The sequence below is a fragment of the Heminiphilus faecis genome, assembly GCF_008728965.1.
Lineage (GTDB): Bacteria > Bacteroidota > Bacteroidia > Bacteroidales > Muribaculaceae > Muribaculum > Muribaculum faecis.
Map to the genome: position 1 here is coordinate 57,672 of NZ_VSMC01000005.1, position 57,671 is coordinate 115,342.

The following is a 57,671-nucleotide window of genomic DNA, read 5'->3' on the forward strand; positions in this document are numbered from 1 at the left end:
AGAAGCGCATCGATAGTAGGCTCCTGACCGCGGAAACGTTTGTATAAGGTCATCGGATGCTCGGTGCCTCCGCGAGTAAGTATATTCTTACGGAATGAATCGGCCGTCTTGCGGTCAAACAGACCATTTTTCAAAAATACCGAAAAAGCATCGGCATCAAGAACCTCCGCCCATTTGTAACTATAGTATCCCGCGGCATAACCGCCCGAAAAAATGTGGCTGAACTGGGGCGAGAATGAGCAACCGTCAACTTCGGCAAACATGGCTACAGGTTCATTGGCCTTACGCTCAAGTTCCGCAGGGTCATCGACCTTTTCCGTAACAGAATGCCATGCCATATCGGTAAGTCCGAACCCGAGCTGACGCAGACATGCATAACCGGCGCCAAACTGCGAAGTCGCCACAATCTTGTCAACAAGCCGCTGCGGTATAGGCTCGCCGGTCTGATAATGCTTTGCGAAACCGTCAAGAAACTCTTTCCGGGTAAGATAATTCTCATTAAACTGCGACGGCAGTTCTACAAAGTCGCGATACACAGCCGTGCCCGACAATGAAGCATACTTGGTATCGGCAAGGAGTCCATGCAACGCGTGACCAAATTCATGAAGGAAAGTCTCTACCTCATAAGGTGTCAACAATGAAGGTTTGGAGCCTGTGGGCTTTGTAAAATTCATCACTATCGAAACATGAGGCCGCACACTGTCGCCCGAAGCAGAAATGCACTCATCGCGGAAACCAGTCATCCATGCACCCGGGCGCTTGCTGTCACGCGGGAAAAAGTCGGCATATATTATACCTATATATTTACCGTTATCATCTTTTACCTCATAAGCCTTGACATCGGGATGATATACTTTTATATCCGGATTATATGTAAACGACAGGCCATACAGTTTGGTAGCGAGTCCGAACACACCGTCAATGACATTGTTCAGTTCAAAATAAGGCCGCAGCTCCTCCTCGTCATAATTGTACTTGCGCTCTTTCAGCTTATTGGAATAATAACTGTAGTCCCATGCCTGAAGCTTCACAGGATGTCCCTCGATAGCCTCCGCACACTCCTCTATCTCGGCAAACTCCTTCAGCTGAGCCGGGCGGTAAGCTTCGGTAAGCTGCGTGAGCAGTTTATTGACATTATCGGGTGTCTCGGCCATCGTCTTTTCAAGAGCATACTCGGCATAAGTGGACTTGCCGAACAGATTGGCGATACGGCGGCGTGTATCGGCGATATCCGACATTATGTCAATATTGGAGTATTCCCCTTTTGTATTGCGGCTGTTGTAAAGCCGATAAAATTTCTCTCTCAGGTCACGTCGGTCACTGTACTTCATGAACGCCATATAGTCAGGCTGCGCCAAAGTAAACAGATACATGCCCTCCTTGCCTTTCTCCTTTGCGGCAAGAGCGGCTGCTTCTACAGAACTTTCAGGAAGACCAGACAGGTCATCGGCCTCAAGCCATATCTCGTAAGTGTTCAGCTCTTTCAGTACATTCTGCCCGAACTTGGTAGTCAAGTCAGACAAGTGCGACGACAGCTCCCTGTACTTATCGCGCTGCTCCCCTTCAAGTTTGGCTCCGTTTCGGGCAAATGAATCGTAAGTGCGCTCCAGAAGCATAGCATCCTCAGGCAACAAGTCAAGTCTGTCACGGTCATCGTAAACAGCTTTCACCCTTTTCCACAGCTCCCCGTTAAGCGAGATGCCGGTAGAGTGTTGCGACAGTTTTCCTGATACTCTCAGCGAAATATCCATCAGTTCGTCATCGCTCATAGCCGAAAGCAACGGATAAAACACGTTAAGCACACGGTTAAGATCAGCACCGGTGCGTTCAAGAGCCACAATCGTGTTTTCAAAAGTGGGCTCCGCGCTCTGCGTCACGATAGCATCAATCTCTTGATTCTGTATCTTCATGCCGCGATCTATCGCTTCCTCATAATATTTATTTGATATGCGGTCAAAAGGCACGGTATTATGAATACCGTCATACTCATGGAAAAACGGGTTGTCGGACGATGCCGCGGATTGTTGCGCTTGTGTCATAACTGCAAATAGAGTCAGAAAGGCGGTTAAAGCTTTTCTCATATATTAAATAATAAAGTTAATAATGGACAAATATACTATAAATATTCGACAATCGGCCTTATTTTACAGTCAATCGCGCGAATAAAGCAATGCGTCCACTACCAGCGGAAGCAGTGCGGGAGCCACACCTGCGTCGGTCAGATAATGCTCATCTTCCTTGAAGCGGCTTATAAACTTCTCGGCATCGCCGTTATCGTTGTCTATCGACAGATTATAGTAGTTTATCGCCTCCTTAATATCGCCTGTCACAAGATTAAGATGCCCCATATTGAGATAATCATTGGCCGACGGCGCATCGCCAAGGACTTTCTCATAATACACTCGGCTCCGTTCATACTCTCCTGCGACAAAAGACGCCCAAGCGACAGGACGCCATGCGCGTGTAGACTTGTTATCAAGAAACTCCACTTTATAATAGTAGTTCAACGCCTCTTTTACCTGCCCAAGTTCAAGCAGGCAGTGTCCTATGCTTAAGGCAGTGTTGAGATCATCAGGCTTCTTAACTTCTATACGACGATAATATTGCAGGGCCTGTTCACGCCGGTCAAGCATTCTGTTGCATGCGGCAAGACGGCGCAATGTCCAAAGGCTGTCGGCATTTAACAACTCGGCCTGTTCGTAATATTCCAGCGCATTGGCGATATCGCCTTTCTGCTGCATACAATAACCCATTTTCTGAAACAGCTGCGCATCGGGCGGCATCTTGTCGGCAAGCATCCGGAATACATGAAACGCATCGTCATAATATCCTCTTTTGAAATAAAACTCGCTGACAACAGACAAGGTCTCAAGGTCGGTTAAATCGGGGACAAGCTGTGGCAACTGAAGAAGATTCAACGGACGGCTGAACGGGTCGTTAAAATCGCCTTTACGCCGAAACAGTTTAAAGAATCGATAGACTCCCTGCACATATTTATTGACCAAGTTGTTTTTTTCTTCAGAAACCGTACCGAGACCAGCATTACGCAGTTCAAGCTCATTAATATTCTGGGCACCAAACTGCGACAGCATCATCTTTTTCTGCATAGCCGGCACAGAGGACAGAGCAAATACGAACGAAAACTTATCGCCGTCACACAAAAAAGGCGAGGCCTGTATGATACCGCCGACAGCCGCCAACTCGCTTCCGAGAGCACCGGTCACTGCAGTATGTTCAATATTGAACGGCATAAACCAGTTGGCCACTTCCGAAAAAAAAGGGAATCCTTTCAGACTGGAGAATGTAGACATGAAAACATCACCCCCATCTTCCTGCATTTTTGACAATTCCTTTATCTTATCGGTAATGCCCGACCGGTCAAGCAGTTCCTGCCATTCGGGGTTTTCTTCCATATCGACTATATCGGGCATCGACGTGATGTCGCGCATGCGTTTGGCAATATCAGGACGCAATTTCATCATTTCAGGAATCAGTTCATCCATCATTTTACGGTTTATACGCTCGGTATCGCGTGTCCTGATAAACTGTAAAAACACAGTCTTTACATCCTCATGCCATGATGTGACATCACGGAGCACCTCTATTCGTTGCGACACCTTGATGCCGGTAATACGATTGCGGTTGACAAACATGGCCAACAAAGCTCCACATAATGCAATAAGCGATATGCGGCTACTGCCGGCCAACTGATAAAAGTCGAACAGCATTAAAAGACGACGTTCGTCATAATAATGTGTAAGACCGAGCATAAGAGCGGACACAAGCATTTCCCGGAAATAATCGGGCACCTCCTCCGCTTCAAACAGCATCTTGACAGCGTTTTCTTCATCAGACGAAAACGGATAAGCAATCCATACCTGATTGAAAACCCTGCGCTCAAGCATCTCAAGTTCAGTGCGCGCACGGGATGCAGGGCTGTTTTCTGCACCGGTGACAAGATTGTATATCGACATCTCCGACAAAAGACTTCTGTACCTCTCGGCAAGCACGGGCAAATTACCGTCAGACTGCATAGCCTCATACCTAAGCGTACTGAAGTAGACCGAGGATGACAACGGCTTTGTCATATCCCTCGATATACGGTCGGTCATATCATATATACCACGTACAATCGATGCGTATATGTCAGACCGTCCGGGATCATCCACACCCTGTGTGGCATAACGGAGCATCATCGAATAGGATTGCTCCAGACGGTCAATCTCGTCAGTCAAACGCCAGTCGCCCAAACGAGCGCTGTAAGAGCGCAATTGCTGAAAGGCGTCGCGAAGACGATTACGTGACACATATGATTCTATTTTGGCGGGAATGTTTTCCGCAGAGGCATGCTTCATCTTATATTTTTTGACAATTATAACAAACTATAGAGCAAAACATATGCCAAACTAAGTATAAAAAATATAAAGGCATAAAAAAAGTCTCCGCCCTGTATGGGGCGGAGACCAAGGGTCTATTTAGGAGTTTCCTGAAAATTAGTCTTGAGAGAAGATTACGATACGGTTCCAGTTGTTGGTGTCGTAGATCTGAGAGTCGCTACCTTCAGCCTTGATAGTAAGACGGTCTGCAGAGATACCATATTCTTTGGTAAGCATATTGTATACGTTCTGTGCACGACGCTCTGAAAGCTTCATGTTGTAAGCGGCAGTACCGGTATCCTTATCAGCATAACCCTTGATAACCACGTTAGACTCGGGATTAGCCTTCATCCACTGTGCGATGTTGAATACATTGACAGCTTCAAGTGAAGTGATCTTGGCAGAGTTGATGGTGAAGCGTACGGTAGACATAAGAGGAGCACCTGCTTCGGGGCATTCAACAGCAACAACTTCGGGGCAGGGAAGCTGAGCCTCGGCAGCAGCAAGGCGTGCGCCACAGTTGGCGAGCTCACCGCGGAGGTCATTAACCTGATTGTTGAGCTGGTTGATATAACCGAGATATTCGCAGGGGTTGAACGACTTGAAGTTCTTGCCACCGATATTGAAAATGAAACCACCCATAGCAGTCATATTCATATCAATAGAGTTGGTACCGTATGCGATGCCGTCGAAAGTGTCGCCATAGAAAGAGTAACGACCTTCAGCAAAGAAGTCAACATACTTGCTGAGACGGAAACGGAACTGCAAACCTACAGATACGGGGATTTGCCATACGCGAGTTTTGTACTTACCGTCATTGATGGGGGTATAAGCGTGGTTGAAATCCCAAGAGTAAGAGCCACCGACTCCGACGAAAGGAACGATGCTGAATACACGGTCGGCGTTAACATTGCCGAAGCTATTGAACATATCCCACATCAAATCAACGTTTGCATTCACAAATTTAGCCTTCTGATAAGTCTTCATAGCCTCAAAGTGATAAGCGGCAGCCTGAGCTGAAACACGCCATCCCAAGTAGGGAGTAAACCACTTACCGAAACCGATACCATAAGCGGCAGTGATGTGATGCTTGCCATGTCCGGGATTGTAATGCTCAACGATGGGAGTTTCGATACCAGCACCAATCTGGATAAACCAATTGTCTTTCTTCTGAGAATAGTAATGATCAGCGCATTCTGCAACTTCAGTAAATGTGGCCTCCTCAATTACTACAGCCTCCTGAGCTTGAGCAACGTTTGCTGACATAAGCATTGCGCCACATACAGCAAAACCAAAAAGGATGTTCTTTTTCATTCTTCTTTAATTTTAATTTATACAAATTATTTTAAACCCTTTGTTTCCTCTATTATGCCCGCCTCTTACTGCCACGTGAAACAGTATCGGCGAGTTTTGATATATTAACACGATTGTAAATATCTTTGTTCAGAAAATTTTTCACAAAGGTAAACTATTGTTGAATATCATGCAACTTTTTTGGACATAATTTAACACTGAAATGTTAACCTTCACATTATTAAATTATACGTCGATATCAAAATTTATTTTAATCACAGCATATTAAGTCATCAGGCCATTAATCGGTAATAATCGTAAATTATACGTATATTTGCATATTAGATTTTACAAATGGAAGAAAAAAACAATAACAAAAAGAATATAAGACATCCGTTACGGACTCCGAGGCGCTTCAGGCTATCATTTATTAATGAAAATACTTTTAATGAAGTATGGACACTGAAGTTCACCGGACCTAAAATTATAGCGGCTGTGGCATTTGTGATATTCGCCATAGGGTGCATGGCAGCGACGATAATAGTGCTTACTCCCATACGTACCCTACTCCCGGGCTATCTGAAAAAAGAGCAGAGACAGGAGAATATAGTCAACGCCATGCGGGTCGACTCACTTTCGGAGATAGTAAAAACCAATAATGCCTACATGAAAAATCTGGCGGATGTGCTGAACCCGTCATCTGCGCCGGCCAAGCAGTCAATACCCAAGGCAGAGATTGCCGCCCTACCCCCGGATTCACTTCTGCCGCCAAGCGAAAACGAAAAGATGTTTGTACGCCGGTTTGAAGAAGCCGAACGCTTCAATCTGAAAATAAAATCGCCTGCCGCCGCTGACGGCATAGCATTTTTCGCTCCTGTAAACGGCGCCACCACAGAGGCCCCCCGCAATAGCGCTACGGAAGTCACGCTTATCGCCCCGAAAGAGGCGGCCATATGCTCCATATACGGAGGTACGGTAATAGGCACCTACACCACGCTCAATCGGGGTACTACTGCAATAGTCCAGCACCCCAACGGCTTCATATCGAAATACTCAGGCATTGCCACCCCATTTGCCGTTACCGGCGATAAAGTTGAAGCCGGCAGTGTCATAGGACTTGCCGGAAACGGAGAAAATACGAAAGGTTCTCTGATTTCGATAGAACTATGGAACAACGGCACAGCTCTGAATCCCCGTGATTATATTCCTTTTTAAGGAAAATCTTTCATAAATAGAGTATTTTACACTAAATTTGCATACTGATTATAACACCTGAATTATCTTCATGGCACAGATGCAAATTGCAGTCTTGGGCAGTACCGGTTCAATCGGTGTCCAGACCCTTGATATCATATCGGAATACCCCGAATTGTTCAAAGCCCATACCTTGGTGGCAGGACGCAATGTTGACCGTCTTATTGAACAATCCATAAAATACAGGCCTTCGCTGGCTATTATATCTGACGACAGGCTGTACATGCGCCTTAAGGAAGCGCTTGAACCATACGGTATCGCAACGGCTTCGGGCCGTAAGGCAGTGGCCGAGGCCATGCAGCAGACATCGGTCGACACAGCGGTTATAGCAACAGTTGGCTACAGCGGACTTGAACCGACTCTCAAAGCCATCGAGTCAGACAAACGCATAGCCCTTGCCAATAAAGAAACTCTTGTTGTGGCCGGAGAGCTTGTCAACCGTAAGCTTGCACAGTCACAGTCACGTATAGTTCCGGTAGACTCCGAGCACTCGGCCATATACCAGTGCCTTGTCGGAGAACAGCCACAATCTGTAAGACGGCTTATAATAACGGCATCGGGAGGTCCGTTCCGCACAAAAGGCATAGACGAGCTCAAAACAGTGACGGTAAACGATGCTCTGTCGCACCCGAACTGGGATATGGGAGCCAAAATAACCATCGACTCCGCCACTATGATCAACAAGGCCTTTGAGATAATCGAGGCCCGCTGGCTATTTGACATTTCTCCGGAAAAGATAAAGGCAGTAGTCCATCCACAGTCAATAGTACACTCAATGGTAGAGTTTATAGACGGTTCAGTAAAAGCGCAACTCGGACTACCCGACATGCATCTGCCCATACGTTACGCTCTCGGTGACGCCACGCGGCTTGCGACAACACGGCCCGGTCTCTCGTTGGCCGACTACTCGCGTCTTGAATTTTTCGAGCCCGATGTGGAGAAATTCCCGATGATCAATCTATCTTACCACGCATTAGAACGCGGAGGCAATGTGGCTTGTGTCATAAACGCAGCCAACGAGATAGCAGTTGCGGCATTTCTCGCCGGACGCATATCATTTCTCGACATACGCAGAGTCGTGGAAAAATCATTGGAAAAGATGCCATATATACCGTCGCCTGCGTATGACGATTATGTAAACACCAACTTCGAGACCCGGCAATACGCCGAGTCAATAATCTAACATAAATATTGATGGAAACATTTTTTATAAAAGCGGCTCAGTTGATTGCGGCATTTGCTCTGCTTGTAATAATACATGAGTTTGGCCACTACATATTTGCCCGTATGTTTGGCATTAAAGTTGAAAAGTTCTACCTGTTTTTTGACCCTTGGTTCTCCTTGCTTAAATACAAGCCCAAGAAAAGACAGACCGACAACCCCGACCGTGCCACTTGGCGGGATACCGAATACGGCATAGGCTGGCTCCCGCTCGGCGGCTATGTCAAGATAGCCGGCATGATTGACGAGTCAATGGACAAAGAGCAGATGGCACAGCCGCCTAAGCCATGGGAATTCCGCTCCAAACCCGCTTATCAGCGCCTGCTTGTCATGGTGGCGGGAGTGCTGATGAACTTCCTGCTCGCCATAATAATATACGCCGGCATAGCTTGGTACTGGGGAGAAAAGTATATACCCTTGGACAAAGCATACGAAGGTATGGATTATGTACAGTCGGCACAGGAAATCGGTTTCAGAAACGGCGACATACCCATTATGATCGATGGCACAAAGATAGAAGCCGACAATAACGACAAACTGCTTGACATACTTGAAGCCGACACGGTGACGGTATTGCGCAACCACAAGGACTCCGTAAAAATAGCGATACCCGAGAATTTCATATTCCGTATTAACGAGGACAAAGGCTTTTTCACATACCGTATGCCGGTGTACATTGCATCGGTAGTAAACGGCGAACCGGCCAAAGGTGCCGGTCTCCAAGTCGACGACCGCATAGTCAGCGTGGACAGCGTCGCCACCCCGTCATATACCGAGTTTACCGCCGAGCTTGCAAAAAAAGCCGACAAAAACACGGTTCTCGGAGTGATGCGTGACGGTAAATTCATTTATTGCCCCATAAAGCCCAACTCAGCCGGCAAGATAGGCATTCAGATCAAACCTATAACCGACGTATACCCGGTAGTCACACGCCACTACACTTTCATGCAGTCTATACCCAAAGGCTGGCAGATAGGTACTGACCGACTTTCATCATATGTAAGTTCAATGAAGTATGTGGCCACGGCCGAAGGAGCCAAAAGTCTTGGAGGCTTCGGAGCCATAGGAAGTCTGTTCCCTGAAAAATGGAGCTGGCTTTCTTTCTGGGAAATAACCGCATTTCTGTCGGTAGCGCTCGCATTTATGAATATTCTGCCCATACCGGCTCTTGACGGAGGACACATCATGTTTCTGCTGTACGAGATCATATCGCGACGCAAACCGAGTGAAAAGTTTATGGAGTATGCCCAACTTGTGGGAATGGCATTTCTCATAATACTGCTCCTTTATGCCAACGGCAATGACATATATCGCTTCATATTTAAGTAAATACTCCTCACGCATATAATAATGAAATATCCCGAAATAACTCTGCGCCGCGGTAAGGAGCAATCGCTCCAACGCCTTCATCCTTGGGTATTTTCAGGAGCCGTGGCACATATCCCCGACTCTCTGGAAGAGGGCGACATTGTCGATGTGATAACCTGCGACGGCCGCAAAATAGCTACAGGACATTACCAGATAGGAAGTATAACGATAAGAATACTTTCTTGGGAGGACACCGAGATAAACGACGCCTTTTATCGCAAGAGGCTTGAAGCCGCTTATGGCCTAAGACAGGCTCTACGGCTTGTGACACGTCATAACAATGCCTATCGGCTTGTACACGGCGAGGGCGATTTTTTGCCCGGACTCGTAATAGACGTTTATGGCGATACGGCGGTCCTTCAGGCCCATTCGCCCGGCATGCATTTTGCGAGAGACATCATAGCTCGACAATTGACTCAACTGCCTGACGCCGGTATCAGAAACGTATATTACAAATCAGAGACCACCCTACCCTATAAAGCGCATCTCGACCCGCAGAACGATTATATAATCGGACAATACTCAACCAATATAGCGGAAGAAAACGGACTTAAGTTTCATGTCGATTGGCTAAAAGGACAAAAAACAGGCTTTTTCGTAGATCAGCGCGATAATCGAGCCTTATTGGAAAAGTACGCATACAAGCGCAAGGTACTGAACATGTTCTGTTATACAGGAGGCTTCTCGGTCTATGCGCTGCGCGGAGGAGCTGCCGAGGTTCACTCCGTTGACAGTTCGGCCAAAGCCATAACTCTTACCGACGCAAACGTAAGCTTGAACTTTCCTGACGACACCCGCCATACATCACATGTCGAGGATGCGTTCAAGTATCTGTCGTCAATAGATGACAGCTATGACCTGATAATACTGGACCCGCCCGCATTTGCAAAACATCGCAGTGCGCTTAAAAACGCTCTTATCGGTTATAGAAAACTAAACGCAAAGGCCTTTGAGAAAATAGCCCCGGGAGGCATACTGTTTACATTCTCCTGTTCGCAGGCGGTAAGCAGAGAGCAGTTCAGACTTGCTGTATTTTCGGCCGCGGCACAGAGCCAGCGCAAGGTACGCATCCTGCATCAGCTGACCCAGCCGGCTGACCATCCGGTAAACATATATCACCCCGAAGGAGAATATCTAAAAGGGCTTATACTTTATGTCGAATAAACCACTCTATATATAAATATGTATAAATTTACCAATATCGCCGGAGCGACGCTGATCGCATTGGCATCAACCTCAACCATGGCCGCCGATAAAAAAGACTTCAACTATGTCGTTGACCGTTTTGCCGACATAGAGGTGCTACGTTATAAAGTGCCCGACTTCGAAAATCTGTCGCTAAAGCAGAAGTTGCTGATATATCATCTCACAGAAGCCGCACTTGCAGGCCGCGACATACTATGGGACCAGAACGGAAAATACAACCTCGCCATACGCGACCTTATAGAGAACGTATACAGCAACTATTCAGGAGATAAAGACTCCACTGAGTACAAGGCTCTCGAAAAGTACATGAAGCAGATATGGTTTGCCAACGGCATACACCATCATTACTCCATGGACAAATTCACTCCCGATTTCTCACGTGAGTTTCTTGAAAAGCAGATCAGCCTACTGCCTGCGTCTTCCCGCAACAAAGTCACCGATACTCTCCTCGAGGTGATATTTAATCCGGCAGTCATGCCCAAAAAAGTAAACCAAGCCGAAGGTCAGGACCTCATCCTTACTTCCGCGACAAATATATATGACGGTGTCACTCAGCAAGAAGTGGAGGCCTATTATGCCGCGATAAAGGATACGACCGACATGACTCCGGTATCTTATGGCCTAAATACACGCAAAATAAAAGTTGACGGAAAAGTCGTAGAACAGCCATATAAGATAGGCGGCCTCTACACCGAAGCCATAGAGCGGATAGTCAAGGAGCTCAAAGCCGCTTCGCAATATGCTGAAAACGCGGCTCAGAAAGCCTACATCGACAAACTTGTCGAATACTATACGACCGGTGATCTTAAAGCGTTTGATGAGTACTCCATATTATGGTGTGAGGACACCGCTTCGCAGGTCGACTTTATAAACGGCTTCATAGAGTCATATGACGATCCTCTCGGCATGACCGGTTCATGGGAGTCAATAGTCAATTTCAAGAACGAAGAAGCATCGTCGCGAACCGAAGTTTTAAGTACTAATGCACAATGGTTTGAAGATCATAGCCCGGTTGACCCACGCTTCAGAAAAGATAAAGTAAAAGGAGTGTCGGCAAAAGTGATAACTGCCGCCATACTTGCCGGTGACGCATATCCGGCCACTCCCATAGGCATAAATCTGCCAAATGCCAACTGGATACGTGCCGCTCACGGCTCCAAGTCAGTGACACTTGAGAACATAACACAGGCTTATGACGAAGCTTCGCACGGCGACGGCTTCAACGAGGAATTTGTCATCGACGAGCCTACCCGCCAACTGATGAACAACTACCTGTTTATAACCGACAATCTTCATACCGACCTTCACGAATGTCTCGGACACGGCTCGGGACGCCTGCTGCCCGGAGTCGATCAGGACGCGTTGAAAGCACATGGCTCAACGCTTGAGGAAGCCCGTGCCGACTTGTTTGCACTATACTATCTCGCCGATCCTAAACTGATAGAACTCGGACTGCTTGACAACCCCGAAGCATATAAAGCCGAGTACTATAAATACATTCTTAACGGACTTATGACACAGCTCATGCGTATCGAACCGGGCAAGGATGTGGAAGAAGCCCACATGCGCAATCGCAAACTCATATCGGAGTGGGCTTACGAGCACGGCAAAGCCGACAAGGTCATAGAATATGTCAAACAGAACGGCAAGACCTATATAAAAATCAATGACTACGGAAAGCTACGCAGTCTGTTCGGACAATTGCTCGGTGAAATACAGCGCATAAAAAGTGAAGGCGATTACGAAGCCGGACGCGATCTCGTCGAGAGATATGCTGTCAAGGTCGACAAGGACATACACAATGAGGTACTTGCCCGATATTCTCATCTTTCGATAGCGCCCTACAAAGGTTTTGTAAATCCCGTGTACACTCTTGTATTGGAAACTGACGGCAAATCCGGAGTAGCTGATGTGACCGTATCGTACTCGGAAGATTATATTCCGCAAATGATGCGTTACTCTAAAGAATACTCTACCCTGCCACGATAATACGCACATATACAAATATGCAAAACACCCCGTGACTTTAATTAAGTCACGGGGTGTTTTATCTTAAAGCAGAGATGTCTTTTCCGTAAAGATTTCGACAGAGGGGTCAAAATCTATAGGCTCCATTCCTTCGGCATTGTTTATCGTTATCCGATACACGTAACGGTAACCGTCGTTCCAATGTGTCAGATCACTGTTGGACAATGAGAAAAACAAACGTCCCGTCTTTTTATCGCCGTCGGTCACAACCTGCTGTGGCGGAGTGTTGCCATTGGGCCAAAGCAATGCTCCGGTGGCCTTGTCGTTAATAACACAATCCACGCATATATAGCTTCCAGAGTAACCGCCGGTATCTGAGGTCATAGCCGTCAGATTCTGCGGCAACAGAAATCCGCTGCAACTGTCGGAAAAGCCTGTAGCTGTCGATGTAAGTACTGTAGGGGAAGTGGATCCGTCATAATATGTATACTCCGACAGAGCGGTCAGTCCGCTCCATACACCTGCGGAAGTGGCTACACCCGGAGCGGTTGTCATCTGCGGGAATTTGAATGTACCGGTCTTGTTTATTCCGGCAAGTTTTATTCCTGAGACACTTACCGCAATGCTGGGAGTGGTACTCATCAGCTCTACTTCGACATGACACATCGCATGCCTGAAATTCAGTTTGACCGGCGATGTCGATTGCTCCTCATTCATATTGACGGCATATATAAGATCTGTATTACCGTCATTATCATAGGTTACCGTCTGGTTCACATTTGAAATACCCTCAAGCCACTGTGCCGGACTGTATGCAAAAAAATTGACGGGCGTCGTAGGCCAATACATAACCGGACTATAAGTCCATGTATTGTCGGCATCCTTTGACACCTTGACGTCATCCATGTACAACTGGCCGTCGGTATATGCAAACACGTTAAACTCCGTAAGCGTATTTGTAGTGACCTCGTTGCTGCGCGCCTCATGTCCGGCAAGTGCAGTAAATCTTATTGCATTCTCCTCAACCGGAGCATACCCGGCATCATCTTCGCCACATGCGGCAACAAGCATCGGCAACAGGAATATCGCTGACAATTCTGACCGTTTCATATCTTCTTATTTTATTGGTTAATCATTTTTAAGTTTCATATTCGACAACTATGGTAGTCCATCCGTCGACACTCACGTCAAGGTCGCCCTGCTGAGTAGACCCGATTTCAGGCAGTTCAAGACCGTCGATAACGATATTGACATTATGAGGGTCACTTGCGGCAAGCACCTGCGAAGTCACATCAAACCGGTAACATAGTCTGCGTCCGTCACCAAGGCCTACATACAGATCCAGAATATTCGGAGCCGTTACGTCGACCGTACGGCCAAACGTATAGAACCGCCCTGTTATCATATCGCCGTTTTTCGCAACAGCCTCCACAGGCAACGTCACATTATCACGGCCCAATAGTCCGGTGGCCATGTGTACAGACGAACTCATACCCGATATTACAGCCACCATGAACTTCACTCCGTCGAGATGTCTCACATTTCTTATCTCATAATTGTAAATGGCACAAAGTTCATCAGGACAACACACGATTTCAGTATCAGAGACTTCATTATCATAACCCACATAATCTGCTGTCACATCCACACGCGACCGGGCCGCGGTCCACAGCATATCAGGACACGGATGCATATTATCCAGATCAATACCCATACTGTCGGGAATAAGGCTATGCGGCACTTTCCCCAACGCAGCCGTATACGCATCATAATCCTCGTAATTGCTTTCGTCACGAAACAAAATGTCGTATGTGTCATTGTTATAGACAAGCATATGATATGACCCGGAAGGTATGCTCACGAATCCGCCTTTATTTGAAGCAATATCAAAACGCCATATGGCGCCCGGCCCGATTGGGAAAAAATAGACGGCCATTCCGGCCGGATCAGCTGCCGGAGCCTTGTCCCAGTCAAATACGACCTTAATACGCCTTGTGACTACATCATCGCAAGTGTCATAATCATATATACAGGACGTAAGAACCATACCGGCAACGAGCGCCGCCATGACTGCAAGTATCATATATGACCTTAATACTCTCATAATCACATCCTGTTTCAATCTAACACATATCTGTTTGATTTTGTTTAAACACGTAATATCCGAAAATCAGTCTATACGGCCTGTCGCATTCAGATATTGCGCTTTCGACATACGAAATGCGCCGTAAGCAGCTATATAATCATCTTTAGCCTGCCTGTCAAGTGCCTGCGCATCAAGAAGGTCGGTAATAGTACACATACCCGCGTCATAGTATGCTTTGTTGAGTCGCAGATTCTCTTCGCTCTGCGCTATAGCCTCATAAGCGATGATCATTTTACGGTGAGCGGCCGTGAGATTATCCCACTTGTCCGACATCTCTATTTCAAGTTTTTGGCTCATATTATCAAGCTCGATACGGGCATTATTTAATTCATGCGATTTACGCTTTATCGCATATGAACCGCCCCACCATCCCGATAACGGCACCGACAAAGCTACCATAATACCGGCAAAATTATGACTCTGATTAAACATATCATGATAAAACCATCCGGCACCCACGGCAAGTTTTGGCAGATTATTGCCCACCTCCATTCTCTTTTCAATAAGTTTTGCTTCCACGTTTTTTACAAGCAGTTTGTGGTCGGAAGTCTGCATAAGAGCATCGGAAGGATTTATGTAAACAGCCGCAGGATAATTCGGAACAGTATCCGGTATCTCGCTCAGAACACGTATTCTCGTATCAGTACCAAGCCCCATCTGTTGTGCCAGCAGCATAGTCATGAGTTCTATGCCATTTTCAAGATCTACAAGGTCGGCGCGGTAACTGTTGCGCTTAAGTTCGACTTTAAGATAATCGTTCATCATTGCCACACTCGCATCGACAGCAGCCTTCACTTGCAATCCGAGCGAGTCGAGTACAGTGATAGCGCTTTCAAGGGTCTGTTTCGTGGCGTTAAGAGTCACGAGTTTCCAGTATATGGTTTCAGTCTGTAGCTGCACGAGGTCGGCGCTTTGACGTTTACGTATTCTTGCCACCTCCTCGCCGACTTTGGCAAGTTTGTTACCATTGACAATCTGTCCGCCCATGAAAATCGGCTGCATGGCCCACACTCCGGCCGTCTTGCCCTTATTTATAATGCCGAGTGTAAACAGGTCAAGGACATCGTATTGTATCATGTCATGATTGGCACGAAATGCCGAAGCACCCGCAGATACTTCCGGAAAGTATTTTGTAAATGCTTCACGGCGTGTTTCGATTGCGGAACAAAGATTATTGTCGGCTACATGTATGTCGGAGTTATTTTCAAGCGCCATCTGCTTGCACTGCTCAAGAGTGAACAGCGAATCGGCAACAGAGTCCTGTGCATACATTGAGCCTGACACCGACAATATGCCCAGAATACCGGCTGTTAATATACTATACTTTTTCATAATTACAGTCTTATAAAAGATGAGTTTCAAGAGGTTGTTCAACAGGCTTGTCAGCATCGGCATTCCTGCTTTTCATCATACAATATGCCACCGGTATAACAGTGAGTATGAAAACCATGGTTATAGGTGTGCCCCAGAAAATCACCACACCCATAGGCTTCCATAAGGCGCTGTTACCTATGACCATCGGCAGAACTCCCATAGTTGCGGCCGCCGAAGTAAGGAATATCGGCCTCATTCTGCGCTTGGACGCATTAAGCACCGCATCACGTACAGTCTGACCTTGATTTCTCAACTCTTCGGCATAGTCAAGAAGCACTATGGCATTTCGCACCAATATACCCATAAGCGACACTATGCCCAACACACACGTAAGCGACAGCGCCGTATCCTGTATGATAAGTCCGGCCGCCGCACCGGGCACACACAGCATCAACGACAAAAGCAACAGTAATGACGTATCGGCTTGCGCATAATGGAGCAGCAATATGAAAAATATAATCGCCACTGCCATAGCCAGCCCTGAAAGTATTTCAGGCAGGGTATCCATGGTATTCTCCCACTCGCCTCCACGCACGACATTGACCTCGGCAGGCAGATTCATGTTAGCGATACTGTCAGCCAAAGCCTCGGTACGGTCAATCACATTAATATTGCGCTGGACCTCTGCAATAAGCGATACTGTATATACACCGTTGTAGTGCGTCAGCATTCCCGGTTGCCAATCAGGTGTCACGGTAGATATCTGACGCAAAGGCACCGTACCGAATCCGAGCACCGGCATAGGCTCTTTCTCAAGATTGTCGATATTGCTCCGGTCAGAAGTCGGCGTCTTTAGCGTGACAGGTATTCCGTAATCGCCTTCCCACACCGTTGCCACAGGCAATCCCTGAGAATACCGCAAGGCGAGTGTTGTTTCGATAAGAGTTGAGTTGAGTCCAAGACGTCCGGCTTTAACGTTGTCGGCGTCCACCATGGCCGATGCAAGCGGATTGTCAAGAGACACACGCACATTACGTAGTCCGGGCACATGCCGTGCCACAGACGCCACAGAGTCAGCCACCCGTTTAAGCATAGCCGGATCGTCCCCTGAAAACCTGAATTCTATAGGATAATCGGCCGTAGAATAACTAAGCTGCTTGAACCGCACAAAAGCATCAGGAAAATAGCTCTCATATTTTTCGGTATACTCGTCAAGCACCTCAATAGTGGCGTCATTGTTTTTTGTATTCACTATGAATTGCGCGAAATCGGGTCCTCCGACCTGTGGAGCATAAGTAGCCTGAAATCTCGGCGACGAACAACCGTGAAAAGATGCTATCGACACCACACGGTCATCTTTTGACAATATATTTTCAAGCGAGTCAGCCACCACGGTAGTACGTTCAACCGAAGTGCCTTGAGGCATATTTATTTCTACTGCAAACTGATTGCGCTCGGCAATAGGCATCAATTGCAACGGACGCGACACAAACATCCACACCCCGGCCACAACACATATGACACCAATAAGCAAGGTGGTCTTTGGATGGCCGAAGCACCAGTCAATAACCTTGTCATATCCATTCTGCATCGAAACAAAAAAACTGAATTTCTTTTTTCCGCTTTCTATAGCCTCTTGCTGAAGTTTATAAATAGGCTTCTTTATAAGTTTGTATTGCAAAAACGGCACAAGCAGCTCAGCTACCAGTAGCGATACAAGAAGAATTATAGTCATTCCCCACGGAAAGTCGGTAAGGAAGTCGCGAAACATGCCCTTAATTGTGATAAGAAACGGGAAAAAAGTAACCGAAATGGCAAGAGTGGCCGAAAATATGGCTTTAAAGAATTCGGTACCAGACCTCAATGTCGCCGTATAATGATCGACACCTTCGGATATAAGTTCTACATAATCATCTATGATGACTACCGAATTGTCTACAATCATGCCCAAAGTCACAATAAGACATGCCAGAGTCACCGTATTGAGTTCTATGCCGAAACAATAAAAGAGTCCGAGAGATATAAATATAGCTATCGGTATTGTCGAAGCGGCAATAAGAGCCACATTCAAAGGCAGCAAAAGCATTATAACCACGACAACGGCTATAATAGCCACAAGAAGTTCAACAAGAAAATAGTTTACAGAGCTATTTACCACCACCGGCTGATCCGTGATTTTAAACAGTGTCACGCTCTCGGGTATGTCTTTTTGGAATTCAGCTATCTGCCGGTCAACTTCCTTACCCATTTCCACGATATTATACCCCTCTTTCATCTGGACACCGAGAAGTATACACTTATGCGAATTGTTGGTTATATAACTGTCAGGTTCAGGGTACTCCCTTTTTATTTCAGCTATGTCACCGAGTTTTACCACATCACCGTCAGGTGTCGACAGCACCACTATATCGGCTATATCCGCTATGGTATTGGCCGAGCGGCTTACTATTATCGGTTGTGTGTAATAAGTGCTTTTAAGCGATCCTCCTGTGGTTTTAAAACCTTGAGCCAGCAGCGTGGCACCCACAGTGGTTTCGGAAAGGGCGTAATGTTTTAGTTTTTCGGGATTGAAATATACAGCAATCTCTTCTTTCTGCATGCCGTATACATTCATAGCACCGACACTCTCCACAGCACGCAACCGCGCTTTAAGATTATCCATATATTTATCAAGTTCACGATAAGTTTTGTCATCGCTCTGCATCGTTATCAGCAGAGCCGACGTATCGCCGAAATCGCTCATCGTCTCTACAGCCAGCACACCCGGGGGCAACGTCATCTTCACCTGCTGCATACCTATCTTGAACTCATTCCAGAACGGTTTTGACTCGGCTTCGGTAACATTATCGTCCAATTCGACAAAAATTATCATCATTCCGGCCGTAATCTGCGAATGCGTTTTTTTCTTGTCGACCTGCTTATAGGAAAACACATAATCTTCAAGAGGTTTCAGAACCTCCTGCTCTATCTGTTCTACCGTGGCCCCGGGATATACAGCCGCTACTACTCCTTCGCGTACAGTAAAGGACGGGAACTCGTTTTTATCCATTACTTTCAGGGCATAAATGCCGAAAGCGATAAAAACACATACAAGTAATATCACCTCCTTACGATATTTCAGGCCCAGCGCCACCAATGGATTGGGAGTTAGCTGCTTATCGGACATAGGCCGGGAATTGTTTGTTTCTGACGCCATAATATATCAGAGCTTATGATTACCACTATTTTACAACCGACACTTCGGTTCCCGTACTTACTTTCTGCATACCGGCTACAATCACGCTGTCACCACGCGACAGTCCGTTCACCATCACACCATCATGTGTGAATTGGTCAGATGTTATAAATCGTCTCATAGCCTTACCGTTCTTGACAACCCACACAAACTGTCGGCTGTCAGAATCAAGGAGCACGCTCTGCGAAGGCAATACGAAAGATGATGTTTGGAAATGTATGCTGTCGGCGGAGCAACCGTTGACGGCAACCGTACCGATCATGCCGGGAAGTATTTTATCATCAGGATTAGGTATACTGAATTTTACCGTATAGGACCTTGTCAGAGGATCGGCCACAACAGCCTTCTGGACAAGCCGTCCCTGTAACCGCATGCTGTCAACACCGCCTACAGTTATTGAAGCAGCACATCCGTCATTGAAATTTGAAATCTCTTGTTCGGGTACCGATATGGCTATTCTCATGTCATTCAGATTCACTATTCGCATTACCGGTTGCGCGGCGATTACCGTCTGACCGTCATCCATCATCTTTTCCGACACATATCCCGTGATAGGAGAATACAATGATGCGTCACCGACAGCCCTGCCTGCAAGAGCAGCCGCATTCTCAGCCTGTTTTAGCTTGGACTGCACTTCCACCCATTTTATATCGGGTAAGGCGTTGGCATCATGCAGCTTCTTAAGTCTCCGGTAAGCATCGCGCGCTTCCTCCAGTTCAGCCTGCGCTATATTGTTGGTATTAACAAGGCTTTGGTCCTTTATACGGGCCAACAATTGACCTTTGCTGACCTTGTCACCAACATTCACATAAATCCTTGTAACAGTTCCCGGCACCGAGAAGCTGACAGTAGAGGACTCCGCTGACTCCGTAGTGCCGGAAAACAAGCGTCCGTCACCTCCCTGCGTATTGTCGCCCATGACCTTCACTTCTACTTTTGCAGGAGGCGTAACAGTCTCTTTATCATGATTTTTACATCCGTTCAAAGCCATCAAAGCCATTATGGTCAGTATTGACGGAATAAATGTGCTGCATATACTTAAATGTGCCATAAATAGTTGAATATGTTTAAGTTTTTATCTAATAAACAATGTTAATCTTCCTTATGTTTTGGCGACAGTATCAATTTATTGAACACATTATTATAATACCGACTTGTCATAGTTTCATAAATTCTCATTACTTTTGCAGTATTAAACATTATTTGTAAAATGAACGACTATATTGAAGTCAGACTTGACATATCTCCCTGTGACGAAACATCGACCGACCTGCTTGCAGCGCTATTATGCAACAAGGATTACGAAAGTTTTGTACCCGATAACGACGGATTGACAGCATACGTAAAAAAAGAGTTTTTTGATGAAACGGTGTTCAAGGAAGTAATAGCCGATTTCCCGTTTGAAGCCACGATTGAAGTCCGATGGTCGACAGTCGAGGGCCGGGATTGGAATGCGGAATGGGAGAAAAATTATTTCAAACCTATCGTCATTGATAATCAGTGTGTGATACACAGCTCTTTTCACACCGACATACCCAGTCTGCCATATGACATAGTGATAGATCCCAAAATGGCTTTCGGCACAGGCCACCATCAGACGACATCTTTAATAATAAGACGTCTGATCGAAATGCCTCTTGAAAACAAATCAGTCATAGACATGGGCACCGGAACCGGCATTCTCGCGATACTTGCCGCCATGCGTGGTGCGAATCCGGTCAATGCTGTCGAGATTGACGAATTCGCACACGTAAATGCGGTTGAAAATGTCAGACTCAACGGACATGCCGAAATAAATGTCATACTCGGCGATGCCGGAGCTCTTGATAATCTTGAGACGGCCGACCTGTTTATTGCCAATATCAACCGCAACATCATAACCGCCGACATGCGGCATTATGCATCAAAACTTGCTGAAGGCGGCGACATGTTGCTAAGCGGATTCTATGAAGAAGATGTAGAAACCATATTTGCCGAGGCGTCCAATCATGGACTGAAACATACCGGAACTTATGTGCTGGACAGGTGGACATGCCTGCAATTAAAGAAACTATCTTGATTTTATGAATATAATTGAAGTAAAGGACGTAGTAAAAGACTACTCCGGCCACCGTGCCCTCGACCATGTGAGCCTTAATGTGGAGGAAGGCACCATATATGGACTTCTCGGCCCGAACGGTGCAGGAAAGACATCGCTTATACGTATACTCAACCAGATAACGCGCCCCGATGAAGGAGAGGTATTGCTCAACGGCAAGCCTCTGGCTCCTTCCGACGTCATGCATATGGGATATCTGCCTGAAGAACGAGGACTGTATAAAAAAATGAAAGTGCTGAGCCACATTGTATATCTCGGACGACTTAAAGGCATGTCCAAGAACGACGCCCATCGCGCGGCTATGGAATGGCTCGAAAGAATGGACCTCGCCGAATGGGCCAACAAAAAAGTAGAAGCCCTTTCAAAAGGCATGGCACAGAAAGTACAGTTCATAGCGACTGTAGTACATAATCCTAAGCTGCTGATCTTCGACGAACCCTTCTCCGGCTTCGACCCGGTCAACACCGAACAGCTGAAGAAAGAGATACTCCGACTTAACGATAACGGATCCACCATACTCTTTTCAACCCACAATATGGCTTCGGTTGAAGAAGTATGCAAAGAATTCACACTCATAAACAAGTCCCGCGCAGTACTGCAGGGCAATGTATACGACATCAGACGCCGGTTCAAAAAAAATCTATTCCGTGTACACGTTGCCGAACCCGTACTCGCTCCTGACAACGCGCTGTACTCCATCGTATCACTTTCACCCCGGCTTCAGTCGGGCTGCGAAGCTACCGTAAAACTGAATCAGGGTGTATCGACACGCGATGCCATAAGCAATCTAAACGGCAATTATACTCTTCTCGGCTTTGAAGAGCTTCTACCGTCAATGAACGAAATTTTCATAGAAACCGTCACAGACTCCAATGAACAAAGATAGATTTATGTTAGTGATGCAACGCGAGTATCTCTCGATTGTTGCAAAAAAGTCTTTTATAATAAGCACACTGCTTGCGCCGGTAATAATGTTAGCGCTTGTCGCAATACCGGCCCTGCTGATGACAGTCAACAATTCCGACTCCCGTCTTATAAGCATCATTGATGAAACAGGACAATACTCCGACATATTCAAGGACAATGACGACTACCGGTTCAGAATCGAGACCGACATGACTCCTGAAAATATGAAAGACCGCTATAAAAAGGCCGACGGCGACATATACGCCATAGTGGTCATACCCTCCGATGTGGAAGAATCGAAAACAATCAACGTATATTCGGAAAAGCCCGTCAAGATAACCCTCAGCCGCGAACTTGAAGAGCCGCTAAACAAAAGTCTGTCAGACGCCAAGATCGCCTCATACAATCTGCCCGAGTTAAAGGATATGATAGCACAAAGCGATGTGGAAGTCAAAATCAGGAGCCACACATGGGACGAAGAAGGAGAGAAAGTGTCATCAAGCGAGATAGCTATGATAGTCGGGCTTTTCCTCGCTTTTCTTACTTATATGTTTGTGCTCATGTACGGTGCCATGATTATGGGTTCTGTCGTAGAAGACAAGACCAACCGCATAGTTGAGGTCATAGTAAGCACATGCCGTCCGATGGAACTAATGCTCGGGAAAATAGTAAGTATAGCCCTTGTAGGACTTACTCAGATATTGATCTGGGCCGTATTTTTAGGCATAGGCCTGTTTGTGGTCAGTATGTTCGGCATAGCCACCTCCACTCCCGACATTGCCGCAGGCATGACTGCCGGCACCTCTATGCCGGAAATGCCGACATCGGAAGTGTCAGACATATTGCAGGCTGTACTCGGCATAAACTGGTTCAGACTGCTCGGTATATTTATATTGTATTTCATCGGCGGTTATCTGCTATATGCGGCACTGTTTGCCGGTTTCGGCTCGGCTGTGGACCAACAGAGCGATGCCAATCAGTTCACCATGCCTATAATGATGATTATCATACTCGCCCTTGTCATAGGGCAGGCATGCATGGAAAATCCCGACGGAACACTCGGAGTGATAGCTTCACTCGTACCGTTCACATCACCCATAGTCATGATGATACGTCTGCCTTACGATGTACCGGCATGGCAAATATTGACAAGTCTCTTGCTGCTCTACGGCACAGCTTTGCTCTTTGTATTCCTTGCATCGAGAATTTATCGTACCGGCATACTTATGTATGGACGCAAGGTGTCGTTTAAAGAGATCATCCGCTGGATAAAATAGACAATGTGTAAGCAAAACGACACTCATTTATTGCAGATTAAAGATTATTGCCGCAAAAGATGTAAAATAATTCACTTTTCGCTTTGACATTTAAAAATAATGGTGTAATTTTGCTCCATCAAACAACAATATTGAATCAATGAATACGACTCTTCTTTCCCTATCGCTAACTTCAGGCCTTACGCTATCGAAATGATTGTGGGAGAAAGATGCTGTATTATTAAATGATAATGAAAATGAACGTCGGCCTTTCTCCATAGTTTGGAGAAGGCCGATTTTTTTAATTATAAACTAAAACAAATGATAATATATGAGTGACAGATTGTTTATCTTCGACACTACATTGCGCGACGGCGAGCAGGTGCCCGGATGTCAGCTCAACACTGTAGAGAAGATCGAAGTAGCCAAAGCTTTGGAAGAGCTTGGCGTTGATGTGATAGAAGCCGGATTCCCCATATCGAGTCCGGGTGACTTCAACTCGGTTGTAGAGATTTCGAAAGCCGTCACATGGCCTACCATATGTGCGCTTACACGTGCGGTGGAAAACGACATACGTGTTGCCGCCGATGCCCTGCAATACGCAAAGCATAAACGCATACACACCGGCATCGGCACATCGGACTACCATATAAAGTACAAATTCAACTCCAATCGCGAGGATATCCTTGAGCGGGCCATAGCTTGCGTGAAATATGCCAAACGCTTCGTAGAGGATGTACAGTTTTATGCGGAGGACGCCGGACGCACCGACAACGAGTATCTTGCCCGCGTAGTTGAGGCCGTTATAAAAGCCGGCGCCACGGTAGTCAACATACCCGATACGACAGGTTATTGTCTGCCCTCACAGTTCGGCGAAAAGATACAGTATCTGATGGAGCACGTCAAAGGCATACACAATGTCACCATCGCCACCCACTGCCACAACGACTTGGGTATGGCGACGGCCAATACCATGTCAGGTGTGATGCACGGCGCACGTCAGGCCGAAGTGACCATAAACGGCATAGGCGAACGCGCCGGAAACACCTCTCTCGAAGAGGTGGCCATGATATGCCGCTCACATAAAGAACTCGGGATAGACACAAACCTCAACACTACTAAGCTCTACGGCATCAGCCGCATGGTGTCAAGTCTGATGAACATGCCGGTACAGCCCAACAAAGCCATCGTAGGACGCAACGCATTTGCACACAGCTCGGGCATACATCAGGACGGTGTACTTAAAAATCGCGAAAGCTATGAAATAATCGACCCGAAAGATGTGGGCGTGGATGAAAACTCCATAGTACTTACCGCCCGTTCAGGACGCGCGGCTCTGAAACACCGATTGCATGTGCTCGGCATAGAGCTTGACAAAGAGGCGCTCGACAAAGCTTATGAAGGTTTCCTGCAACTTGCCGATAAGAAGAAAGAAATCAATGACGACGACGTACTGCTGCTCGCAGGCGAACACCGCAAGGCATCGCGCCGCCTGAAACTCGACTTCCTTCAGGTGACATCAGGTGTAGGCATAAAGTCAGTGGCATCGATAGGTCTTGATATAGCCGGCGAAAAATTTGAGGCATGTGCATCGGGCAATGGTCCTGTTGATGCTGCCATATCGGCAATCAAGCAGATAATACACCGCAAGATGCTTGTGAAGGAATTTCTCATACAGGCTATCAACAAAGGCAGCAATGACATAGGTAAAGTGCACATGACTGTCGAACACGAAGGAGTGGCCTACTACGGATTTTCGGCCAATACCGACATTGTGGCCGCAAGCGCCGAGGCATTCATCGATGCGATAAATAAATTTGTCCACTAATCAAGCAACTATATTCATTGTCTATGGCACGGACATTATTTGACAAAATATGGGACGCACACACAGTCAATACGGTTGACGGCGGACCCACACAATTATATATAGACCGCCATTACTGCCATGAGGTGACAAGCCCGCAGGCATTTGACGGCCTACGCAGGCGAGGGCTGAAAGTATATCGTCCGGAGCGCACTATATGCTCGCCCGACCACAATGTACCTACCCTGCATCAGGACAAGCCCATCAATGACCCCGTGTCGCGCAAGCAGGTCGAGACACTGTACCGCAACGCAGATGAGTTCGGATTGACACTGTTCGGCCTCGGTCACCCCGGAAACGGTATCATACATGTCATAGGACCTGAAACAGGTCTTACACTCCCGGGCTATACAATAGTGTGCGGTGACAGCCATACGTCAACCCACGGAGCTTTCGGAGCCGTAGCTTTTGGCATAGGCACAAGCGAGGTCGAAATGGTTCTCGCAACCCAATGCATACTGCAGCCCAAGCCCAAAACGATGCGCATAAACATAGAAGGTCGTCTCGGCAAAGACGTTACGGCTAAAGATGTCGCTCTATACATAATAGCTCGTATGTCTACAAGCGGAGCTACAGGATATTTTGTAGAATACTCCGGCGAAGTCATACGCAACATGTCAATGGAAGAGCGCCTGACCGTATGCAATCTGTCAATCGAGATGGGAGCCCGAGGAGGCATGATAGCCCCCGACAAGACTACATTCGCTTATGTCAAAGGGCGTAAGTACGCCCCCAAAGGCGAAGCATGGGACAATGCCGTCAAATATTGGGAATCACTTGCATCCGATGACGATGCCGTCTTCGATAAAGAGGTGACATTTAATGCCGACGACATAGAACCACGCATCACCTACGGTACCAATCCCGGTATGGGCATAGGCATATCCGAAGCCATACCCCACTATGACGGAAACGACGAGGTAGGTCGCGCATCTTACGAAAAGTCTCTTGAATATATGGGCTTCAATACCGGACAGCATCTTGAGGGAACACCTGTGGATTATGTGTTTCTCGGCAGCTGCACCAACGGCCGCATCGAAGACTTCCGTGCATTTGCCGGCTATGTGAAAGGCCATCAAAAGGCACCGTCGGTAACGGCTTGGCTCGTGCCCGGCTCCCGTGCAGTCTTTGAGCAGATAAAAGAAGAAGGCCTTGACATGATACTTGCCGACGCCGGTTTTGAACTGCGTGAACCAGGATGTTCGGCATGTCTGGCCATGAACGATGACAAAGTACCGTCAGGAGCTTTGTGCGTATCCACTTCAAACCGCAATTTCGAAGGCAGACAAGGCCCCGGAGCACGCACAATACTTGCCGGACCGCTCGTAGCAGCAGCCGCGGCAATAACCGGAGTAATAACCGATCCAAGAAAAATCCAATTCACGCATCATGGACAATAGCATAACCGTAATAACATCAAGCGCCATACCGCTGCCGATGGAAAACATCGACACCGATCAGATAATACCCGCCCGCTTTCTGAAAGCGACCTCACGCGAAGGTTTCGGTGACAACCTGTTCAGAGACTGGCGATATAATGCCGACGGCACGCTCAATACCGACTTCGCACTTAATGACCCGCGTTACAAGGGATGTATACTCGTTGCCGGTAAAAATTTCGGATCAGGCTCAAGCAGAGAGCATGCCGCATGGGCTATCCATGACTACGGCTTCAAAGTTGTGGTGTCGAGTTTCTTCGCCGATATACATAAAAATAACGAACTCAATAATTTCGTGCTTCCCGTTGTTGTCAGCGAGGCTTTTCTCGCGGAGATATTCGCATGCATTGACAGCAATCCCTCAACAGAGCTTAAAGTCGACCTACCTGCACAGACCATAACCAACCTTGCCACAGGCCATACCGAAGCGTTCGAGATAAACGCCTACAAAAAACATTGTCTTATCAACGGCCTTGATGACATTGAGTATCTGTTGTCGCGGAAAAACGACATAGAGAACTGGGAAAACATGAATAAATTTTACTAATACATCAGCGATATGCATTTAAAAATAGCAGTATTGCCGGGTGACGGCATCGGTCCGGAGATCTCGGTTCAAGGAGTTGACGTCATGTCGGCAATATGTAAAAAATTCGGTCATACGGTAGAATATGAATACGGGGTAGTCGGGGCAGTGGCTATTGACCATGTCGGCGATCCATTTCCTCCCGAGACTCTTCAATTGTGTAAAAACAGCGACGCCGTACTCTTTTCGGCCGTAGGCGACCCCCGCTTCGACAACGACCCTAACGCCAAGGTTCGCCCGGAACAGGGACTTCTCGCCATGCGCAAGCAACTCGGACTGTACGCCAACATACGCCCAGTAGAGACATTCAAATGTCTTCTTCACAAATCGCCCCTGCGCCCCGAGATAGTCGACGGAGCCGACTTCATATGCATACGAGAACTCACAGGAGGCATGTACTTCGGCGAAAAGTATGAAGACAACGATCGCGCATATGACACCAACCACTATACCCGTAAAGAGGTAGAGCGCATACTGCGTGTGGCCTATGACTATGCCATGCGCCGCCGCAAGCATCTCACTGTCGTCGACAAGGCCAACGTGCTTGCGTCATCGAGGCTTTGGCGGAAAGTGGCGCAGGAGATGGAGAAAGAATATCCCGAAGTGACCACCGACTACATGTATGTCGACAATGCTGCAATGCGCATGATACAGGACCCGCGTTTCTTCGACGTTATGGTTACGGAGAATACATTCGGCGACATTCTTACCGATGAAGGTTCGGTGATATCAGGCTCGATGGGCCTTCTGCCGTCGGCCTCGACAGGAGAAAGTACACCTGTATTCGAACCGATACACGGTTCATGGCCTCAGGCCAAAGGGCTCAATATAGCCAATCCGCTTGCACAGATACTGTCGGTGGCCATGCTTATGGAGTATTTTGACTGCCGTGCTGAAGGTGCGTTAATACGTGAGGCTGTAAATGCCTCGCTATCGGCAGGTGTGGCCACGCCCGATATAACAGGCAATAAAGGCCGGCAATTCAGCACCAGCGACGTAGGCGCATGGATCGTCGACTACATCAATCTGAAATAGCCAATTCATTTTATAACCTATCAGAAGGCTGCATCCGTTTTGTGGATGCGGCCTTTTATATTTATTAAAACTTTGTGCCATATAGCCGTGTTTTATAAGGAAGACAACTGATGAAATGACCAAATGGGATAAAAAGCGAAACAAATTACTTGCAAAAGCACATCTATGGCGGCAAAAACACGTCTCCGATGCGGTGTTTACGTTTGTCGTGGCATTGCTTATCGGATTATGTACCGGCGTGGGGGCTTTTGTACTCAAATATCTTATCGGACATATATCATCCTATCTTTCACAAAACTTGGTCTCGACCGGCAGCAATCCGCATCTGCTACTGCTTCCGTTTACAGGTATATTACTTACAGGTATATATGTAAGATACATAGCCCGTAAGCCGCTAACCCATGGCACTTCATGCATAATGCATGATATGTCTAAAGATATTTCACGTCTTAGCGGCAGTCTCACATACGCTCCTATAATCGGCTGTTCAATAACACTAGGATGCGGAGGATCTGCCGGATCAGAAGGACCTATCGCCTACGCGGGGGCTGCTATGGGAAGCAACATCGGACGTATGTTCAGAGTACATCCCCAATTTCTCATGATGCTTGTAGGGTGTGGAGCAGGAGCCGGCATCGCGGCCATATTCAAAGCTCCTGTAGGCGGCATGCTGTTCACTCTCGAGGTACTGCGTATGGAACTCACTACCCTATCAGTGGTAATGCTTCTGTCGGCATGCCTTATATCGGCGTTGACCGCCTATGTGCTGTCGGGCTGCACGGTCGACCTTGATTATGTCAACGCAGTGCCGTTTGACACATCGACATTGCCTTTTGTGCTTTTATTGGGAATATTTTGCGGTGTATACTCACTTTTCTATTCGGGAGTGATGAAACGCATGGACCGCTTCTTTGCCGGCCTCCGCAATCCATGGGTAAAAAACATAATTGCAGGATTGTCCATATCGGTTCTGGTATTTTTATTTCCCGCGTTTTATGGTGAGGGCTATGATATAATCGAGAAAGTGCTCAACGGCTCTCCACAGGATATAGCCGATTACAGTATGTTTTATCCGGCCGGAGCCGACAGTATGACATTGCTATTCATGGCAGGGTGTATTATAATTTTTAAAAGTTTAATTACCTCGGCCACTAACAGCGGTGGGGGTGTGGGCGGTGACTTTGCGCCCACTCTCTTTGCCGGGGCTATGGCAGGGCTTTTTTTCGTAATGTTGCTTAACATGTACTTCGGCACACAACTCGACTCAGGTAATTTTGCCTACTATGCCATGGCCGGAGTCATGGCCGGAGCCATACACGCACCGCTCATGGCCATATTTCTGACCGTAGAGATGACCGGACAATACACCTTGCTTCTGCCCCTCACTATCGTAGCGGCCATATCATACGGCATAGTAAAATTATTTCGCGACAAAAACTTCCTTATAGACAGAATCGAATTCTGGTATCGCCGTCACGAAAAGCAGGTCAGTCCTCGGAATAATGACGCAACACCCGTCGGTAAGAGTTAAATATCTTAGACTTTGACACAAAGCCCACATACTTGTCATTCTCGTCGACGACAGGAAGATTCCACGCTCCCGTACGGTCAAAAGTCTTCATCACGTCTTCCATCGGATCGCCGATGCGTATCTTTGCCGGCGGCATAGACATGAATTTGGACACATACATGCGCTTGTACAGATCAGGACGGAACATAATGTTACGTATATCGTCAAGAAGCACTACTCCCATGAGTTTTTCATCGCAGTCCACCACCGGAAAGAGGTTACGGTTAGAACGACTTATCACATCGACCATAGCCTTCAGATTCATGTCGGGAGTCACCGGAATAAAATCGTTTTCTATTACTGAATTTATTTTTAACAACCTCAGCACCGACTTGTCCTTATGATGCGTAAGGAGTTCTCCACGCTTGGCAAGTCGCATGGCATATATGCTGTAAGGCTCAAAAACCTTTATCGTTCCGTAAGAAATTGTAGATACAATGAGCAACGGTAAAAACAGGTCGTACCCTCCGGTAAGTTCTGCCGTAAGGAATATTGCCATAAGAGGAGCGTGCATCACGCCCGACATGACGCCCGCCATACCCATAAGCGCGAAATTCTTGACCGACAGATCTATATCAAAGCCGATATTATTCAACGTAAATGCAAAACAGAAGCCGGCCATAGACCCCACATAAAGGGCGGGTGCAAAAGTACCTCCCACTCCGCCGGCGCCATTAGTCGACGACGTGGCAAATGCTTTGGCCAGCGTGACACACAGCACATACAGCGCTATGACCCACGGCAGATGACGGTCACCATAAAAAACAGAGCCGTTCAACGCCGCAGCCGGGTCGCCGTTAAGCATGGATGTGATGACCCCGTATCCTTCACCATACAAAGGTGGGAACACAAATATCAGAATCGCAAGCAGTATACCGCCTATGGCTCCCTTTTTCCAATGATTTTTTATCGAACCGTAAAAGGTCTCCATCATGTTTATGACACGAATAAAATAAAGAGACACAAATCCGCACAATATACCGAGTATAATGGCATACGGGATTCTAACCGGTAGAAAATTCTCACTCTGCGTGAAAAAGAACTGCACATCATAACCGGTAAATACATAGGCCACGGTAGCGGCAGTCACCGACGATATAAGAAGAGGCATAACCGTGACTGTGGTAAGATCAAGCATCAGTACTTCCAGAGTGAACAGAGCACCGGCAAGGGGTGCCTTGAAAATACCCGACAGACCGGCCGCGGCACCACACCCGACCAGCAACATAAGTACACGAGGCGACAACCTAAATGCCTGACCTATATTGGAGCCAATGGCAGCTCCGGTATATACTATAGGGCCCTCGGCACCGACCGAGCCGCCGAATCCGATAGTGATTGAACTCGCCACTACCGACGTATAACAATTATGGGCTTTAAGACGGCTTTTGTTCTGCGAAATGGCATAAAGCACTTTAGTCACACCGTGCGATATATTGTCTTTTACCACATATCTTACATAGCATGAAGCGATAATGATGCCTACAAGCGGATACAACAGATAAAGATAGTTGCCTCCTGTCACGTCTATATTCAAAAGAAGCGAACTTGATATAAAATGGATAAGCCACTTAAATACCAATGCGGCAAACCCGCATAATATACCGATTATGAACGCAAGCATCACTACAAAATCGCGCTCTTTTATATGCTTTTCCCTCCATTGAAGAAGCGAGAAAAACCACTGGTTGGCCCGGTTCGATATACAGTCAAATGATAACATTTAGATTCCTTTTCCTGTTATTAAAATCTTGATGGTATAAAATATAACTTTCAGATCGGTGTACGGCGACATATTGTCGATATAATCAAGGTCGTAACGCAAACGCGCCACCATACCCTGAACATCGGAAGCATAACCGTATCTGATATTGCCCCATGACGTCAGTCCGGGACGCACGGTGCTGATGCGGCTGTACTCCGGAACATAATCCGATATAAGTTTTGCAAAGTGTTCCCGCTCGGGACGTGGTCCTACAATCGACATATCACCCTTTAACACATTCCACAGCTGTGGCAGTTCGTCCAAGTGATATCGACGCAAAAAACGCCCTACACGAGTTATACGCCGGTCATCGGCTACGGCAAGCAAAGGACCGTTCCGCTCCGCATCGTTAACCATAGTACGCAATTTGTATATAATAAACTTGCGATTGCCACGTCCTAAACGTTCCTGACGAAAAACGGCCGGTCCGGCAGAATCACATTTTATGATAAAGCACATCACAGCCAAGAAAGGCAAAAGCATGACAATAGAGGGCGCTGCCAAAACAATGTCCGCAATCCGTTTTGCAGATCCATAAAAAGGCATTTTACCTGACGCGGATATACCACCCGACGCCGTCTGTGCACACTCCACCCTCAATCTCTAAGTACTTTTATTGAATTATCAACGTCAACTTTAACCACTCTTGACGGTAAAGCACCTCCACTGTCATCACGCCTTGTGACACAGATATAATCCACGCTATTCTTTATTATATCGTCAATCTCATCAAATGCAGCCGCAGAAGGCGCCCCGCTTATATTGGCCGATGTAGACACCAACGGCACACCTGACAGGCGGCACAATTCTGAAGAAAATGCCTCTGAAGTAATCCTGACACCGACACTTCCGTCATCAGCCACAAGTTCGGGAGCTATCCCGCAGGCATCGGGCAACACGACAGTCGTAGGCCTTCCTGAAGCCAAAAGCAGGCTTTCCGCCTCGGGAGAAACAGAGGCTATCATCTTAGCCACATCTATGGAATGTGTAAGTACAAGCATGGCTTTGGTGTCAACCCGTCGTTTTATCTCATAGACACGACGCACAGCCTTGCGGTCGGTAGCGTCACAGCCTATACCCCATACGGTATCGGTAGGATAAAGTATGACTTTCCCTTCTTTTATCGCTTCACATGCCTGTTGTAAATCCTGCTCTGTCGACATACAGCTATCTTAATTATGTTTACAAAGATAGCTCATCGATGTGAAACGACGAAATTTATTGTGGTTTTTGCATAGTTTAAATCGCATAAAATCGCTGCGCCGAGAATAAATTATTAACTTTGTAAGTTAACACTAACGCGACATTAATGGCAGAAAGAAATATACTTATAAAAGGAGCGCGGGTAAACAATCTTAAAAACGTGGATGGAGAGATACCGCGCAACAGACTCGTTGTCATAACAGGATTGTCAGGCTCGGGAAAATCATCACTCGCATTTGACACCCTGTATGCCGAAGGCCAACGACGATACGTAGAGAGCCTTTCGGCATATGCCCGACAGTTTCTTGGCAAAATGTCAAAACCTGAAGCCGATTTCATAAAAGGCCTTCCTCCCGCCATAGCCATAGAACAGAAAGTAAACACACGCAATCCGCGTTCGACAGTGGGTACATCCACAGAAATTTACGATTATCTGCGTCTGCTTTTCGGACGCATAGGACGCACCTATTCACCCGTATCGGGCCAACAGGTAAAAAAGCATACTGTCGAGGATGTTCTCTCAACAGCGGCGAGTTATCCGGAAGGCACACGCATAGCTGTCATAAGCCCGATAACATTGTCAGAAAACAGGAAATTCAAAGACCAGCTGGAGATTCTGCTGAAAGGCGGTTATTCACGCGTAGTAAAAAACGGAGAGTTCATACTTATAGAAGACCTTATCGACAACGCAGGGTGTCCTGTTGCAGCCGATGGTTATGACCTGCTTATCGACCGCCTCACCGTCAGTTATCAGGGCGATGAAGCAAGCCGGCTTGCGGACTCTGCGGAGACGGCATTTTTCGAAGGACATGACATGATGAGTCTGCTCGTGTGGAGTGACAATGGCATTCATCGTCATGACTTCTCAAAGCATTTTGAAGCCGACGGCATGACTTTTCGCGAACCATCGGAATCCATGTTCAACTTCAACAATCCTTACGGCGCCTGCCCCCGGTGTGAAGGCTTCGGACGTATAATAGGCCTTGATCCCAATCTTATCGTGCCCGATCGCTCTCTGTCGGTATACGAAGACGCGGTGATATGCTGGCGCGGCGATAAAATGAGCGAGTGGAAAAAAGAACTTATACACATAGCGCCACACGTGGGCTTTCCGATACATCGTCCATACTGCGACCTGAACGAAAAAGAGCTCGACCTGCTATGGCACGGCAACGGACGTTTTAAAGGTATCGACGGCTTTTTCAAAATGGTGGAGGAAAACCAGTACAAAATACAATATCGAGTCATGCTGGCCAGATACAGAGGCAAGACTACATGCCCCGATTGCGAAGGAAGCCGGCTGAGCCGAGACGCGTCATATGTAAAAGTCGGAGGAGCCGGTATTTCGGACCTTGTAAAAATGCCAGTCATCGAACTGCGCAAATGGTTTGAGTCACTCACACTTGATGATACCGATGCAAAAGTGGCGGCACGACTTCTTGTCGAAATAAACAACCGTATAGGTTTCCTCTGTGACGTGGGACTCGGTTATCTCACTCTCGACCGCCTGTCATCATCGCTTTCGGGCGGCGAAAGCCAACGTATAAATCTCGCCACGTCACTCGGCAGCAGTCTTGTGGGCTCGCTGTACATACTCGACGAACCGAGCATAGGACTACATTCACGCGACACACAGCAGCTTATAGGAGTGCTGCGCAAGTTGCAGAAGCTGGGCAATACGGTGGTAGTGGTAGAGCACGACGAAGAGATAATGAGAGCATCGGACTATATAATCGATGTAGGACCGGAAGCCGGGCGTCATGGAGGGGAGATAATATATCAAGGTGATATCGACAACCTTCAACAAGCAACAACATCCTATACGGTAAGATATCTTAACGGAGAGCTGTCCATACCAATACCGGACAAGCGACGCCAATGGCGCAATTATATTGAAGTGACCGGCGCACGGCAGCATAACCTTAAGAATATTGACGTCAGGTTTCCGCTTGAAGTCATGACAGTCGTCACAGGAGTAAGCGGTTCAGGTAAATCGACTCTTGTACGCGACATTCTTTATCGCGCCCTATTGCGGCACCTCGGAGAACCGGGCGACGCTCCGGGACTGCATAAATCGTTGCGCGGCGATCTTCAGCGCATATCGGCAGTTGAATTTGTTGATCAGAATCCGATAGGCAAATCTTCGCGAAGCAATGCTGCCACATATCTGAAAGCATTCGATGAGATACGACGTCTTTTTGCCGAACAACAGGGCGCAAAACAGATGGGCTTCTCACCCGGATATTTTTCATTCAATTCCGAGGGAGGCCGATGTGAGGAGTGTAAAGGCGAAGGCACTATAACCATCGAAATGCAGTTCATGGCCGATATTGTCATACCCTGTGAGTCTTGTCACGGACAACGTTACAACGCCGATGTACTTGAAATCAGATATAGAGATAAAAACATCAACGACGTGCTGAACATGACCGTCAATCAAGCCATCGAATTTTTCGGGGAGTCGAAGGAGTCATTACCGAAAAAAATCGTCAGGCGGCTTAAACCTCTTCAGGACGTAGGCCTCGGATACATTAAGCTCGGACAGTCCTCGTCAACATTATCAGGCGGTGAAAACCAGCGAGTGAAACTCGCCTACTTCCTTTCACTTGAAAAACCGTCACCCACCATGTTTATTTTCGATGAGCCGACTACCGGATTACACTTCCATGACATAAACACTCTCATGGATTCTTTCAACCGGCTTATAGCACTCGGGCATACGGTAGTGATAATCGAGCACAACATGGATGTAATAAAATGCGCCGACCATATTATAGACATAGGACCGGAAGGAGGAAATGCAGGCGGAAATATCGTCATTGCCGGTACACCGGAGGAAGTAGCGGCATGTAATGAAAGTTATACCGGACGCTACCTTTCTGAAAAGTTGTGACCGGGTCCTATTTCATCACCTGTTTATCATAATTGTCACAATCGTTTTACCGACACCGATTATAATACAGTCTCCTACATATACGGCAATTATTTAACAACGTATTTTTTACATTGACCCCTTATTTGTATCTTTGCTACCCGTAAAATAATAAATGATATCAAGTATGAACGTCAACATCGAGGAATTAATAACAATAAATTACGAGTTGGAAGGACTGCTTTATCTTGTCCTGCATCGAGGCGAAGATACTCCGCAACAAATCTGGAGTATGATAAATGACAAAATCGATGCACTGCGGGAAGGCATAAAAATATCGGAAGAGCAAGACGATGCGGCTCAGGATTCGGCGGCAGATGATACGTACAACGTTAACGATGCTATAGCTGCTGAACCGAAAGATATTATGACTGTTCATGACATTGAAGAGACATCTGCACAACATAGTGAAGAAGCCTTAGCACCGACAATCGAATATAATATAGAAACTGAAACTATCGTAGAAGAAGCAACAGAAGCAGTAACCGAAAGTAAGACCGAGACTGAAGTTGCGGCTGAGCCTATGATAGAGGAAGAGACAGAATCGGAATATGAGGAAACGAAAAATGAGACAATCGAGTCTCATGACACAACAGCATCTGACACCGAAGAAGTAAATGAAGAAACTTACGAGATAATTGAAGAAACACCGTCAGGTAACGAGCCCATAAGACTTGATGAAAAGCTCGCCCGACAGTATTCCAGAGATCTCCGCAAAGCATTTTCACTCAATGACCGTTTCCGCTTCCGTCGTGAACTATTCGGCAACAGTGACGCTGAAATGAACGACACTCTTAATCTTGTTGAAGCCATGCTTAACCGCGAAGAAGCCTGCGACTACTTTTACCATGACTTGCAATGGGACAGAGACAATCCGGAGGTCATTGACTTCATGGCTATAATCGACAAACATTTTTCCAATAAATGAGCGGAAAACTTTACATAGTGCCCACCCCTGTAGGCAACCTTGACGATATGGCTCCGAGGGCGTTGGAGACACTCAAGTCAAGCGACCTGATTCTTTGTGAGGATACCCGTACAAGCGCTGTGTTGTTACGGCATTTCGGCATAAACGTGCCTACGGCAAGTTATCATAAATTTAACGAGCATAACTCCACACGGCCGATGGTAGAGAAACTTGAGAACGGAGCTACGATATCGCTTATAAGCGATGCCGGCACTCCCGGTGTGTCAGACCCCGGCTTCATGCTTGTGCGCGAATGTCGCCGTCAAGGCATAGATGTCGAAACGCTCCCCGGTCCGACAGCTTTGATTCCCGCACTTATTAATTCGGGACTACCCTGCGACCGCTTCACGTTTGAAGGCTTTCTTCCTCAGAAAAAAGGCAGAGCCACGCGCCTTGAAGAATTGTCACGCGAAACGCGTACATTTATAATATATGAATCACCTCTGCGGCTTGTCAAAACACTTCAACAGCTTGCTGAAGTTTGTGGCTATGACCGCGAAGCCTCCGTATCACGCGAGATATCAAAACTTCATGATTCAACCGTAACAGGAACTCTCGACGAGCTCATAAACCACTTCTCGCTGAACATTCCAAGAGGAGAAATCGTTATTGTAGTAAGTGGATATAGAAATATAGCCGAAAAACGCGTTCATCGCAACAAATATAAAGACAACGAGGATACTGACAACAACTAACATAATCATATAACAAAATGAGAAAAATCGTTTCAATTTTTGCCGTCGGATTATTATTTCTGACTGCATGCGACGGAGGGAAACTTAAGCAAGTGGAAAGTGAAAACGTGCAACTTGACGACTCACTTCGGGTAGCTCTTTCCAATCAAGACAGTCTGTTGGTGCTATTGAACGACATCACCGACGGTATGAACCAGATCAAGGATTTGGAAAAAATCCTTGGCAGCACTAATGACCTGACAGCAGAGTCACAGTCACGCAAGGATCAGATACGCAATGACATGTACTCTATACAACAGGCTCTTCAGGAGCGTCGCGAACGTCTTGCCGAACTTGAGAAAAAGTTAAAAAGCTCACAGGGCTATAACGCAACTCTTCAGAAGACCATAGACAACCTCAAGGCCGAGATAGCCACTCAGGAAACCACTATATCCACGCTGCGCAACGACTTGGCAGCAGCAAAGATACAGATAGCCGACCTCGGCACTAAAGTCGACTCACTCAGCACAACAGTCGCTTCAGTCACCGAAGAGAAAGTGAAGGCTCAGGAGGAGACACAGAATGTGACCAACGAACTTAATACTTGCTACTATGCAATAGGCACCAAGAAAGAGCTTAAAGAAGCAAAGATTATCGAGACAGGCTTCCTGAGAAAGACCAAACTTCTGCAGGCCGACTTCCAGCAAAGCTATTTCACCAAGGCCGACAAGCGCACAATGACTGTAATACCCACACAGTCCAAGAAAGCGAAAATATTGACCAACATGCCGTCAGACTCTTATGTAATCGAAGACGAAGGCGATACAAAAGTCATCAAGGTAACCAATCCCGAACGTTTCTGGAGCTTGTCCAACTACCTTGTAATTCAAGTCGACTGACAATACGTCGACACCCTCATAACCGAGCGCGGCCGCCTTACGGCGCCGCGCTTTCTTTATATATTACATATCCCTCCCCTATTAATAACATATCTATACCGTAATCACTTTTTATTATGTTTAATTTTGCAAGCATATCAATCTTATTCATTAATAAAATATCATGACCTTTAAATCATCAATTTCACGCATTAAGCTTACTCTGATGTCGCTGTTCATAACAGCGGCCGCAATCCACTCATGCTCTTCCGGCAGCAGAAAAGCATCAGGAGCCATTGACGAAACCACCCCTCAAGATACCGTCCTGACGGTGAAAGGCGCGGTCGAAATGGCCCAACAGCTTGGCATGGGATGGAATCTCGGCAATCAGATGGATGCCCAAAAAGACGGAGTAGCATCAGAGACGGCATGGGGAAATCCGGTAGTGACACAGGCTCTGTTTGACAAACTGGCTAACGCAGGAATAAAAACGGTACGCATACCCGTGACTTGGCTCGGTCATATAGGTGACGCACCCGGCTACACAATCAACAAAGCATGGCTCGACCGAGTGGAGCAACTTGTGGGATATGCCGAAAAAGCCGGACTAAACGCCATAATCAACATACATCATGACGGCGCCGACAGCCGCCATTGGCTCGACATAAAGGGAGCTGCCGAAAATCCGGAAATCAATGCCGCCGTGACGGCTCAAATCAAAGCTATGTGGGCCCAGATAGCATCACGCTTCAAAGACAAAGGACAGTTCTTGATATTCGAGTCGTTCAACGAGATTCATGACGGCGGCTGGGGCTGGGGCGCTAACCGTACCGACGGTGGCAAGCAGTACCGTACGCTCAACGAGTGGAACCAAGCATTTGTAGACACAGTAAGAGCCACAGGAGGCAATAATGCAGACCGTTATCTTGCGGTACCAAGCTACTGTACCAATCCGGACAATGCCGTAGACGGAAGTTTCAAATTACCTCAAGACTCCGCTGACAACCGTCTAATCGTCGCAGTACACTACTATGCTCCTGTAGACTATTCTTTAAATGACAAGTTCAAGGAATGGGGACACACCGGCACCGATGTGGATACTTGGGGCGATGAGACCTCCCTGCTTGAAACCTTCGGAAAATTAAAAAGCATGTATGTAGACAAAGGCATACCAGTATATATCGGCGAAATGGGATGTGTGCGCCGTGACAACGAGAGAGCCGAAAAATTTCGCCGCTACTATCTCGAATACGTATGTAAAGCCGCCCGCGACCATAACTTGGCCCCGATATACTGGGACAACGGATACGGAGGTACCGGCCGCGAGCAGTCAGGTTTATTCGACCGCACCACAGGAGAATATCTAAACAACGGCGGCGATATCATGTCGACAATGGTAAAGGCGGTCACCACCGATGACCCCGACTACACGCTGCAATCGGTATACGACAACGCACCTATATAAAATTTTACGGCAAAATGCCTCAACTTAATATTCCCGTTATGATTATTTATTAGTAAATTTGCATACTAATTCAACAATTCATAATGGGAATATTCAGTTTCTTCTCCAAAGAAAAAAAGGAGACGCTCGACAAGGGTCTTGAACGCACAAAGCAAGGTGTGTTTTCCAAATTGACACGCGCCATTGCCGGCAAGTCTAAAATAGATGACGAAATACTCGACAATCTTGAAGAAGTATTCATCACTTCTGACGTAGGAGTAGAAACCACTCTCAAAATAATAGACCGCATCGAGAAGCGCGTGGCCAAAGACAAGTATGTCAACCTGTCGGAGCTCAACGGTCTGCTCTGTGAAGAGATTACCGATCTTCTCGCAGAAAACAACAACGATTCGACACTGGAAGATTTCACAGTTCCCAAAGGCCACAAACCCCATGTAATCATGGTAGTAGGAGTCAACGGAGTCGGAAAGACCACAACCATAGGCAAACTCGCCTATCAGTTCAAAAAAGCAGGCAATAAGGTCATGTTAGGTGCGGCCGACACTTTCCGTGCGGCAGCCGTAGAACAACTCGACATATGGGGAGAGCGTGCCGGTGTACCGGTAATCAAACAGAAACTCGGCGCCGACCCAGCATCGGTAGCATATGACACTCTTCAATCGGCGACAGCCAATGATATCGATGTTGTCATAATCGATACCGCAGGACGTCTTCACAACAAGAAAGGCCTGATGGATGAGTTGACCAAGATAAAGAATGTCATGCAGAAAGTAGTACCCGACTCGCCTCATGAAGTGCTGCTTGTACTTGACGGCTCCACCGGCCAGAACGCTTTTGAACAAGCCAAGCAATTCGTTGCCGCCACAAAGGTAAACGAACTCGCCATAACCAAGCTTGACGGCACAGCCAAAGGAGGAGTAGTTATCGGAATAAGCGATCAGTTCAGAATTCCCGTAAAGTATATAGGACTCGGTGAAGGAATAGACGATCTGCAGGTATTCCACAAAAAAGAATTTGTACAATCGCTTTTCGGAGAGTCAAAATAAAATGCCACGTAAAAAAGTCGACGTCATAACTCTCGGCTGCTCCAAGAATCTTGTTGACAGCGAACGGCTAATGAGCATGTTTGCCGAAAGCGGCTTCGATGCCGTGCATGAACCTAAAAAAGTGCGCGGCGACATAGCCGTAGTAAATACATGCGGCTTTATCGGCGATGCCAAGGAAGAGTCTGTCAATATGATACTTGAGTTGATTCAGGCCAAAAACGAAGGCCATATAAAATCGCTCTACGTCATGGGATGTCTTTCACAACGCTATCTTGACGAGCTTAAGGACGAGATGCCTGAGGTCGACGGCTGGTACGGAAAGTTTGATTGGCCGGAGCTCGTGACCATGCTGTCGTCAAAACATCCGGCCACCTCTGCCTACGACAGGGTCATCACCACCCCACGCCATCATGCCTATATCAAGATAGCCGAAGGATGCAACCGCTTCTGCTCTTTTTGTGCCATACCTCTTATCACAGGACGTTTCAAATCGCGTCCTGTCGAGGACATTATAGAAGAGGTAAAAACTCTTGTGTCACGTGGTGTAAAAGAGTTCAACATCATAGCGCAGGACCTTTCAGCCTATGGCAGCGACCTTTACGGACATCAGGAACTTGCTCGGCTTATTGATGAAATGGCCTCGGTGGATGGTGTACAATGGATAAGGCTGCACTACGCCTACCCCGCACAGTTCCCTATGGAGCTACTTGACGTAATGGCCAAGCACCACAACGTATGCAAGTATCTTGACATAGCGTTGCAACATATAAGCGACAAGGTGCTCTCCAACATGCGCCGCCACATCAACGGAGAAGAAACCCGCCGGCTTCTTGACGAAATAAGAAAGCGTGTTCCCGGCATACATATACGCACCACACTCATGGTCGGCTTTCCCGGCGAAGGTGAAAAAGAGTTCTGCGAACTGAAAGAGTTTGTCAAAGAACAACGTTTCGAGCGTATGGGGGCATTTGCATACTGTGAGGAAGAGGACACATACGGAGCACTGAACTTTACCGACGACATACCTGAAGATGAGAAACAGCGGCGCCTGTCGCAGCTTATGGATATTCAAGCCGGTATTGCACAGGAGATAAACGAAGCAAAGATAGGCTCAACGGTAAGAGTCATTATCGACCGGGAGGAAGATCAGTATTTCGTAGGACGTACACAATGGGACTCCCCCGAAGTAGATCCGGAAGTCCTCATAAAAAAGGACAAGCCCTTAAAAAAGGGCGAATTTTACGACGTCAAAGTCGTAGACACTCAGTTCTATGATCTTATTGCAGAATTAGTGTGATTATAGATTATGCTGTCGCGCTCATTAAAATCGCTAATCAATTCCTGTCTTGATGATAAACGGACGTTTGCCGTATATGCTCTGCCCTATCACACTCCGGCGTGCATTGTAGCCGGAGAAAATTCATTATCATCAGGCGGCACTTTCTTTATAAACGACTTCAACAATACGTTGGGAAATCCGCTTACTATAAGTGGCTGTTCACAACACCACAATGAAGTTGAGCCTCCCGAGCCATACAACTGCTCTACTGTATATGAAGACTACAAACGGCATATCACAGACATCGTAAACGATCTGAAAAAGACCGGGGGCAAAACCGTATATTCGCGAACCCTATGCGGTGATGCGTCAGGAATAGACTGGGCGGAAGTCACCGACCGTTATTTCTCGGCATTTCCCGACACATTCCGTTTTATATATTACACTCCGGTTACCGGTGCATGGCTGGGGGCCTCGCCCGAAATACTCCTCGAACGCAAATCGGGCGAAAGCAGGGTATACACAATGTCGCTTGCCGGGACCACAAGTAACGACTCGACCGAAAATTGGGACGAAAAGAACATAAAGGAACATGACTTTGTCACACGATATATAACTGATGTATTCAATCAATTAGGCATAAAAGCCGAGATATCGCCCGCCGAAGATGTATATTTCGGTACCGTAAAGCATTTATGCAACCGTATATCGGGAGAATACACAGGCGATTTTTTTACAGCAATAAATGTTCTGAGTCCAACTCCGGCACTTGCCGGAGTGCCGCTTTCCGACGCGCTTGAACACATTGGGCTGCACGAACCGCATCCGCGCAGGTGTTATGGAGGATACACAGGTGTCATAGACAGTGAAGGCGAACACGCGTATGTAAATCTGCGAAGTGTCCACTTCTCGCCCAAATACTTCTGTATATACGCCGGCGGCGGCATCACATCAGACTCCAATCCTGATGACGAGTGGACTGAAACCCGCAACAAAGTGCAGAAACTTCACAACATTATCTTATCGAGTGTAAACAATGGACGATAACCGACGCGGAAAACCGTTTCTTGTGATAACCATAGCAGTCATCATACTGTTCGGGATATCAATGTTGCCGTTATCGCAACTTACAGACGGCCGATTGCGTGACTACAATCTGTTGGCCGACATTTTAAAGATAACCGATGACTCGACATCCGTAACAGTACAACCCGACGACTCCGCACCTGTAGACAAAGCGCTTATTGCCGCTCAAGAGGAAGAAAAACAAAAAGCGGTCGTCAGCCCCGACACCCTGACAGATACTAAAGAAGAAAAAGAAGTCCACCCTGTCGATACAATATCCCCCATAGTTGCCCCGATAACGTCACGTCAGGGCGATATAGTGGTAATGGAAGATTATACCGGTAACGGTTCAGGTCTTGACCGGTTTAAGAACGCACTTTCTCAAAAAGACAGCCGTGTTGTCAGAATTGCATTTCTCGGAGACTCATATATCGAAGGCGACATTTTCACGCAAAATGTCCGCGAAAGCCTTCAGCAACATTTCGGTGGCTCCGGGGTGGGTTATGTCAACATGTATTCCGAATTTCCCGGCTTCAGACGTTCGGTAAGGCAGTCAGGGAGCGGCTGGAAAGTATTCGATATCAGCAAAGGACGGGCCAATAACGCCTATCTGTCTCTTACCGAACAATATTCCGTACCTGACGGTAAGGCAAAGGCTCTGTATAAAGGCGTAGACAAATTTCACAACGCCGATTCATGGCAGGTATCGCGCTTTTTGTTTGTAAGCCCCGATGACTGTGTCGTCACCACAAAAGTCAGCGACGGAGAGCCGGAGCTTCATTCCGTATCGGGATCTTCCGATGTGCAATGCATCGAACTACCCTCACCCACCACTTCATTTTCCGTATCGACCGACTGCACATCGCTCGCCGCGATAGGTGTATGGCTTGATGGAGCCACGGGCATATCGTTAGACTGCATGTCGTCACGCGGATATTCAGGAGTTACATTATCCAAAATAAATGTCGGACTAAGCCGGTCAATGCGACAATATATCGACTATGACCTCATTGTATTGGAATTCGGCATAAACGCCATGTCGGCAGCTCAATCCGATTACTCCGCCTATACCCGTCTGATGACGAAAGCTGTGGCTCACCTGAAAGAATGCTATCCGCTCGCCGACTTTATAATCATGGGCATCGGTGACCGCGGGCAGAAATCGGGCTCAGAAATAAAATCGATGAGAGTGGCACCGGCCATGACTTCGGCCCAGCGTGATATAGCCCGTAACTCGCGCTGTATTTTCTGGGATACGCGCGAGGCCATGGGCGGGGAGAACTCTATTGTCGACTGGGCCAACGCGAATCCGTCACGGGCCAACAAGGATTACATCCATCTTACTCACAGCGGAGGAGCCGTTTTAGCCGAACAATTTGTAAAATCATTATTGCATGCACTTGAGAATTAAGCATATTATTACGACCATCATAGCCATATCATCACTATGTCCGATACAGGCGCAAGATGACGACTGTGACGAAGTCATAAGACTGAATCCGAGCCTTACAGCCGATGCGGACAATGATATTGTATCCATACCTCCATTTATCAATCTTGACGCAAACGTCATAGAAAGTAACGGAGCCGACTGGAACTCCTTACGGCATAAGGCTGCGTCAACAGTCACTATACCATTGTCAATAGTACATATAGGCGACTCGCATATTCAGGCCGATTTTGCAACCGGGCATACAAGACGGCTTTTTCAAAAAAACTATGGCAATCCCGGCAGAGGGCTTGTCATACCATTCCGCATGACCGGAACAAACGAGCCTCGCGATTATTTAATGAAAAGCTCCGGTACATGGAAGGGCTCCAAGTTAATGAAGCAGTCACCCAATCTTCCGGTAGGCTTCACAGGTGTGGCCGTGACTCCTTCATTTCAGAGCACCGACCTTGTCATATCTACCCTTTCACGCACCGATAAGAAAGAACTGTTCAATGACGTCACCCTCTATTGCAACGGCTTGCCGGCCATAGATGCGGTGTCATCTGACGGAAAGATGTTAGACTATGAAATACTTGCCTCCCCCGGGGCATGTACTGTCATGCTCTCACGAGCAGTGAGCGAACTTACTTTGTCGCTATCGTCAGCCGGCTCAACGGTCATATATGGAGCCGACCTGCGTATGTCAGGCGAGTCGGGAGTATTCTATCATGCCATAGGCAATAACGGAGCCACTTATGCCTCATATAGCTCGGTAACCGACTTCGCCGACGGATTATCGGTCCTCAATCCCGACCTTGTTATAATAAGCCTCGGAGCCAATGAAGCATTCGGCAAGACCGGCCCTGAAGATATTTATCGGGCTATGGATATGGTTGTCAGCGATATCAAGGAGGCCAATCCATTCTCGGAAATACTTCTTGTCACTCCCATGGAATGTCAAAAGAGTACACGTACCCGCAGACGTCGTGCACGCAGTTTTGCCGTAAATGAGAAAATAGCGGTAATGCGAGAAACCATACTGCGGTACGGCCGTGATAAAAAAATAGCCACATATGACTGGTATTCGGTAGCCGGAGACCAAGGCGCATCAAGCAAATGGGTCGGCGAAGAGCTGATGGCTAAAGACCGTATACATCACTCCCACAAAGGCTATCTTCTAAACGGACAATTGCTCTATGAAGCACTAAACAAAGCACTGCAGCCATGAATCAACTTTGGGATAATATAGTAGAATTTGTCGATGCCGAACGGCTCAAAGCGACACTCCTTTATGACAGCGCCAATCCTCTGCTGTTCAATACAGGGCTGTTCTTGGTCCTGTTTGTGGCATTTCTGCTTGTATACCGGATATTGAGCCGTCATCATACACTAAAGACTATTTTCGTCATACTTTTTTCGCTCTACTTCTATTACAAATCAAGTGCGGAGTATTGCTTCATATTGCTTGGAGTATGTGTCAGCGACTATCTGCTTGGACTTTGGCTGGGAAGTGCCAAATCACGTACCTTAAGAAGAGGTATCGTTCTTCTCAATGTCCTTGTCAATTTGGGTATGCTTGTATATTTCAAATATCTCAACCTTATACTCACAACCATAGCGGACTTCTCGTCTTCTAAATTCGATGCCCTCGACATAATACTTCCTGCCGGAATATCATTTTTCACATTCCGCTCCATAAGCTACATTGTAGACATATATCGCGGAGACATAAAACCTACACGCAATTTTCTGAACTACACATTTTTCCTTACCTTTTTCCCGCCGCTTCTGGCCGGTCCTGTGGTAAGGGCCAAAGATCTCATGGGGCAGATAGAGTCGCATCCGGTGGCATCGCGGGCCATGGTCAGTTCAGGATTGTTTCTTATCATGGCCGGACTCGTCAAAAAAGTCATAGTCGCCGATTATATCAGCGGCAATTTCATAGACCGTGTATTTGATAACCCCACCATGTTCTCGGGCTTTGAGAATCTTATGGCCGTATACGGGTTCACCCTTCAGCTGTATTGCGATTTTTCAGGATATTCCGACATGGCCATAGGCATAGCACTACTGTTAGGCTATCGCTTCAAGGCCAATTTTGATGCCCCGTTCAAGTCACAAAATCCGTCGGAATGGTGGCGACGCTGGCATATATCACTATCAACATGGCTGCGCGATTATCTGTATATACCGATGGGAGGAAGCCGTTGCAGCAAGCCCCGCACACATGTCAACTTATTTAATACCATGTTACTTGGCGGTTTATGGCACGGCGCATCATGGATGTACATCATATGGGGGGCATGGAACGGTCTTTTGCTTATAGTGCACAAGACACTCCGAAGCATCTTTCCACATGTAAGTGAGAAAAAGCGAAATGCATGGTGGAGAGTCACGGCAAATGTATTTCTCACATTCAACCTAATGGCTTTCGGCTTTATGTTTTTCAGAGCGCGCTCCATGACGCATGTACATGACATGATTGGACAGATGATACACAACTTCCACTTCGCTGTGGCTCCGCAGTTTTTAAGCGGTTACCTTATGATTGTACTTGCTATGGCTGCCGGCTATCTGATGCACTTCGCTCCCAAAAGCTGGAGCAAGTCGCTCGAACACAGTTACGGACGTCTTCCGCTGTTGCTTCAGTCCGTAGTTCTGGCCATACTCCTTCTTGTCATTATACAAGTACGCCAAAGCGATATTGTGCCGTTCATTTATCTACAATATTAGTCTGAACAACAAACCTGCATCATATCAGGATTTACGCGACGCCTTGATTGCAGCAATAAAATCAGGCAGTTCATCGCGCATGACATGATTGCGATGTATGGCCCGGTGACAATTTGGACATACGGGCATAAGGTTATCCAAAGCCTCTTCTATCGTCTGCTCCTCGCTCCGGCCCTCATACATGAATATGGGTTTTATATGATGTATCTCGATACATGAACTTCCATATTTGTCGCCATAAAAGCTACCGAAATCAAATCCGCAACAGCAACACTTCAGCACTCCGTCCTGAGTGTAATGTGCCACAGCCGCATCGCGCAGTTTTCGCGAGCGTTCGTGTGACGTGGCGGTCATAGTTATAGTCTCACCTTCCGACACAAGCTCATCATAAGGTATCACCTTTCCGTCAGTGACATCGTCCAAGTGTCCTCTGACATCCTCATAGTCAAAGTCTGATGACAACAGGTATCTAAGGCTGTCCATACGCGCCTCAACAAAATCGCGTCCCAATTGGGTTATGGCATAACCTTTGTCGTCATATATGGCATATCCCGGAGCCACAAGCGTATTATGGCTGCGCAGGTTGCGTACCTTCTGTGAAAAGTAGGTGTCATTTCTGCCCGATAATATCTCTGCATCGATGCCCGAAGGCCTCATCATCGCGGTAAGTTGTTTTATAAGTTCAGAAGTCGTGATTCTGCCACCATTACACACCGCCAGATAAAGAGTAGGCAGTATCAGTTCTTTTTCTGAAATACGTCGTTCACTCATAGAATCAATAATTAGTTATCAATAAATGTTTTACCTTTCTGTCATTGCGGTTCATAAAACTAACAAGATAACTCTTGTCAAATGTAAGTATATTTATACCCGGACGATCATACAGACCATATATATAATCGGTATGTTTTATTACCATCATCCATTTGGCCACACACTTGCCGGTAAGATAATCGGCAAGTCTTTTCTGGTCGTCGCGGGTAAACTCATTATTGGCATAAGTGCTGAACTCGCTGTCATACGGCGGGTCAAGAAAGATGAAGTCATCCTCATCGGGCTTATGTTCTATAAGGAACTTCTCGAAATCAAGATTGCATATATGGGTGGCGGCAAGTTTAGCGGATAATCCTGACGACTTGTAATACTCCATCTTTTTGTCGAAATTCTTTCCGTTATACGCAATGCCACCGTAAGGTACATTAAACTTACCGTCGCTGTTATAGCGAAACATGCCGCTGTAGCAATAATTGCGTATAAACAGAAACAGCGCGCAGTGTTTAGCCGGATCGAGGACCTCGATGATATTGTCATTATACAGATGTCTGAAATACATGTAAAGCGCACCTTTGACGGCAGTCTCGATATTGTCTGAAAGATCCTTTTCCGACAGACGGCTTTTTGTAAGCTCAAGCTTTTTCATACGCGACATCTTGTCTATGAACGTGCGTCTTATCTCTCTTATAAAGGCGTCAGGATCGTCATTAAACCTGTCACCCGTCAGGCCGAGTATCTCATCACGAAAATCACGACAAAAATATGACACCTCCATATCGAGCATGTCCTTTGTAAGTAGTTCGTCACGAAAACCGGTATAGAGGCGCAACAGTTCACGATGGCGTGTAAACAGTTCACGTGCACCGTTCCATGCTGTATTTATATTGTCGACATAGCGGAAAAACATCTCACTCCCCTCTTCTCCCGCCAGATAACGGTAAAAGTTTATAAGTTCTGTCGACAAGTCATTTATATAATATTCAGCAGCGTCTACCGCGGCATACACCGCGCCACCGCCCACGAAAGGCTCGAAATAACGTCTAAATTCAGGCATGGCCGGCAGAATGTATTTAAGTTCTTTCTCCTTACCTCCCGCCCACTTCAATAATGGCTGCATTACTTGTAATATAATTTCTTAACGCAAAGATACGAATATGCATAAAACAAATAGATCCGCTTTTGCCAAACTAAGTATCAAAAGCGGGACAATGGATCAATTATGCATATTGAACGATCCACTGTCCCGCTTATATGTAAACAATTATTTCGGCTCTATCAGTCAATAAGGGCGTGACCTGTCATCTCAGCGGGTTGCGGCATGCCCATTATTTTCAGGATTGTGGGTGCCACATCGGCAAGCTTGCCGTCCTCGACCTTGGCATCCTTGCGTCCGGTAACATAAACACAGGGTACAGGATTGAGCGAGTGGGCTGTATTGGGAGTACCGTCAGGATTGACAGCATTGTCGGCGTTGCCGTGGTCAGCGATTATAATGACTTCATAATCCGCGCTCTTCGCTGCCTCCACAGTATCTTTCACACAGTCATCGACAGCTTTCACCGCCTTTTCGATGGCCTCGTATATGCCTGTATGACCCACCATGTCGCCGTTTGCATAGTTCACGACGATAAAGTCATACTCCTGACTTTTTATGGCATCGACCAGTTTATCCTTAACCTCGTATGCGCTCATTTCAGGCTTCAGGTCGTAAGTGGCTACCTTAGGCGAAGCCACCAGTATACGCTCCTCTCCTTCATATGGAGCCTCACGGCCTCCGTTAAAGAAAAATGTGACATGAGCATATTTCTCCGTCTCGGCAATGTGCAGTTGCTTCTTGTCAAGTGAAGACAGATATTCACCGAGAGTATTGTTGACATTCTCTTTATCGAAAAGGATGTGTACGCCTGTAAACGAAGCATCATAGGGAGTCATGCAATAATACTGTATGCCGGGTATAGTATGCATACCGGCTTCGGGCATATCGTGCTGGGTAAGGACCATGGTAAGCTCCTTTGCCCGGTCATTACGGTAATTGAAGAATATCACGGCATCGCCATCCTTTATTGTACCGTCTACTGCCGCATTGACAATGGGTTTTACGAATTCGTCGGTAACGTCCTCATCATATGACTCCTGCATAGCCTTTACCATATCGTCGGCTTTCTTACCCTCACCGTTTACAAGCAAGTCGTAAGCGATTTTCACACGCTCCCACCGTTTGTCACGGTCCATAGCATAGTAACGGCCTACAATCGAGGCGACTTTACCGGCCGACTTGGCGCAGTGCGCCTCCAGTTCTTCGATAAAGCCCTTGCCACTACGGGGATCGGTATCACGACCATCCATAAAGCAGTGGATATATACTTTTTCAAGACCATATTCCTTGGCTATGTCGCAAAGAGCATACAGATGGTCAAGTGAAGAATGTACTCCTCCGTTGGAAGTCAATCCCATAAAATGAATAGCCTTGCCGTTATCGCGTGCATAGCTGAATGCATTCACAATTTCGGGATTATTCAAAATTGAACCGTCCTTGCAAGCCTTGTTGATTTTGACAAGGTCCTGATATACCACTCGACCTGCGCCGATATTGAGGTGACCGACCTCGGAGTTCCCCATCTGTCCGTCAGGCAGACCTACGTTCTCACCGCTTGCCTGTAGCTGTGAGTGAGGATATGTAGCCAAGAGGTAGTCCCAATATGGAGTGGGAGTGGAATATATCACGTCGCCTTTACCATGATTGCCTATTCCCCAGCCGTCGAGGATCATCAATAATGCTTTCTTTGCCATAATTATTATCGTTTATTATATTATAATATGGTGCAAATTTACAAATATTTTCGGAGCAAACCTAACACCACGCCTTCAATAAAAGAAATGGGGAACCGGACCGTTAAGCCGATTCCCCACCTCACGTTTCAACTATTTATTTATGAGAACCTCAATGCCCGGTATCACTACCCGATAAAGAGGACGAGGGATGTGAAAAAGCGGGTAATATCACTGTTTCAATTTCTATAACAACTGAAAACCGTTTGTGGACGCGGCTTCCGGGCATTTTGAGGGTTAAAAGTGCTTTAAAAAAGTAAATCTAACGTCAATTTTACGATAATATTATCAAATTAACTTAATCGGTTAACAATTATAACATTTACCTCCGGTCATGCGTATTTCCGCTAAAACCGTCATATATCTCACCAAGCCTGAATGGAAGTTCTCCACGTATACCGCCGGCAGTAAGCAATATGTTGTCCACACGGCGTATATAAGCATCGGTCAGATCATAAACAAACATGTAGTCAAGAGTATCCTCCAGTACGCTACAGGCCGTTCTGCAATGCGAGTCCTTGATCCATGACTTCATGCGCAAAGCATAACGCACCAAGTTTTCAAGCAGAAACAACCTTAGTTCTACGACAAGTCCCGGACCCGGGTGCAGAGTGATGAACTCTTTCACCGCTTTTTTACATACCGACGTGCGCGCCCGAGGACGTCCTTTAGACGGAAAAAATTCTTTGGCTATGACTGACTTGTACTTTTCAAGCATCTTGTTCTCATCAGGATTGACATAGTATTCGAGATATTCACGCGCATCCTTGCGGGCATCGTACAGCTCAAGCAGCACCGTGGCTATCTGGTCACGGTCAAGCATCATGAGTTGTCTTTTTAATGAAGTCTTTGACATAAAGCCATGAAATGGAAGTCGAAATTGTTCTTTTTGTCGGAAAAATATATTTATTTTTCCGATGTTATGAGCTATATTATTCATAACTTTGTCGCGAAGTTACAAAATATATAACCATAGTTCAATAAAAATTATGAATAAACTGTTATGCTCCATCGCGGCACTGTCAGTATCGTTATACGCTGCAGCCGAAGGTTACCAAGTCAATACTTTAAGTGCCAAACAAGGCGGTATGGGGCACACCGGAGTTGCACAAAAACTCGGAGCCGAAAGCATGTATTTCAATCCGGCCGGACTCGGCTTCATGGACAAAACACTTGATCTGTCGGCAAGTGTAAATGCTATATCGGCCACGGCCAAAGCCAAGGTAAACGATACATGGTACGAGACCGACAACGGCATAAGCACCCCGCTTATGATAAGTGCCGCATTTAATATTTATGACAATCTGAAAGCCGGTATAAATATATACACCCCTTACGGAAGCAGCATAGACTGGACCGTCAACTGGCCCGGAGCCGTACTTAACCAATCGGTTGATCTCGCCACATATACCGTACAGCCTACCGTAGCATGGCGCATAACGCCAAAACTGTCGATAGGAGCCGGACTTATGGTGTCATGGGGCAATGTGGATCTGAACAAAGGTCTTGTAATACCCTCCACTCTTGACGCAATGCTTCAAGGCATGGGCAGTGATGCACGCTTCAATAATACAATGCCCGCATCGGTCAACCTCACCGGCAATGCCGATGTGGCTTACGGGTTTAACATCGGCGCCATGTATGACATAAATAAAAAATGGACTGTAGGTGTGAATTTCCGCTCCAAGATGACCATGAAAGTAAAAGCCGGCGACGCAAAAGTATCGTACGCCAATGAAATTGCACGCAACATACTTGAGCCAAAACTGGGCCTTATAAACGAAGCCAACTTCAAAGCCGAGATGCCTATGCCATCGGTACTTACATTTGGTGTTAGCTACAGGCCCCTCGACGCGCTGCTGCTGGCATTTGACGCCCAGCTCACCGGCTGGAGTACTTATAAGACTCTTAATATAAATTTTCTCGACCCAGCAGTAAGCTCTTACGACCAGCATCTTGTAAAAGACTACAAAAACGCATGGGCATTTCGTCTCGGCGCACAATATGCATTAACCGGACGCCTCGACCTTCGTGCAGGTTTTATAGTGGATATGGCTCCGGTAAACAAGAATTACTATAATCCTGAAACACCGGGCATGACAAAAATCGAACCGTCGCTGGGACTGTCATTCCGTCCTCTGCCGTCATTATCGATAGACCTCGCAATGCTTTACGTGGCAGGTGTCGGTGAAAAGGGAGCAAAATGTCCTTATCTCGACTTACTTGCCGGACAACTCGGACAAGACCCGCAACGCACTTTCGAGGCCGATTATAAAGTGTATGCCTTTGTTCCGTCCATAGGTGTGTCATTTTCTTTCTGATGCCGTGAGCATTTCAACCTGTTGAAGTGTTTATAATTTGTTTTCAGCGAAAAATTATTTAATTTCGCGGCATTAAAACTATTAAATATATGGTAGAACCCAAGCACTATCCGGGACTTAACGAAATTCAGGTAAATGAAAGCCGTGCGCTACACGGAGTAAACATACTAACTCCTCCGGAAAAGGAGTCGTTGTTAACTCGCTTTTTGGAAAAATTCCGCGACCCTCTTATCATAATACTTCTCGTAGCCGGCGCGCTCTCTATAGGCATCTCCATATATGAGTACTACGGCCTGCATGAAGGTGCAGCCGTGTTTTTTGAGCCTTTAGGCATATTCGTGGCTATACTTCTCGCGACCGGACTGGCTTTCTTTTTTGAAATCAAGGCCGATCGCGAGTTTGCGATATTGAATCAGGTAAACGACGATGAACCCGTACAGGTTATACGCAACGGCAACGCCATACAGATACCGAAAAAAGACGTCGTCGTAGGAGATATTGTCATATTATCCACCGGAGAGGAGATACCGGCTGACGGACAGCTGCTTGAGGCTGTGTCACTGCAGGTCGACGAGTCATCGCTGACAGGAGAACCTGTATGTGCCAAGTCTACCGACCCCGCACATTTCGACAAAGAAGCTACATTTCCTTCCGACCATGTGCTGCGCGGCACTAAAATCATGGAGGGGCACGGCATAATGACAGTAACGGCTGTCGGTGACAAAACGGAGAACGGTAAAGTATTTGAAGCCGCCCAAATCGATGATTCCGTAAAAACTCCGCTAAATGAACAGCTTGAACGTCTCGGCCGTCTTATATCACGTGCCAGCTACGGTATAGCGGGTCTTATTGTATGCGTACGCATGGCAATGTTTTTTATCAATGTTGGCGACGGCTTCGACTGGATGACATTCCTGTCATTCTTCCTACAGACAATAATGATAGCCGTGACGCTGATAGTCGTGGCTGTACCCGAAGGCCTTCCAATGGCCGTGACTCTAAGTCTTGCCTACAGCATGCGCCGAATGCTCAAAACAAACAATCTTGTGCGTAAGATGCATGCCTGCGAGACTATGGGCGCCGCAACTGTGATATGCACCGACAAGACCGGTACTCTTACAGAAAACCAGATGCGCATATATAATACCGACTTCTTCGCCCTACCCGACCAACGGCTCGGCAATGACGCGACATCACGCATCATCGAGGAAGCGATAGCCATAAATTCGACGGCACAACTTGACCTGTCGAATCCGGATAAAGCCACGGTGCTTGGCAATCCTACAGAAGGAGCATTGCTGCTGTGGCTTGATGCGTCAGGACATGACTACCGCAAAATAAGAGAAACGGTCGAGATCATAGACGAACTTCCGTTTACCACCGAAAGAAAATACATGGCCACTGAAGTGCGCTCACAGGCTCTTAAGGGTAAATCGGTGCTTTATGTGAAAGGAGCCCCGGAAATTGTATACGGACTATGTTCATCAACCGAAGGTGATGTTGACAAATCTACGATAGACAAGATGTTGCTTGACTACCAGAACCAAGCCATGCGCACACTCGGTTTCGCATACAAGATAATGAACGATGACGAGCTACCGTTCAGCGAGGGAGCAATAGCAGGCCGAGACCTCGTATTTATGGGCATAGCGGCCATTTCAGATCCTGTGCGCGCCGAAGTGCCCGATGCGGTAAAAGAATGCATCGACGCTGGCATAGCCATAAAGATTGTAACCGGCGACACACCCAATACGGCCAAAGAGATAGCCCGCCAGATATCGCTGTGGAATGAAAACGACAACGAGCGCAACATAATCACAGGGCCGGAATTTGCCGCTCTTTCCGACAAAGAGCTCATGGAACGTATCGATGACTTTAAAATTATAGCACGTGCGCGTCCGCTTGACAAAAAACGCCTCGTCGAAACACTACAGAAAAAGGGAGAGGTCGTGGCTGTGACCGGCGACGGCACAAATGACGCACCGGCGCTAAAAGCGGCACATGTAGGCCTATCTATGGGCGACGGCACATCAGTAGCCAAAGAGGCAAGCGACATCACCATAATAGACAACTCGTTTGCAAGTATAGGCCGCGCCGTCATGTGGGGCCGGTCGCTGTATCACAACATACAGCGCTTTGTACTATTTCAGTTGACAGTAAATGTTGTGGCATGCCTTATCGTGCTTTTCGGAGCATTTATGGGCACGGAGTCACCCCTTACGGTGACCCAGATGCTTTGGGTTAACATCATAATGGACACATTTGCGGCTATGGCACTTGCCTCACTGCCGCCATCACAGTCGGTGATGCAAGAGAAACCTCGCTCTCGAAATGCATTCATTATAACCCGATTGATGAAGTGGGACATAATAACTGTAGGCGGCATATTTTTCATAATACTGCTGGCTCTGCTCTACCTGTTCCACCACACATATATAGAAGGTCTTGACAGCATGTTCCCGCTAAACCTGTCGGCTGAAGGCCACGACCTGTCGCCCTACGAGCTGAGCCTCTTCTTCTCGATATTCGTATTCATGCAGTTCTGGAACATGTTCAACGCCCGCTCGTTCGAGACCCGCAAATCGGCATTTCATCTAAAAGGATGTTCGGAGTTTCTGCTGATAGCTTGCGCCATCTTTTTCGGGCAGGTATTAATCGTTGAATTCGGCGGAGAGATGTTCAACGTTGTGCCTCTGCGGTTTATCGATTGGGTAATAATAGTTGTGGCTACCTCACCCATACTCTGGTTCGGCGAAATCATTCACCTTTTCAAGCGCTCGTGAACACAAGTCACGGTTAACAAACTTTAACCCCGAATAACCGTACATAGCTGACCGCATGGCTTATATTTGCGGCAAACATATATAAGCCATGAGCACATTGCAGTCACGACAGATACGTGTATTTCTATCATCTACCTTCCGCGACATGAACGCGGAACGCGACTATCTCGTAAACTTCGTATTTCCGAGGATAGATGACTACTGTCGGCAACGCTATCTTGAATTTACGCCTATCGACCTGCGATGGGGCATCCCCGAGGAGGACAGCCGCAACGGACTGGTACTGCGGGCATGTCTTGAGGAGGTCGACAACTCCCGGCCGTTTTTTGTAGGCATACTTGGCGAGCGCTACGGCTGGACACCGGGCGAGGCCGAGCTCGACGCTCTGGGAGCCTCGCTTCAGCGCGAACAAGACTGGCTACTTGAGAAAGTAGTCGAGGGAGCGAGCATAACTGAGATGGAGATTGACTACGGAGTGCTGCGCGACATGAACATACCCCACGCATGCTTCTTTCTGAGAGCCCCGGGTGTGGAAGTGCCCGATGACTTCAAGGAACCGACAGGTTCGGTAAACGAAAAACGTCTTATGGCGCTGAAAGACAAGATACGCCGTCAGAAAAAATACGGCTGCTACGAATACTCGACACCAAAAGAGCTGGGCGACAGGCTCTACACCGAGCTTATGGCGATGATCGACTCCGAGTATCCGCCCACAAACTACGACTGTGACGACGCATTGACCGTGCCTCACGAGATGTCGCTTGAACGCCGTGCCCGCACTCTTTGCGACATCACCCACTACCGAGGCGACTTCGACAAATGGATCGAGAGCCTTAAAAAGGTTTTCATGGTGCGCTCACGTGCCGGCGGAGGCTCGTCGACCGTTCTCGCATACTGCGTCAAGGACTTGCGGAGCTATTACTCCGACAATAAGATAATATATTTCGACTTCGAGAGTCTGCCGTCGGTGGCCTCGCCGGTCGACGAGTTCTTGAAGTTCATGGCCCTTGAGCGTCACCGCCTGCCCGACGACAAATGGAGCATGGTGGCCATCGACAACGCATCGATGCTTGACACCGATGACATTGAGCGGCTGATCGAGTGGATAGACAATCAGTGCAACAATGTCCATGTGGCATTTTCGGTAACAATCGGCTCCAATGCGGCCGACATGATAGGCTTCCGCTATTCGTGCCCTACCTCAACGCTAAGCATATACGACACTGAACAACGCGGCGAGGTAATAGACAACTATACCCGCCAGTACGGCAAACGGCTGACTCCGGCACAAAAAGAGCGTATAATCAAATGTAATCATACCGATGACCCCACTACAATGAATATTCTGCTGGAGTCAATAGTGGCCCACGGGCGTCTTGAGACTCTC

42 protein-coding genes (2 of these 42 cut by a window edge) are annotated in these 57,671 nt (G+C 47.1%); 27 read left to right on the forward strand and 15 right to left on the reverse strand.

The genetic code is table 11. The annotated features are described in order from the left end of the window. The 3 genes from FW767_RS03380 to FW767_RS03390 all read right to left on the reverse strand — a co-directional run. A protein-coding gene (locus FW767_RS03380; RefSeq protein ID WP_235898016.1) for a M3 family metallopeptidase crosses the window boundary here: on the reverse strand, nt 1-2,039 show its 5' portion. It extends 64 nt beyond the left edge of the window; the window shows 2,039 of its 2,103 coding nt (coding positions 1-2,039); it begins with the start codon at nt 2,037-2,039; the stop codon falls past the left edge of the window. A gap of 111 nt (nt 2,040-2,150) precedes the next feature. Next, on the reverse strand, nt 2,151-4,355 hold the full coding sequence (locus tag FW767_RS03385; protein ID WP_121698289.1) for a tetratricopeptide repeat protein: 2,205 nt from the start codon (nt 4,353-4,355) through the stop codon (nt 2,151-2,153). A 138-nt stretch (nt 4,356-4,493) separates the two neighbouring features. After that, nucleotides 4,494-5,690, reverse strand: coding sequence for an OmpA family protein (locus FW767_RS03390; protein WP_121698288.1), 1,197 nt, complete (start codon nt 5,688-5,690; stop codon nt 4,494-4,496). A gap of 333 nt (nt 5,691-6,023) precedes the next feature. Between FW767_RS03390 and FW767_RS03395 the strand changes: the two genes are divergently transcribed. From FW767_RS03395 to FW767_RS03415, 5 genes are all read left to right on the forward strand, one after another. Further along, the gene (locus FW767_RS03395; RefSeq protein ID WP_121698287.1) at nt 6,024-6,884 is read left to right on the forward strand and encodes a murein hydrolase activator EnvC family protein; all 861 of its coding nucleotides are present in this window, start codon (nt 6,024-6,026) and stop codon (nt 6,882-6,884) included. A gap of 70 nt (nt 6,885-6,954) precedes the next feature. Further along, the gene (locus FW767_RS03400) at nt 6,955-8,106 is read left to right on the forward strand and encodes a 1-deoxy-D-xylulose-5-phosphate reductoisomerase (protein ID WP_121698286.1); all 1,152 of its coding nucleotides are present in this window, start codon (nt 6,955-6,957) and stop codon (nt 8,104-8,106) included. Nucleotides 8,107-8,117: 11 nt separating this feature from the next. Beyond that, entirely contained in the window at nt 8,118-9,473 is a 1,356-nt protein-coding gene (rseP, locus tag FW767_RS03405; protein ID WP_121698285.1) for an RIP metalloprotease RseP, read from the forward strand. A gap of 21 nt (nt 9,474-9,494) precedes the next feature. After that, entirely contained in the window at nt 9,495-10,676 is a 1,182-nt protein-coding gene (locus FW767_RS03410; protein WP_121698284.1) for a class I SAM-dependent rRNA methyltransferase, read from the forward strand. An 18-nt stretch (nt 10,677-10,694) separates the two neighbouring features. Then, the gene (locus FW767_RS03415) at nt 10,695-12,707 is read left to right on the forward strand and encodes a dipeptidyl-peptidase 3 family protein (protein WP_121698283.1); all 2,013 of its coding nucleotides are present in this window, start codon (nt 10,695-10,697) and stop codon (nt 12,705-12,707) included. Between the two features lie 63 nt (nt 12,708-12,770). On the opposite strand, the gene FW767_RS03420 is transcribed toward FW767_RS03415, so the two are convergent. The 5 genes from FW767_RS03420 to FW767_RS03440 all read right to left on the reverse strand — a co-directional run bounded on the left by FW767_RS03420 (nt 12,771) and on the right by FW767_RS03440 (nt 20,432). Continuing rightward, nucleotides 12,771-13,796, reverse strand: coding sequence for a fimbrillin family protein (locus tag FW767_RS03420; RefSeq protein ID WP_121698282.1), 1,026 nt, complete (start codon nt 13,794-13,796; stop codon nt 12,771-12,773). A gap of 28 nt (nt 13,797-13,824) precedes the next feature. Then, nucleotides 13,825-14,790 carry a DUF5119 domain-containing protein gene (locus FW767_RS03425; protein WP_147438698.1) on the reverse strand — a complete coding sequence of 322 codons (966 nt, stop codon included), beginning with the start codon at nt 14,788-14,790 and terminating at the stop codon, nt 13,825-13,827. A gap of 66 nt (nt 14,791-14,856) precedes the next feature. Further along, nucleotides 14,857-16,164 carry a TolC family protein gene (locus FW767_RS03430; protein ID WP_205523796.1) on the reverse strand — a complete coding sequence of 436 codons (1,308 nt, stop codon included), beginning with the start codon at nt 16,162-16,164 and terminating at the stop codon, nt 14,857-14,859. A 10-nt stretch (nt 16,165-16,174) separates the two neighbouring features. After that, nucleotides 16,175-19,342 carry an efflux RND transporter permease subunit gene (locus FW767_RS03435; RefSeq protein WP_235898014.1) on the reverse strand — a complete coding sequence of 1,056 codons (3,168 nt, stop codon included), beginning with the start codon at nt 19,340-19,342 and terminating at the stop codon, nt 16,175-16,177. Nucleotides 19,343-19,367: 25 nt separating this feature from the next. After that, nucleotides 19,368-20,432: an efflux RND transporter periplasmic adaptor subunit gene (locus FW767_RS03440; RefSeq protein WP_121698278.1), complete on the reverse strand. Its 1,065-nt coding sequence runs from the start codon at nt 20,430-20,432 to the stop codon at nt 19,368-19,370. Nucleotides 20,433-20,591: 159 nt separating this feature from the next. Here FW767_RS03440 and prmA point away from each other — a divergent pair, with 159 nt between their 5' ends. The 8 genes from prmA to FW767_RS03480 all read left to right on the forward strand — a co-directional run bounded on the left by prmA (nt 20,592) and on the right by FW767_RS03480 (nt 30,099). Next, nucleotides 20,592-21,440 (forward strand): 50S ribosomal protein L11 methyltransferase, encoded by an 849-nt coding sequence (gene prmA, locus FW767_RS03445; protein ID WP_121698277.1) that lies wholly within the window; start codon nt 20,592-20,594, stop codon nt 21,438-21,440. Nucleotides 21,441-21,444: 4 nt separating this feature from the next. Continuing rightward, nucleotides 21,445-22,365, forward strand: a complete 921-nt coding sequence (locus FW767_RS03450) for an ABC transporter ATP-binding protein (RefSeq protein ID WP_121698276.1) — start codon at nt 21,445-21,447, stop codon at nt 22,363-22,365. A gap of 4 nt (nt 22,366-22,369) precedes the next feature. Then, nucleotides 22,370-23,662, forward strand: a complete 1,293-nt coding sequence (locus tag FW767_RS03455; RefSeq protein ID WP_205523797.1) for an ABC transporter permease — start codon at nt 22,370-22,372, stop codon at nt 23,660-23,662. Nucleotides 23,663-23,972: 310 nt separating this feature from the next. Continuing rightward, entirely contained in the window at nt 23,973-25,469 is a 1,497-nt protein-coding gene (locus FW767_RS03460) for a 2-isopropylmalate synthase (RefSeq protein WP_121698274.1), read from the forward strand. A gap of 23 nt (nt 25,470-25,492) precedes the next feature. Further along, nucleotides 25,493-26,908, forward strand: coding sequence for a 3-isopropylmalate dehydratase large subunit (gene leuC, locus FW767_RS03465; protein WP_121698273.1), 1,416 nt, complete (start codon nt 25,493-25,495; stop codon nt 26,906-26,908). Beyond that, nucleotides 26,898-27,494: a 3-isopropylmalate dehydratase small subunit gene (gene leuD / locus FW767_RS03470; RefSeq protein ID WP_121698272.1), complete on the forward strand. Its 597-nt coding sequence runs from the start codon at nt 26,898-26,900 to the stop codon at nt 27,492-27,494. The genes leuC and leuD overlap by 11 nt, the downstream gene beginning before the upstream one ends. 12 nt (nt 27,495-27,506) lie before the next feature. Then, entirely contained in the window at nt 27,507-28,568 is a 1,062-nt protein-coding gene (gene leuB / locus FW767_RS03475) for a 3-isopropylmalate dehydrogenase (RefSeq protein ID WP_121698271.1), read from the forward strand. A 115-nt stretch (nt 28,569-28,683) separates the two neighbouring features. Continuing rightward, entirely contained in the window at nt 28,684-30,099 is a 1,416-nt protein-coding gene (locus tag FW767_RS03480; protein WP_121698270.1) for a chloride channel protein, read from the forward strand. Here the strand turns inward: FW767_RS03480 and FW767_RS03485 are convergent. Genes FW767_RS03485 through FW767_RS03495 form a run of 3 tightly spaced genes read right to left on the reverse strand, consistent with a single transcriptional unit; the run spans nt 30,056 to nt 33,066 of the window. Then, the gene (locus FW767_RS03485) at nt 30,056-31,861 is read right to left on the reverse strand and encodes a chloride channel protein (protein ID WP_121698269.1); all 1,806 of its coding nucleotides are present in this window, start codon (nt 31,859-31,861) and stop codon (nt 30,056-30,058) included. The genes FW767_RS03480 and FW767_RS03485 overlap by 44 nt on opposite strands. After that, nucleotides 31,862-32,449, reverse strand: coding sequence for a sugar transferase (locus tag FW767_RS03490; RefSeq protein ID WP_147438696.1), 588 nt, complete (start codon nt 32,447-32,449; stop codon nt 31,862-31,864). A 50-nt stretch (nt 32,450-32,499) separates the two neighbouring features. Further along, nucleotides 32,500-33,066, reverse strand: coding sequence for an L-threonylcarbamoyladenylate synthase (locus FW767_RS03495; protein ID WP_121698267.1), 567 nt, complete (start codon nt 33,064-33,066; stop codon nt 32,500-32,502). 146 nt (nt 33,067-33,212) lie between these two features. On the opposite strand from FW767_RS03495, the gene uvrA reads away from it, so the two are divergent. The 11 genes from uvrA (at nt 33,213) to FW767_RS03550 (ending at nt 47,577) form a co-directional block, all read left to right on the forward strand. Then, the gene (gene uvrA / locus FW767_RS03500; RefSeq protein ID WP_121698266.1) at nt 33,213-35,999 is read left to right on the forward strand and encodes an excinuclease ABC subunit UvrA; all 2,787 of its coding nucleotides are present in this window, start codon (nt 33,213-33,215) and stop codon (nt 35,997-35,999) included. 166 nt (nt 36,000-36,165) lie between these two features. After that, nucleotides 36,166-36,966 carry a hypothetical protein gene (locus FW767_RS03505; protein WP_147438695.1) on the forward strand — a complete coding sequence of 267 codons (801 nt, stop codon included), beginning with the start codon at nt 36,166-36,168 and terminating at the stop codon, nt 36,964-36,966. After that, nucleotides 36,963-37,700: a 16S rRNA (cytidine(1402)-2'-O)-methyltransferase gene (gene rsmI, locus FW767_RS03510; RefSeq protein WP_121698264.1), complete on the forward strand. Its 738-nt coding sequence runs from the start codon at nt 36,963-36,965 to the stop codon at nt 37,698-37,700. Before FW767_RS03505 ends, rsmI begins: the two co-directional genes overlap by 4 nt. A gap of 17 nt (nt 37,701-37,717) precedes the next feature. Beyond that, nucleotides 37,718-38,578, forward strand: coding sequence for a coiled-coil domain-containing protein (locus FW767_RS03515; protein WP_121698263.1), 861 nt, complete (start codon nt 37,718-37,720; stop codon nt 38,576-38,578). Between the two features lie 163 nt (nt 38,579-38,741). Further along, the gene (locus FW767_RS03520) at nt 38,742-40,022 is read left to right on the forward strand and encodes a glycoside hydrolase family 5 protein (RefSeq protein ID WP_121698262.1); all 1,281 of its coding nucleotides are present in this window, start codon (nt 38,742-38,744) and stop codon (nt 40,020-40,022) included. Nucleotides 40,023-40,105: 83 nt separating this feature from the next. Further along, on the forward strand, nt 40,106-41,068 hold the full coding sequence (ftsY, locus tag FW767_RS03525) for a signal recognition particle-docking protein FtsY (RefSeq protein WP_121698261.1): 963 nt from the start codon (nt 40,106-40,108) through the stop codon (nt 41,066-41,068). Between the two features lies 1 nt (nt 41,069). Further along, nucleotides 41,070-42,365, forward strand: a complete 1,296-nt coding sequence (gene rimO / locus FW767_RS03530; RefSeq protein WP_121698260.1) for a 30S ribosomal protein S12 methylthiotransferase RimO — start codon at nt 41,070-41,072, stop codon at nt 42,363-42,365. Nucleotides 42,366-42,374: 9 nt separating this feature from the next. Beyond that, nucleotides 42,375-43,394, forward strand: a complete 1,020-nt coding sequence (locus FW767_RS03535; protein WP_121698259.1) for a chorismate-binding protein — start codon at nt 42,375-42,377, stop codon at nt 43,392-43,394. Continuing rightward, nucleotides 43,384-44,823 carry an SGNH/GDSL hydrolase family protein gene (locus FW767_RS03540; RefSeq protein ID WP_121698258.1) on the forward strand — a complete coding sequence of 480 codons (1,440 nt, stop codon included), beginning with the start codon at nt 43,384-43,386 and terminating at the stop codon, nt 44,821-44,823. Before FW767_RS03535 ends, FW767_RS03540 begins: the two co-directional genes overlap by 11 nt. After that, nucleotides 44,807-46,072: a GDSL-type esterase/lipase family protein gene (locus FW767_RS03545; protein WP_121698257.1), complete on the forward strand. Its 1,266-nt coding sequence runs from the start codon at nt 44,807-44,809 to the stop codon at nt 46,070-46,072. Before FW767_RS03540 ends, FW767_RS03545 begins: the two co-directional genes overlap by 17 nt. After that, entirely contained in the window at nt 46,069-47,577 is a 1,509-nt protein-coding gene (locus FW767_RS03550) for an MBOAT family O-acyltransferase (protein ID WP_121698256.1), read from the forward strand. Before FW767_RS03545 ends, FW767_RS03550 begins: the two co-directional genes overlap by 4 nt. 24 nt (nt 47,578-47,601) lie before the next feature. Here FW767_RS03550 and FW767_RS03555 read toward each other — a convergent pair whose 3' ends face one another. The 4 genes from FW767_RS03555 to FW767_RS03570 form a co-directional block, all read right to left on the reverse strand. Then, nucleotides 47,602-48,348, reverse strand: a complete 747-nt coding sequence (locus FW767_RS03555; protein WP_121698255.1) for an HNH endonuclease — start codon at nt 48,346-48,348, stop codon at nt 47,602-47,604. A 4-nt stretch (nt 48,349-48,352) separates the two neighbouring features. Then, nucleotides 48,353-49,468: a DNA adenine methylase gene (locus FW767_RS03560; RefSeq protein ID WP_121698254.1), complete on the reverse strand. Its 1,116-nt coding sequence runs from the start codon at nt 49,466-49,468 to the stop codon at nt 48,353-48,355. 158 nt (nt 49,469-49,626) lie between these two features. Further along, on the reverse strand, nt 49,627-51,141 hold the full coding sequence (gene gpmI / locus FW767_RS03565) for a 2,3-bisphosphoglycerate-independent phosphoglycerate mutase (protein WP_121698253.1): 1,515 nt from the start codon (nt 51,139-51,141) through the stop codon (nt 49,627-49,629). A 361-nt stretch (nt 51,142-51,502) separates the two neighbouring features. Beyond that, nucleotides 51,503-52,036, reverse strand: a complete 534-nt coding sequence (locus FW767_RS03570) for a DUF6155 family protein (RefSeq protein WP_147438694.1) — start codon at nt 52,034-52,036, stop codon at nt 51,503-51,505. Nucleotides 52,037-52,169: 133 nt separating this feature from the next. On the opposite strand from FW767_RS03570, the gene FW767_RS03575 reads away from it, so the two are divergent. From FW767_RS03575 to FW767_RS03585, 3 genes are all read left to right on the forward strand, one after another. After that, nucleotides 52,170-53,501: an OmpP1/FadL family transporter gene (locus FW767_RS03575; protein ID WP_121698250.1), complete on the forward strand. Its 1,332-nt coding sequence runs from the start codon at nt 52,170-52,172 to the stop codon at nt 53,499-53,501. An 89-nt stretch (nt 53,502-53,590) separates the two neighbouring features. Then, entirely contained in the window at nt 53,591-56,284 is a 2,694-nt protein-coding gene (locus FW767_RS03580) for a calcium-translocating P-type ATPase, PMCA-type (RefSeq protein WP_121698249.1), read from the forward strand. Nucleotides 56,285-56,372: 88 nt separating this feature from the next. Beyond that, nucleotides 56,373-57,671, forward strand: the start of a protein-coding gene (locus FW767_RS03585) for a DUF4062 domain-containing protein (protein ID WP_150980348.1). It continues 1,602 nt past the right edge of the window; the window shows 1,299 of its 2,901 coding nt (coding positions 1-1,299); the start codon lies at nt 56,373-56,375; its stop codon lies off the right edge, out of view.

Coding starts and splice junctions, on each gene's coding strand:
- FW767_RS03385 (WP_121698289.1), bottom strand. CDS start 4,355: ATGAAGCATGCCTCTGCGGAAAACATTCCCGCCAAAATAGAATCATAT.
- FW767_RS03390 (WP_121698288.1), bottom strand. CDS start 5,690: ATGAAAAAGAACATCCTTTTTGGTTTTGCTGTATGTGGCGCAATGCTT.
- FW767_RS03395 (WP_121698287.1), top strand. CDS start 6,024: ATGGAAGAAAAAAACAATAACAAAAAGAATATAAGACATCCGTTACGG.
- FW767_RS03400 (WP_121698286.1), top strand. CDS start 6,955: ATGGCACAGATGCAAATTGCAGTCTTGGGCAGTACCGGTTCAATCGGT.
- rseP (WP_121698285.1), top strand. CDS start 8,118: ATGGAAACATTTTTTATAAAAGCGGCTCAGTTGATTGCGGCATTTGCT.
- FW767_RS03410 (WP_121698284.1), top strand. CDS start 9,495: ATGAAATATCCCGAAATAACTCTGCGCCGCGGTAAGGAGCAATCGCTC.
- FW767_RS03415 (WP_121698283.1), top strand. CDS start 10,695: ATGTATAAATTTACCAATATCGCCGGAGCGACGCTGATCGCATTGGCA.
- FW767_RS03420 (WP_121698282.1), bottom strand. CDS start 13,796: ATGAAACGGTCAGAATTGTCAGCGATATTCCTGTTGCCGATGCTTGTT.
- FW767_RS03425 (WP_147438698.1), bottom strand. CDS start 14,790: ATGAGAGTATTAAGGTCATATATGATACTTGCAGTCATGGCGGCGCTC.
- FW767_RS03430 (WP_205523796.1), bottom strand. CDS start 16,164: ATGAAAAAGTATAGTATATTAACAGCCGGTATTCTGGGCATATTGTCG.
- FW767_RS03435 (WP_235898014.1), bottom strand. CDS start 19,342: ATGGCGTCAGAAACAAACAATTCCCGGCCTATGTCCGATAAGCAGCTA.
- FW767_RS03440 (WP_121698278.1), bottom strand. CDS start 20,432: ATGGCACATTTAAGTATATGCAGCACATTTATTCCGTCAATACTGACC.
- prmA (WP_121698277.1), top strand. CDS start 20,592: ATGAACGACTATATTGAAGTCAGACTTGACATATCTCCCTGTGACGAA.
- FW767_RS03450 (WP_121698276.1), top strand. CDS start 21,445: ATGAATATAATTGAAGTAAAGGACGTAGTAAAAGACTACTCCGGCCAC.
- FW767_RS03455 (WP_205523797.1), top strand. CDS start 22,370: ATGTTAGTGATGCAACGCGAGTATCTCTCGATTGTTGCAAAAAAGTCT.
- FW767_RS03460 (WP_121698274.1), top strand. CDS start 23,973: ATGAGTGACAGATTGTTTATCTTCGACACTACATTGCGCGACGGCGAG.
- leuC (WP_121698273.1), top strand. CDS start 25,493: ATGGCACGGACATTATTTGACAAAATATGGGACGCACACACAGTCAAT.
- leuD (WP_121698272.1), top strand. CDS start 26,898: ATGGACAATAGCATAACCGTAATAACATCAAGCGCCATACCGCTGCCG.
- leuB (WP_121698271.1), top strand. CDS start 27,507: ATGCATTTAAAAATAGCAGTATTGCCGGGTGACGGCATCGGTCCGGAG.
- FW767_RS03480 (WP_121698270.1), top strand. CDS start 28,684: ATGACCAAATGGGATAAAAAGCGAAACAAATTACTTGCAAAAGCACAT.
- FW767_RS03485 (WP_121698269.1), bottom strand. CDS start 31,861: ATGTTATCATTTGACTGTATATCGAACCGGGCCAACCAGTGGTTTTTC.
- FW767_RS03490 (WP_147438696.1), bottom strand. CDS start 32,449: ATGCCTTTTTATGGATCTGCAAAACGGATTGCGGACATTGTTTTGGCA.
- FW767_RS03495 (WP_121698267.1), bottom strand. CDS start 33,066: ATGTCGACAGAGCAGGATTTACAACAGGCATGTGAAGCGATAAAAGAA.
- uvrA (WP_121698266.1), top strand. CDS start 33,213: ATGGCAGAAAGAAATATACTTATAAAAGGAGCGCGGGTAAACAATCTT.
- FW767_RS03505 (WP_147438695.1), top strand. CDS start 36,166: ATGAACGTCAACATCGAGGAATTAATAACAATAAATTACGAGTTGGAA.
- rsmI (WP_121698264.1), top strand. CDS start 36,963: ATGAGCGGAAAACTTTACATAGTGCCCACCCCTGTAGGCAACCTTGAC.
- FW767_RS03515 (WP_121698263.1), top strand. CDS start 37,718: ATGAGAAAAATCGTTTCAATTTTTGCCGTCGGATTATTATTTCTGACT.
- FW767_RS03520 (WP_121698262.1), top strand. CDS start 38,742: ATGACCTTTAAATCATCAATTTCACGCATTAAGCTTACTCTGATGTCG.
- ftsY (WP_121698261.1), top strand. CDS start 40,106: ATGGGAATATTCAGTTTCTTCTCCAAAGAAAAAAAGGAGACGCTCGAC.
- rimO (WP_121698260.1), top strand. CDS start 41,070: ATGCCACGTAAAAAAGTCGACGTCATAACTCTCGGCTGCTCCAAGAAT.
- FW767_RS03535 (WP_121698259.1), top strand. CDS start 42,375: ATGCTGTCGCGCTCATTAAAATCGCTAATCAATTCCTGTCTTGATGAT.
- FW767_RS03540 (WP_121698258.1), top strand. CDS start 43,384: ATGGACGATAACCGACGCGGAAAACCGTTTCTTGTGATAACCATAGCA.
- FW767_RS03545 (WP_121698257.1), top strand. CDS start 44,807: ATGCACTTGAGAATTAAGCATATTATTACGACCATCATAGCCATATCA.
- FW767_RS03550 (WP_121698256.1), top strand. CDS start 46,069: ATGAATCAACTTTGGGATAATATAGTAGAATTTGTCGATGCCGAACGG.
- FW767_RS03555 (WP_121698255.1), bottom strand. CDS start 48,348: ATGAGTGAACGACGTATTTCAGAAAAAGAACTGATACTGCCTACTCTT.
- FW767_RS03560 (WP_121698254.1), bottom strand. CDS start 49,468: ATGCAGCCATTATTGAAGTGGGCGGGAGGTAAGGAGAAAGAACTTAAA.
- gpmI (WP_121698253.1), bottom strand. CDS start 51,141: ATGGCAAAGAAAGCATTATTGATGATCCTCGACGGCTGGGGAATAGGC.
- FW767_RS03570 (WP_147438694.1), bottom strand. CDS start 52,036: ATGTCAAAGACTTCATTAAAAAGACAACTCATGATGCTTGACCGTGAC.
- FW767_RS03575 (WP_121698250.1), top strand. CDS start 52,170: ATGAATAAACTGTTATGCTCCATCGCGGCACTGTCAGTATCGTTATAC.
- FW767_RS03580 (WP_121698249.1), top strand. CDS start 53,591: ATGGTAGAACCCAAGCACTATCCGGGACTTAACGAAATTCAGGTAAAT.